We start from the raw sequence: 49,070 nt of genomic DNA on the forward strand, positions 1-49,070 counted from the left end.
TCGCCGGCCGCCCGGTGCGCGTCGTCATCCACCCCGCTGGTCTGCCCATGCAACACCTCCGGATCAAGGTGTTGCGACGACCGGTTGAATCCGCCGAAGGCGTGCACCTCATAGTGGTGGGCGTCGTAGGCAGCGCACTTGCGCCCAGCGCGGTCGCGTGGCGTCACGTGGACGATCGGCGAGTAGGTTCCGTGCTGCCTAGGTAGCGCGTATTCCAGTGCGCGTTTCAGTTCAGATGGCAGACCTAACCGATATGTGGCCATGGCGATCTCTCCCCGTCAAAGGGTGCGAAATGGAGGCTTTGCGGAGGCCTACGACATGACCGGCGAGCACGGACCCCTCAGCGTTCTGCCTGGTCAGCATGGTTGCCGCATGAATAAGAATAACGCAATAAGCGATAATTGGCAACCATTAATTTCTTAATAGAATGCGCCTTAATAAGCTCCTAGGTAATTAATGTTCTGCGTCGGATTTCTGTTAGTGCAATGCACGAAGAAGCTCGATGAAGCGAATCCGAACGCCCGACATCCGCGTCACCAACGAGGTGGAACACCACACCTAGGCGGGTCTGGTCCAGCGCGACGTTAGTGCCGCGTTCCGGCATGGTGCGCGCCGTGAACGACATCTCCCCGTCGCGGCTCCCGCTCGACGTGGCCGCAGCTACACGTCGAAGTCATCGGGACAGCACCGCGGTGCCATGGCCCGCGCGGTGAACTCGTCATGGCCGGTGCCGTGGCGCCGTCGAGAGAGCGAACGCCTGCTCGAGGTCCGGGAAGGTGTTGCTGACACAGTTGCGCAGGGATGTCATGTCGGCACACCTACCGGCGGTGACCCACACGTCGTGTGGGTAGCGCACGCGGACCCGGCTCGGCCAGGTGGGACCTACCTCGCGGAAGAAGCGTGCGACATCCCGAGCCATCTCGGCAGGCCCGTCACGGTAGAGGCTGAGATCCGCGTCCCGGAAGCGCAGCACGACCTCCAGCGGGGTCCACGTTCGCTGGGCGATCTCGATCCAGTAGGCCATCATGCCGGTCAGCAACACGGCCGCGACCGTTGCCATACAAACGGCAGCCCACCACAGCGGCCACCCGCGCACGACGGTGGAGATCAGCCCGATAAATGACAGAGCTGCGGCAGGGGTCAGATAGATCAGGTGGGGTCGGAACCGGCGAAGGGCGTACGTTCTTCCAGCCTTGACGGCGAGTAGCTCGACCGGGTCCTGGCGGCGGAACAGGCCGCGCAGCCCCCGCCAGGCACTGCTGGCAAGGTCGGCCCGAGCTGCGTCGGTGCGCGTCACGCCGTCATCGTGTCGTATCTTGCCCCGTTGCGCATCCGCATGCCGAGCAATCGTGCTCTTCGGCACCCGGGCTTCGACGATGGCTACGAGCCGGTCCACAGTCGCCCGGACCGCCTGCTCGTCTGTATTCTGTTTCCGCAGATCGACCATCAGGTCACCAGGATCAACGCCCAACACGTCGGCCAAGGCGTACAGCCGTCTTCCGGGCGGCAGCGGACGGCCTTCCACGGCAACGGCCATCTGGTAGGGCAGGCCGTTGTGAGGGTCGGCCAGCCGGTCGCGCAAACGTTCGTGCCAGTCCATCGGCGCTCCTGCACAGGGGTGTGTCAGCGAATGGATGCGAGGACGCCCGTCAGCCTAACGGCTCCATCGGTAGCCTCGCAGAGGCATCAACGGTCCTGCTGCCGTCGGCGCGCTCCTTGTCGGCCCAGGCTGCGGGGGTGAGATTACTCAGTGGGGGTCACTCTCAGCCTCGGTTTCGAGTGCGGGAAGGCTGGCGCTCATCGGGGTCAGATTGGCAGCAACTCCGGTGGGAGCGGATCACCGTCGGTGTGCTCCACCCGGAGACCGAGCCTGCGATACCACCAGCGGAAGGCGCTCGCGGTGGGGATGCAGTACTCCTGCACCTGCGCGTCGTCTCCGTCGAGGATGTCCAGCACCGCGTAGCAGCCGCTGCCGGCCGGGCAGGTGGCCGGGCGGACGTAGCCAACATGAGCGGCCGTGCGCAGCAGCCGGGCCATCGCCTGGCGGCCGCCCGTGACAGGCTCAGAGACGGTGTATTGGCGGCCGCGGACCTCGGTGACGGCACGGAAGGCCGTGTAGGCAGCGGCGTTCGCGTGGAGCGCCGGCAGCGAACCCGGATGCGCTGCCTTGACATCGATCATGGTGGGCGGCTCCTTCTGGGGTGACGGGGTGGGCGTCGAACGGCGCGCCGACTGTGCCGCGCGGCGATCAATCAGGGCTCCGCAGGGGCGTCGGCGTGCGCCGTGTCAGCGCGCAGGATCAACTCGCTCGCCCCGGGTAGTACATCACGGGCTCACCGTCCTCGGGCAAGCAGTTAACCACGGTGGCCTTCGCCGAGATGGATCGGCGGGAGTAGCGCCAGCCCGGCTGGTCGGCGGGCTATTCGCGCTGCAGTCAGTCGCGCACCCGTTCGATGATCGTCGGCGTTGTCGCGGCAGCCGTTGCGGGTGCAGGTGCGCGCGTGAACATTGCCGCCTGCCAGGTGTTGCTGGAGCGTTCGGTGAGTGCTTCGTCCACGACAGCGGTGGCGGCTTTCAGCCGTGCATTGCGGAGGCGGGCGACCCTCGCCATGCCACAGGCGCGGGCTGCTGATCCAATCGGCCGCCCACACCGCCGCCCGAAGCGGGGACCTGGCCGGGATGCACGAGCTCCGGATGGGACAGAATCCAGAACGGCAACGCGGTACGAGCGTCTCACGCAGGCATCAGACGGAACGTCGTCCTCCATCCCGTTCCCGCTCACCTCGTTGTGGCCAGAGATCGAGATCGCCTTCTTCTCAAAAGCCAATCGGGCCCTGTCTCCCAAGCGGGTGGCTCGGTGCCCAGCTCTGCCACGTACGCTCGCGGCATGGCAGTAGAAGACGAGAACGACCCCCGGGTCGTCATCAATTTCGAGCAAGGCGGGTACGAGAAGGCCACCGAGACAGTTGCTGCCCCTGACCTGGCCCAATCCCGGAGACCGGTGATGATCGTCGATATGGACCCGCAGCCGTCAGTGTCGGCCTGGGCCTTGCCGCCATCGTTCGACGCCTGATCACCGACTCGCCGCCCTCCCTTCTCCGGGAAGACCTCTAAGAACCGCCCGGGCCTCCCCGGCATGTTTCTCGGAGAGGAGGCCCAGCCTCGCCATACGTAGCTGGGCGCGGTGCAGGTGCCGGCCCTGGCCCTGCTGGTAGCTATCGTGCGTGGGGAAAGCGTCGCGACCCTCGGCCCCGCTTCACGTCAGGCCGAGCGCCATGCCAGCGACAGCCGGGCCGCGACGTCGAACCCCGCCCTGTCTACCGGCTTGACCACGATGTGCTCAACGAGCAGAGCGAGCAGTTCCTTCTGTGCGTCGGGGTCTGCGCTGGCCCACCAGCTCTCCCCGCTCGTCGTGTCCGGCGGCACGAGCTCGGCGCCGCGGCGGTGCGCGAGCGCCAGCAGAAGATCGGGCGTGGCGGCGGTGCGCAGTTGCTCCAGCACCTGCTCCACCACGGCCGGCACCAGTACGCGCGCCGCGATGCGCACCAGGCCGCACTCGTCGGCCGGACACGCGAAGGTAATGGCACCGGCGGTCATGTCGGGGGTCAGGTCACCGCCGCAGCCGCCGCACCTCAGCAGTCCTGAGAGGACCAGGTCGGCACGCCAGCCGTGCTCGATCGCCGTCTCCTCGCGGCCGGGGAGTGCGGCGATCATCTCGGCGGCCTGCTCGGCGGTCAGATCGCCGATGGCGTACGCGGCGTGCACGAGGGCGACCTTGTTCCCGGCATCCGTCGGCACGGGCGGTGGCGGTGGGTCGTCGGGAAGGGCTGGTACCACAGTGAGGCGGCGCCGGGGGATCGTGTCGTCGGGTGGTTGGTCGGCCATGGTGGCTCCAGGGGGAAGTAGTCGCCTGCCCAGCGTAGGGATCGCGGGAACGAGACGTCACCTGTAGGCCACAGCATGGCTGTGCTATCCCAAACCAGCGCCCCAGGTCGAGAGTTATGCCGCTACTGGCGCATCATTTTCACCGGCCCGTCGGGCAACACCTCGTAGTGCTCGATGAGCGCGTTCAGCAGCGCGCGCTTCAATCACCCACAGCGCCGCGCTCGCCCATCAGGTGTCCGGGTGTTGTCCTGTCCGAGCCGCTCCACCGGCCACCGTACCCACGGGCGGTAAGGACTCGGTGAGCCTCGGACTGCGGGCCCGCAGTCGGCTTGCTGAGGTTGGCCGGGACGCTCGATGCCATAGCATCCGCTCGGCCGTACCCGTCCGGTCGTCGACAGCGCGCCGTTCCATCGAGCATGATCATAGGCATGCTCCACGGAGACGAGTCGTCGAAAGAGCGAGCCCCCCGTGACCGCCAGCACGCCCATCCGCCGAGCGCGTGGGCGGCGGCCGCCGATGAACAACTGGCCGAGATCTACGCTCGTGTCCCTGCGGTGGCCTGCCGCGGTCTGTGCGGCACGCATGACTGCCACGACACGATTGACATGGGTGCACGCGAGCGTCAGCGCCTACGTGCCGCCGGGGTACGGCTGCCGGACCGGCAGGAGGCCAAGCGCCGCGCTGCGCTCGGCCACCCAGCCCCATGCCCGGCGCTCACCGGCGAGGGACGCTGCTCGGCCTACAACCTCAGACCTGCGGTGTGCCGCATCTACAGCGCCACCGAAGGACTGGAATGCCCGCACGGGTGCACGATCGTCGACGGATCCGCACTGCTCTCGGTTGCCGAGGCATACGCACTGGTGGAGGCGGCGCGCATGGCCGGGACTGCGAAGCGACCGATGACAACTCAGCAATTCCAGGAACAGCTTGACACCCCCCTGGGCAAGCGGTTCCTGAGCCGGCACGCGGACGACCAACGGAACCGGCGGGCTCAGGCCCGCCGGTCGGTTCAGAGCCAAGATCAAGGAGGTCGCCTCGAGATCTGACAGCACCTCCGCTCCGCGGCCCTGTGCACCTGCTCCGGATCGCCGGCGGTCGGAGGGCGGTGTCAGCCGACTCGGCCGCCCTGTCGCGCTGACGACGCCGTGGCCCTGATCGGCGGTCAGTTCGCCAAGATCCCGGTCTACCAGCGTCCACGGCTGTTCGAGGTCGTTGCGCCCACCGGCCTGCCTCATTTCTTGCCGAGGATCGCGCGGATCACGACGGCCACGCCGTCAAGCGCCGCAGGCAGATCAGCCGATCTCGTGCGGCGCGCTGCGAGCCAGACCATCACGACCGCAGCGACCGCCACGATGAAGACCACGCTGACGGTCGTCGCGGCGGCCAGAACTACCGGATCCATCCGAGCCCTTCCCCTCCCGAGACGTTACTGGTGAAATCCCAGTTAAGGGCGGAGTGCGTATGGACGGCCACGGACGCCGTACAGGTCGGATTCCCGGCGTTCAGGCGCAGGTCGAGGTGTGACCCGTGGCATGAACGGTCGTACGGATCGGACGGACGAGGTCGGGTGAGGAGGTAGGTGAACAAGCCGCGCAGCCGTCATAGTCTCCACCGTGAGCTCGTCAGCCTGGAGGAGCAGTCGAGGGAGCGGCCCGGCCGCTACAGCAGGAACGGGCTCCTCGACGATATTCACGATGGAGGGAACGGGCCGCGGCTGAGTCCGCAGACCGTGTCGGGGTGGCTGAAGCAGGGTCGGGTGCCCGATGACTTCGCCGATCTGTGGGCGTTCGTTGAAGCGCTGCTCCGGAGGGTTTCGCCGGGCGGACCGCAGGACCGTCACCGGTTAGTGCGGGAGAGGAACAGGTTCAAGGGCCTGTGGGAGGCTGCCAGGCAACAGGCGGAGCCCGGCCCGCGGCCGCCCAGCGCGTCCCTGCCGGGTGAACTCGCCGAATACCTCAATGCGATCCGCCTCGCCTCGCTCGAGCATCCGTATCCCGCAGTTCTGCCGGGCACCGGTCTTCCTCCGCTGTCGCAGGTCTACGTCCGCCAGCAGGCAGAGCTGCGGTCGGCTGGCGAACCCGGCAAAGGCCTGGACAAGGCCGCCTGGGACAGGCGGCCGGCTGAGGACATCGTCAAAGGGAACGTTCCCATGACGTGGCTGCTGGGCGGGCCGGGCGCGGGTAAGTCGAGCCTGCTGCGGATGATCGTTGTCAGGCTCGCGCAGGAGCGCCTCGCCGAGGATGGGAAAAGGGCCGGGCCCCGCCGGTCGGCGCATCCCGGCGTGATCCATATCTTGTCCTCGAAGGACAAAGAGCCCCCGGACAAGCCGCTCTTCCCGGTCTATGTTCCAGCGCACGCCCTGATGCAGCCGGGCTCGTTCACGCAGCAACTGGCGCACGCGATCGTGCTGCAGCTCAAAGGCCATGACTACATTCCGCCAGCCGACCGCTTCTTCCGTGACCCGCCCTTGCCGGGTGCGCAATGGCTGATCCTCATCGACGGCCTGGACGAGATCTCGGACATCGACGAACGCCTTCGGGTGCTCAAAGCCCTTAACTCCAACAGGAAAGGCCCCTATCGGTTCGTCATCGGCAGCAGGCCGCTGCCGGACTCTGAACTAGCCATCCTGGACGAGGACATTGACACGGGTCCGGCACGCGGGAAGACGGGTCGTGGTGGTCGGCGCGGGCTCGATGAGCAAGCTGGACGCCGCCACGATGGCGACGATCGCAGCGCGGGGAGCAGCCCTGCCGGACGGTACGAGTTGCTCCCCCTTGAGGTGAGCGAGCTACCCACGTTCGTCCGAGGTTGGATGGATGCGGCCCGCGTGCCCCGGCCCGCTCCTGCCGTGGAGGCATTCATGCACCAGGTCAACAGCGGAAGGCTTCGGGAACTGGTCAGGAACCCACTCATGGCCACCATTCTCTGCCAGCTGCACGCGGCCGATTCCACGCATCCCCTCCCCATGGGCAGGTACGCCGCATACCAGCGGTTCTACGAGCTGTTGTGCGACAGGTTCTACGACCCTTCCTCGACGGGGATCAACCACCAGCTCCACACGCAACTGCGGCGCTACGGCGCTCAGTCGTCGGCTGCGATCGACAACCTGCCGGGCAGGCTGTTGACGGCTTTGGGGCAGGCCGCCCTCCGGCGGCAGCATGAGCGCGCTGGCACCGGAGCGCTGGAGCAAATCAGGGCGTGCGTAGCCGGTCTTAGGCCCGATGACATGTCGGTGAGCAGGTGGGACGCGCTGACGGCGCAGGTGCTGCGCCGTACGGGTCTGGTGGTGGAAACAGCCGGCGACGTGGCCTTCGTGCACCAGACCCTGGCTGAGTTCCTGGCCGCCAGGCATGCCGCCCGCGAGCCGCGCATCGGCGAGAGCGAGTTGCTCAGGTTGTCGCACAAGAACGGCCTGCGCCCGCTGTCGTACCTGACTTCCTACGATCGGTTCCTGGTCGCCGCCTGGATCGCGGAGGATTGCTGCCTACCGGGCCTGGGCGACCTGCTGGTTCAGCTAGCCGGGAGCTACAGCTCGGCGGCCGGGATTGCGGAGCTGGTCCGCGACGGGGTGGATCTGGGGGACGAGGTCCGCGAAGCGGCGGCGGACACGCTGCGGAGGATGGCCAGTGGCCGTGACCTGTCAAAGACGGTGGTCGCCGCCGAAGATCTGGCCTCGGTCGACGTGCCGTCAGCAGTGGAGGTGCTGTCCATCGTCTTGATGAGCCCGGCGATCAGCTTCGTCGACCGCGCCCATCTGTCGAAGAAGATCATCGAGTTCGACCCGCTGCGTGCCGTGGACGTGTTCGCCGAACTGTCCATGAGCCGGCGGCTCAACATCATGTATCGCGACTACGCGTCCGACTACCTGATGGCGCTCGACCAAGAGCGCGCCGCTTCGGTCATCGCGGAGATGGTGAGGGAGCGGGAAGGCGACGCCGATGAGCTTGCGGTACTGATCAAGAAACTGGCCAACCTGGACGGGCCTGTCGCCGTTGCCATGCTGGCGGACGCGCTGAATCGCTGCGTCTGGAAGGAACCACATCGCCTGAAGCTGCTGAAGTGCCTGGCGGAAATGGAGTCCTCCGTGTGACGTACTGATCTGCCGGTGGCTACGGCCTCGACTGGTAGGACGGCATGTCATCGTAGTGACGACACATCTGTCATCAGTTTGACCACATCCGGAGCTGCGAGCCGTGAAGCCTGCCTACAACCTGGCCAGCCCCTGCTTGCCGAACTGCGCGGCTGGCTGACCGACATAGAACCCGACCTGATCGATGCGGCCCGCCAGGCCGGGGTCACCTGGAAGGAGCTCGCGCCTGTGCTACGCGTGGCCGACCGCCGTGCCGCCCAGAGGCGACGCGCCCGCCGTGGCTCGAGGGCTCTCTGACTCGCGATAACTAGCTTATCAAGGTCAAGCGCTTGGTTCGAAGAGGCCCCTGACCAGGCTCAGAACGGCCTGTCGCTATTGGCTGTTCGATTGTTCCCCAAGGCCGGTGTCCGGGCCGACCGGGTCAGGGCAGTGGCACTCGTCCTCGGGTCTCCGGTCCGACCGTACGCGCACTGGCGGGAGTGCCAGCGGTTCTCAGCGGTGGTCACGTCTCCTCCTCGGGTAGGGCTGGCGTCTCAGGCGCCAGGCTGGACACGGGCATGAGCGATGGCATCGGCGGGATCGCGGACGCAAGCCACCCGTCAGGCTGAGCGGTGAAGTGCAGTGCCGCCTCGGACAGCCATCGGGAGCGTAACGCCTTGGACGTCGTCTCTTGCTGGGTTCGCCGGTCGGTGTAGGTGATGTCCTGCTCTTCGGTGTAGCGGACGCACACCCGTCCGCGTTTGGCGCCGGCTGGGTAGTCGTTCCAGTTGATGCCGTGCTGCGACCACAGCATCTCCTGTATGTCGCCCGTGGACTTTCCGTGGAGCTGCTTGTGGGAGAACTTCGCCTGCGCCGCCATGGTGATGCTGTTGCGGACGCAGTCTCGCTGCCGCCAAAGGAAGTAGTTCGCCACCTCTACCGGGTCGGGGATGGCGAACACGCGGGCATCGAAGGTGGCGTGGGCGTCGTCGTAGTCGACGCCGTAGGCGCGGTTGAACGCCACGGTCGCGGTCGAAGCGGCGATGGAGGCGATCTTCTGGATGACTCCACCGAACCACGGCTGCGTGCCATGCGAGTCGAAGTCCGTCAGCAGCACCGAGCACTCATCCGACTGGGTGAACGCGAACGCTGCGCCGGACATCTCTGCACACAGGGCCTCCGCCACAGCGTTCATACTGGCTATCACGGTGTCGTCGAACGGCTTGTCAGCGTGCCGCAGGAAGGTGTGGAAGGCCCGGCCGTCCACTCGCATCACGGCGTACGTGCGGCGCGGCAGCACGGTTCGGGTGGCCGCCTCGTAGCCCTTCATCCGATCACCGAGAGCGGCCTTGTCAGTCACGTCCAGTCTCCTCTGTGGTGTCGTCGAGGGCGATCACGATGAGCGGGTCAGCCACGGCGTACCTCTCCGAACTTGCGCGGCCTCCGCCCTCCCTTGTAGGAGGTCCACCGGTTGCGCACCTTCGGCCGACGGCGGGGCGGCCCACCAGGGATGGGCTGCCACCCGGCAGGCTGCCCGTACTCGCCGCCGTTGGCGTCCTCGTCGAACGCCCACCGCACCCTGTGGGGCTTGTCCAGCACCTGCCAGAGGATCGGGCCGTCGTAGACGCTGGAGACCGTCCAGATGCCGCTGCAGGGCGCGATGTCGGGGCCGTGGTCCAGGTAGACGACGGCCGTCACCGTGTGGTCGGGTTCTCGGCGCATCCACACCGCCGTCGTGCCAGCATCCATGATGCGCCGGAAGCCGCTTCCTTTCGGCTTCCACAGGCGGGGCCTACCCACGGTCGGCCTTCGTCGTGGTGTCGTCGAGAGCGGCTCTGACGATGCTCTCAGCCTTCCAGCTCTTCCCTGAGGTGATGGCGGGGAGGGTGTCGCGGAGAGCGTTCACGGCCTTGTCGGCGCGTTGACGCCACTCCAGCAGTTCGCCCGTCCGTACCGTGTACTCCTCTCGGACGGCCTTGAGCTGGGCTCGGGTGGTGTCATAGGCGCTGCGGAGGGTCTCCAGTTCCTCGTCCCGTACGACCATCACAGCGTCGGCGAGGTCCTCCATGGTGGGACGCTCGCAGGCTCCGATGGCCTCGGTGTAGCGGCGGCGGAGGTCGTCGCTCATTCGGACCACCCGATGTTGTCTCGGTCGGCGTGCTGGCGGACAGCCTTCAGGAACTCCTTGCTGTCGCCCGGCACCAGCATGCGGTGGAGGACGATGCTGCCGCAGGAGCAGGCCACCTGTACGGACCCGTTCTCGTCGGGCTGCTCGCGCACCTCATGTCCTCGGGTGATGCCCAGCCATTGCGGGTTGGCGAGGGCTCGCGCCTGGCAGTGGCGCAGGTCTTCAGCCACGGCGGTCCCCGTCATAGACGCGCTTGATCTTCGGCGAGCGCCCGGGCGGCGGGATGTCCACCACGTCGATCGGCAGGTCCGGGCGCATCATCCGCATCTCATCGATCGGGCTTATCTGCAGGTGCCGCTCAGGGTCGATCGGAGCCACCGGGCGCGTCTCGCCGTACCGTTCGACCTGCTCGGCGAGCCACGTCCGCACGTGCTCCTCGCTGGTGAACTCGCCGGGCAGCGGCATGCCGGCGAGGTCGGGGTGCTGCTGAAGGAGCGGCCCCTGACACTCAGACTGCGCCCGGGGAAGTTGGTGGGTGAACAGGTTGTCTCCCGTCATCCAGTTCAAGATGTCGTAGACGCCGTCGAAGTGTCTGGGCGAGACGAGCAGGCCCGTCGTAACGGACAGGATGTCGCCTAGGTGAAAGTCGCGGGTCTCAGGCATCGTTGGTCTCCTCAAGTAGGGCGACGGGCTTCTCATTGACGGCGGCTCGGGCCTCTTCGTCGGCGATCAGGTCGGCCGTGCCCCGGTCTCCCATCGCCCGCAGGTAGCCCTCCTCATAACCTTCACGGTGGACCTTGTCCAAGATCTGCCGGATGACGTACACCCGCTCGTGCGGGGAGGACTCTGGGTGGCGAGTTTGCGGATCGCGGTGGTGAAGTCAGGCACGGTCTTCTCCCGTCTGACGGGCGACACGGGCGGCCCAAGCGCGTGCCCCCGAACGTGTCCAGTGGAACGGTGTGGCTGACCTGATCGCTCGCTCGATCTGTTCGGCGGTCTCTCGCCGCACTTGGGCGGCGAGGACAGGAGCAGCAGCCTCCAGAACCACCTTGGCAACGCACCGCTGGAAGTTGGCGAGCGTTGAGTAAGCGCCAGGGGTGTCATCCACAGCCTTCAGGGCCTCGGTGGCGGCTTGTACGGCTTCCTCAGGGATCTCAGGCATTGGGATGCCTCACCTCGTGCAGGGCCACGCGCTTCTCCCACGGCAGCTCGTGCTCGAAGCAGGCGTCCCCGAAGCGGGCATTCCGGTCCTCAAGCGCCTCGAACTCGTCAGCGCCGTTGAGTCGCACCCACAGGGCCGTGCACCAGGCACCATCCGGGAACTCTCTGGACGGAGTGAAGTAATGGAGCCTTCCGTGGGAGAAGCACCATGCGTACCACGTCGTCTCAGGCATGCTCAGCCACCTCTCCGTTGGCGATGGACAGGAGAACGCGTGCGTGACACCAGTCGGTCTCTCCCGGCAGTGGGCATGGGCAGGCCAGGTCCTTGCCCTTCAGGGCAAGGACGATTTGATCGACGTCGTCGAATTCGTACGCACCCATCGGGCCCGTGTGCAGGTCGTACAACTCGCACGCGTACTGGCGCGCGTCCCTTTCGGAGGAGAAGGAGTTGGGCCGGTCCGAGCGCTCCGCGACCCCCTCGGGGTCCTCGATTCGCCAGCAGCATCCGCTATCGCACGGACGGACGGCGAACATGTTCCCGTACCGCGAGGTCCGGTCCACGATCACGCAGTTGTCAGGTCGCTTCCAGCCCTTCACGCGTCTCCGCTGGATGCGCTGGGGCTCTCGGGCGTCAGCCACGGCGAGCCTCCCATTCTTTGTCGATCTCGGCCTGAACATCCAGCGGCAGTTCGTCGAGGAACCGTGCCATCCCGAAGCGAACCTGCTTCGCCGCCAGAACGTCGCGCTCCGCGCCGGTGCCGATGCGAACCCATGCCGCTCCGCACCATGCGCCGTCTGATGTCTCATCGCCAGGGACGAACCGGTGCATCTGACCGTGGGAGAAACACCAGGCGTACCAGGGCTCTGGAGAGGTCACCGTTCCACCTCCTCGACGACTGTCGACTCGCCGATAGGACTGGACGCCACCACGGCGTCAACGGGCAGCCCCTTACGCTCCTGCCACGCCCAGGTGTCCCTTACGATCGCCCGCGCCATCTCCAACCCGGTCTCGCCGAACCCTGCCCTGCTGCGGGCTTTCGGTTCCGAGGCCAGGCCGCAGCAGGCGGAGTCGACTGTCCACCGGAGGAGGGGTAGCAGGTCGCCTTTGAGCTGTTCCCGCAGGAGGTCGACGTAGACGAGGCCGGCGCGTAGTTGCCAGGCCGCTTGCTCTCGGTCGTCAGCCATCAAGGTCAGTCCTCCTCAGTTGTCTGCGAGGCGGCGTTGTGCCGCTCCGGGCGTGGTGTCGCGCGGCTGCTCCTCGCACATCTTCTCGAACAGCATCCAGCGCCGTTAATCCACTGGCGGACCATGATCCGCTTGCCGGACGGGAGGTGCTCTCGGACGTACTCGTATGCCTTGTTCTCGCTGCGGATGGGCTTCGGGTCGTCGTCTCCGACCGTGACTCGCCACTTGTTCGTCGGAGTCTTGGTCGTCATCGCTTGCTCTCTTCGGGGTTCCACGGGCCGACCACGCGAGCCAGCCGAACGACAAGCAGGTACTCGCAGCGTCGCCCCAGCGTGCTGGTGACTTTCTCGAACCGGGCCAGCGTGACGGATCGCAGATCGTCTAGGTCGCTGTCCGGTGTGCCGAGCGCTGCCGGGTAGCCGACCGTGCCTCCGTTGTAGATTGTCCCGTTTCGCGGCTGCGCCCCGGCGGGGGCCTTGCGGAAGGTCTTCCCTGCGGTGTTGGACTGGACGTACAGGTGGTCACTGTCCGCGAGGGCGAGGAACACGATCGGCCGCAAATGGTTGCCGAAGCGGTCCTTGTAGGCGTACACCTCGCCCGCTCTGATGTCTTTGGCCTTCATCGATTCAGTCCTTCACTCCGAGCGCCAGGACGGCGCACCGTAGGGCGTACGTTTCGGCGTAGTCGGGGTGGCCCGATGCGTACTGCTCAACAAGGCGGGCCTGCTCAAACGTGATGAGAGGGAGACCGTTCTCCGCTCGGAGTTCGTTGACGACGCACAGCATCTGCTCCACCTCGTAGCCCCCAGGCGGGCTCTCCGAGACGGTACAGACCGTACGGCCCGGGCTCAGCGTCCTCGCGTTCGGAGCGGTGCTTGGCAGCCTCAGCGAGGCGAGCGAGGAACGCGTCACGGGCGGCTAAGCGGACCTTCAGCGTGGCCATGGGGTCAGCCCTCCTCGGGCTCGGGCGGGCGCAGGAACACCAGACGGTTGGCCATGTCCAGTTCGCCAGCACGGACGAGCAACTCCGCAACCGTCTGACCGAGCGCGCGAGCGCGACCGCTGAACAGGGCGGCCGTGTCGTCCTCCGCGAGTGCGGCGGCGATCTGCTCGAGCTGGCTGGAGGCGTGCCGGACCTCGCTTTGTAGGTTGCGGCGGGCGTCGCCTCGCTCGCGGGCGTAACCCTGCGCCAGAAGATGGTCTGGCATCCTGTCTTGAGTCATCGCTCAGCCCTCCTCGGCCTCGGTCACGACAAGGCGGGAGGCGAACCGTCCGGGATCGTGGGTGACGATCCAGCCGTCCGCCTCCAACGCCGCGATCAGCGAAGCAGCGGCGGGCGACTCAGCGCGCGGGTCGTCGAACTTGTCGAAGAAGACCACCACCACTACCTGGTGGCGTCCGTCGTCGAGTGTGCGCGTGTCCCCGACAACATGGATCGCCATCCTGGTCTTCGTCTCTCGTACGGTCTGCTCCACAGCAGTGCGGGACAAGCGGCGAGGGCGCGGCTGACGGGTGGCCATCGGTCAGCCCTCTTCGGAGGTGGCGTCCGGGACCTCAAACCATCCGCGACCTGAGGACGGGTCACCCTCAACGCGGTCTTGGAAGACCAGAACGCCGCGGCCCTTCTCGGTTATCAGCGCTTTCGCCTTCTCGCGGGACGCCTCAGCGAACACCGGGCCGTCCGGCTTGAAGCGGATGCCGTACTGCGTGGCGACGGGCGGTTTGCTGGAGCCGTCGCATCGGTAGGTGCGCTCCGAGAGGAACGGCGATCTGCGTGAGCCCGGCGGGGCGTGGTGGCGCGTGGTGCCGTTCTTCTTCTTGCTGACGTCGGTGCGGCCACGGACGGAACAGCCGCCGGTCTGCGGGGTCGGGCTCATCTCGGGTCTCCTTGGTCGTTGGGGGTCCTGGTAGCGCCCTGTCCGCGCCAGGTACCCGAGAGACAGGGCGGGGGAAGGTCAGCGGTCGGCGTTGACGGACGCCGCTTCGTGCAGCACCCACTCCTCGTGCGCCGCGCGTAATTCCCGGCTGAACGACTCGAGGTCTTCAGATTGGCAGTAGGTCGGCCACGATTTGCCGAGCAGGGTGCGGACGAGGGCGTCGGCAAGCTGCGAGCGCGCCTCGGTATCGCCCCAGCCCCACGTGGCGGCAATCGCGCGGAGGTCGGGGCGAGCCGTGATCACGTGGTGAAGGAGCCGGGGGTCGACCTCGAAATCGACGAAGTAGCCGAGGAGCGCCTCGCGCGCCGCGGTGATGTCGTCAGCCCTCGTCATCCGGCACCTCCGGTTCGCGGCCGCCACAGTCGACCGCTCACGAGCGCGGCTCCTGCCGCGGCTCGCCGGGCAGATCTTCTGCGGCGGGCTCGCTGCTCGTCGGATCGAGCACCTCGTCCAGGTCGGCGGCCCAGCCAAGGGGCGAGCCGGCCACTGGTGCCGTACGACACGCGCATCCCGGCGTCGAGCAACTCGGAGAGGGGGTAAGTGTCGTGCGCCCGGCCTGTCTGCCCAGGACTGTGTGTGGGGGTGGCGTAGCTGCAGGCGCTGTCGTTGGTGAGCGTGAGCATGGTCCGCTCCGGACGTCGGGCCGACCGGGGCAGCCGCAGGGCGACGACGTGGGCCCGGGACAGCCGCGGCGGGTGTGAGGTCATCGGCTCGTTCCTTCCCGCCACCCGGGTTGGGCCGCGGCGGGGACCTGGCCAGTCCGCCCAGCGGCCGCTACGTAGGTAACGCTCACGGTCGGATGGCACAGGGCGCGGCTGGTGGGGTCGTCGTCGAAACGCACCAGCAGGTAGCCGCCGCGGAAGCCGAGGATGGTGCCCGGCAGGCCGTCGACGTCGACGGGCGCGGCCTCTGGTCCGTGCGGGTCGGGGCGCGGATCCTGCAGGGCGAGTGCGACGCGCTCCACGGCCTGGGACGTGTAGGGCGTAGCCCGCATCGCGCGCGGCTGCCCGCCGGTCGGCCGTGTCCCCGTGCCGGGCGGCGAGCCGGTGCGCCGCGGCGTGCTCGCGCCGGCTTTGCACGTCGGGCAGGCGAGGCTTGTCGTCTACGCGGAGCCTCCTCCCTCGATCGGATGCCAGGTCTGATCGTATGGCGCATCGCCACGAAATCGTCTTGTGTTTTTGCCATGAGGCGTCAGATGCCGGGCCATTGTGATCGCCTATCGGCCGATACTCTCAGCGTCGTCCAGATTCTTGTCGGGTGGCGTCACCACCGTGGATGATGGAGCCCATCGCCGCCCTGGCGGCAGGCCGGGGCCGGTCGCTTCGGCCAGCGCAGGCAGCATCTCGCCGATGAGCCGCAAGTCCCCCTCCGAGCCGGGTCGCCGTGCGCCGCGAGCGCCGCATCGAGGAGTCGCAAACGCCGGGCGCCCTTGCGATACCCGCTCACCGTGGCCGAGCGCCCTACCGGGCCCCGCATAGCGCGGGCGGCCAGCACACCGGGCCAGATCGCTTGACCGGACCGTGCGGCACGCGGCCGGTGGCGGATCGCGCAGGGAGACAGGGGGCGGGCAGCGTGTCTTGTCGATGGTGGGGTGCGGATGGGCTCTGATCGGTAGGGTGCATGCTACTGGTGAGCGCGGAGGGGCTGGAGGTTCACCAGATCTCGCATTTGCGGAAGGTGTCCGATGCCCGGCAGGCAGCATGACCCGCGGCTAGTTGTTCGAGATCTCGTGCAGGCCGTCGTGCCGTATGACGAGCGAGAGTCCGCCGATCAGCGGTGGATGCTTGATTGGATCGATGCTGGGAACCCGCTGTTCCGCACGGCCAAGCCGGCGACTCCGCACCGTCATCTAGCGGTTTATGCCGCGCTCTTGGATGAGGCGGCGGGAACGCTCATGCTCGTGGATCACGCGAAGGCGAAGGCCTGGCTGATGCCCGGAGGTCACGTGGACCCTGATGAGGATCCGCGGGTGACGGTCGTGCGGGAGTTGGATGAGGAGTTGAAGATCGCCCCGTCCTTCCACCCGCGGTTCGGCTCGGCCCCGTTCTTCCTGACGGTGACCGAGACGCGTCCGCCGCACCCGCATACCGATGTGACGATGTGGTTCGTCTTCTCGGCCAGTCAGCAGCAGGAGATCGTCCCCGACCCGGTGGAATTCTCGGCGTGCCGATGGTTTGCCCTGGACGATACGGCAGCCTGGGTCGGCGAGTTCGACCCGCAGATGTTCCGATTCATGGCCAAGCTCACCAGCGCGCTGGAACTGGCTCCCGTCGGCTAGTACTCCAGTGACACTTCGCGATCACGGCTCGGATCTGCGCTGGTAGTGGCAGCGTCGGGCGGTGGCCTGGTGACGGCGGCGCCAATCTGACCAGCGGAGAACGCCCATGATCGAGCGGTGCCAGGTCAGCACGAGTGATCGGGGCGTGCATAAGGGCCTTGGCCAGGGCCAAGCGCAGTGCGCCCCCGTTCGTCGGTGGTGATGAGGTTGGCCTCCTGGGGCGCGATCAGCCCGACGCTGCCATTCGGCATGCCTCGCAGGGATGGTGAAAGCTTTCCGGCGCATCGGGCAATCAGGGGTGATGGCCTTGTCGAATTGGACGGAGAGCAGTGCGTGACCCAATCACGAATGCCAGCGGGGGCGCTCGCATGAACGCTCCCACCCATCTGGGACTGGACCTTGATCGCATCTTCGATGCGTACTTCGCCGAGATCCACCGCTACATCGCTCAGCGGCTTTCCAGAGACGACGCCGACGACCTGGCGGGCGAGGTCTTTCTCATCGCTGCCGGAGGGGGATATGAATCCTCGCGCGGCGAGGCCAGACCTTGGCTGTACGGCATCGCCACGAAGCTCATCTCGAGACGCCGCCGTAGCGAGATCCGCAGATGGAGAGCGCTCAGCCGGACATCCGAACGCGAGGCGCAAAGCCACGAGGACACGACGCTCACGCGTGTCACGGCTGGAAGGCTCACTGGCAGGCTCGCGGAGGCGCTTGCCGGTCTGAACAGCGGTGACCGGGACGTGGTGCTGCTGGTGGCGCTGGGCGAATTGACTCACCGGGAAGTCGCAGCCGCCCTGAAAATTCCCCATGGCACCGTCGCGTCCCGGCTCAACCGGGCACGTAAGCAGCTTCGCAAGGCATTAGGCGACGTCAACCCGCTAAAGGAGGCGCACGATGGATGAGATCACGCTGCTCGCCCAGGCGATCCCGGCTGAACCGCCGCCTTCCGCCGAGACCGTGGCCAGGGCCCGTGCGCGGCTGATCGCCCGCAAAGCTGGCGTACGTCAGTCCCGCCCGCGCCGGCAATGGGGCTGGGGCTGGACGGCGGGCGCCGTCGTCGTCACCGCGGCGGTCGTCATGACAGTGGTCATGCTGGTGTCGAACCTGATCGGCATTCCCGAACCCGCGCCGCTGGCCCCGCCCGCGCCCCCGCCGGCGTTCGAAGAGCCGCCACGCGCCTATAAGGGGCTGAACCGTCTATCGGCAACGACGGTGCCGCAGTCGGCGACAAAAGAGCGCCTCCGCTTCCGTCCCACAAGCGAAAACATCAAGATCGTGATCTTCTGCGAGAAGCCGGGCTCGATTTTCTTCACCAATGAGGGAACGAGCAGCGCCGGCGGCATATGTGGCCCGGAAGGCGGGCTCAGCATGCTCGCGGACAAGGCTCACGAGCCGGGCTGGCTCGGCCGCGATCACCAAATCACTATATGGGTCTTCCCCCCAGATGCCCCAGTCGCGCGCGGGCGCGGTTCGTGTCCATCCAAGGATGCGTGCAAGGGGAGGTACGACCTTTCCGACCCGAAGACAGCCGACCGGCTGGCCGCCAAACTCGGCACGCGTCCCGGGGCTTGGTCGATCGCGGCGTACGACGCCCCGGCCGCGCCAACGGTTTCATCCGTGGGTTAAGGGCTGTTTCTGAGAACCTTCCGGCCCAAGCCCTGAAACCGGCCTTGCCGATGTTCATGTCCGCAGTGTTCATGACCGGCAATTTGTCGCCCCGGTGATCGGGCACCCAGTAGTCGGCTGGGCACTGCTGGACCGGCGGCTTTACCTGCCCGAGCACACCTGACGGGCCAATCCCGACCGCTGCCGCGCCGCCGGCGTCCCGGACGAGATCGGCTTTGCAACCAAGCCCGCCCTGGCCACCCGGATGCTCCTGACCGCTCTGGACGCGGGCGTGCAGGCGGCCTGGGTGAGCGGGGATGAGGCCGCAGGACGGGTGGCGAACCGGCACTGGTACCGCTACAACGCCGGGGCAGGCGCCGCCGTCACCAGGCCACCGCCCGACGCTGCCACTACCAGCGCAGACCCGAGCCGTGATCGCGAAGTGTCACTGGAGTACTAGCTGGGTTGGTCCGGCTGGAGGTCGGCCAGCGTCGGCAGTCGGCCGTGCGGGGATCGGCTGCACCACAGGCTGCCCGCCCGGCAGGCGAACGCGGCGGCTTGCCGGCTGGCTATCCCTTGGCTCAGCGCGTGGATCAACGCGGCGCTGAAGGCTGATCCGGCCCCCTGTACCTGCTGGACGGCGACCGCCAGCGCCGGAACCGTGAAGCGGTCGCCGATGTGAGCGTGGCCGATCGCGCCGTTGCGTCCGACGGTGACCATGACGAGGTCGGCGATGCCGAGGTCGGTCAGTTCGCGCAGCGTCTGCTCGGCCTCGGCCGGGTGGTGCTCGTCTGCGTTGGTCTGCAGGACGCTGATGCGGCCGTGAGGCTGGACGGCCGCTGCAAGCCAGGCGGGGGCCGGTGATCCTCCGAGGTTCACGACGATTCGGCGTTGGGCACGCAGGGCGGCTTGGAGCAGGGAGCGGGGCGTTTCGCCCAGGACCTCGTAGCAGTCGAGGTAGACGGTCGGCGCGCGGGTGAAGGCTTCGGGGCCGATGCCGTCGAGTTCGGTGGTGATGCCTTTGAGCCCGGAAAACCAGGTCCGGTTCCCCGCCCCGTCGGCGATGACCGTGTTGATCCGGGTGTGTGCGGCGGTGCCTGGGGCGGGGTGGTGGCGAACGCCCCAGCGCTGTAGCCGCTCGATGATCGTATGGCCGTCGGGGTCGTCGGCAACCGGGTTGCTGAACAGGGCCGCCTGGTGGCCGAGCGCGGTGAGCATCCCCGCGATCAGCGGCCCGTCGCCGGCCATGAACCGGTCGGTGCCGTGGACCTCAACCCCGTAGTTGATCTTCGGGTAGTCCTGCACGTGCAGGGTGTGGGTGGCGGCGAGGTAGCTGAAGCAGTGCACGGCAGGGGGGTTCACGCGGGCGGGCCCAGGGTGAAGGTGGCGAGCAGTGCCGCATGATCGGTGATGTGGCTGGTGCGGGGGGTGTGGTCGTAGACGCAGCTCACCAGCGCCCCGGCCGCTGGGGTGGCGAACAGGTGGTCCAGGCGCTGGGCGCCGTAGCGGTCGCTGATCCAGCTGTGCTCGTGCATGGTGGGGTGGGCCTGCCGGAAGGCGTCGACCAGGCCGAGGCGCTGGAGGTCGGTGTAGAAGGCGTAGTCGTGCTCTTCGAAGGAATCCAGGGGCGGCTGGTGGCCGGGTTCGACGACGTTGAGGTCGCCGGCCAGCAGGAGTTTCGGGCGCAGGGCGGTGAGGAGGTATTCGAGGAATGTCTTTTGGAAGGCGCGGCGCCGGTCGCTGCTGTCGGTGGTCATTCCGTTGGTGGGCCCGTACAGGCCGATGATTCTGATCTGCTCGCCGTCATGCTCCACGTCGACTGCGGCGGCGCGAGGGTCGACCAGAGCGGCCACAGGTGTCTGGGGTAGGCCGCGGGTGGCCACCAGGGTGAAGTAGGAGGCGCCGGCCCAGCCTGGTGGAAGGCAGACCTCGAAGCCTTCGGCGGTCAGCCCGCTGATGACCAGCTTGGCGCCGTCGGAGGGCTTGAGCTCGGTCAGGACCAGGACGTTGCTGCGGCTGGCCAGCAGCCAGGAAAGGGTCTGTTGGGCGCGTTGCAGGCTGGGGTTGTTGATGTTGAGGGCGCATAGGCGCAGCTCGTTCTGCGTTGATGCGGCGTCGGCGGGCTCGTCGTCGAGACTGCCGAACAGGGCCCCCTGGATGAGGTCGTCGGGCATCTAGTGCTCCTGGCTGTTGGTGAGGCCGGTCAGGTGCTCGACGCGGCGGATGGTGTCGGCGAGCTGGCCGGGATTCATCTGCTTGGCAGCCCGCTGCTGGGATGTTTCCTTGGCCGCGCCGTACACCCAGAAGGAGGTTCCGCTCTCGGTGTCGAGGATGAGGAAGCGGTCGCGGGTCGCGGGCCCGCGCACCAGGATGGAGATGGTGTCGGCGTCGGCTTGGACGGTGTGGACGGTGGTGTGGTCCAGGGCGTAGCTGGATCCGGGGCGTTCGCGGCGTTCCAGGATCGGGGTGAGGGTGCGGGGGTCGGTGTGCTCGTCGAAGTCGGTGTCCGCTCCGAAGATGCGGTGCAGGTATTGGCCTCGGTAGATGCCGGAGAAGAACGACCAGCGGTGGTGGTGCGGCCGGTCGTAGTAGCCGGGCCGGTACAGGTGCAGCCGGATTCTGATGTCGCCGTCGGCGTACAGGACGAGTTTGTCCAGGAAGTCGTAGCGTTCGCACATGGGGGCCAGGGCGGCGTCGCCGGGGATTGCCTTCAGGAGGGCGGCCAGCAGATCAGGGTCGGTGATGATGGCGTCGTAGACCGGCTGGCAGCCGTCCAGGATGGCGCCGGTGTCGCTCCAGTCGAGGTCGCGCAGGCCGCGGAAGGCCGGGTGCGCGGTGGTGATCATCGCTGGTCTCCCGTTCCGTAGGGGGATGCGTTCATGATGCGCTTGAGGTGGGGGTGCAGGCGATAGAACTGCCTGGCCAGGTGCGGGGGCTGAGGGCAGCCGTCGGGCAGGCTGTGAGCCGCGGCGGTGTGGGCGGTGACGGCCGCCAGCAGGGTGAGCTGGGCGGACTTCACGCGTTGGCGCAGCGTCGGCGCCGGATGGAGCGGGACGGCTTGGCTGAGCAGGACGGGGCCGGTGTCGACGCCGCCGTTCACTTGGTGGACGGTGCAGATGATCGGGTCGTTGTTGAGCAGGGCCCAGCCGACGGCGTCCATGCCGCGGTAGGCGGGCAGCGCGCCGTTGTGGGCGTTGAGGGTGCCCATCGACGGGATGGCCAGGATTTCGGCGGGGACGATCGGCATGCCGAGCAGGATGAGCAGGTCTGGCTGCCACCGGGTCAGGACGGTCGCGGCTTGTTCCCAGTGGGTGGCGTGAGCTTGGGTGCCGGGCAGGTCGGGGGCTGGCAGGGGCTGACGCGGGGGAGCGGGAGGGTACCAGGCGCTGTCGTAGGCGGAGGTCGCCGTCTGCTCGGGGGGTGAGCCGTACCAGCACACCGCCGCGACTTCGGCGCCGAGGTCTCGTGCGTGGGCGAGGAAGGCCGGTGGGCTGCTGGATCCGACCCCGGCCAGGATCGCGGTCTTCAGCTTCCCGGCGCCAGGAATGTCGACGGGCACGACGGCCGGCACGGGGGCAGGCTGTACGGGGGCGGGCGGCGCGGGAATGGGTGGCAGCGCGCGGCGGGATAGGCGATCGGCCAATTGGGCGCAGGCATCGTCCAGAAGGGCGGCGCTGGCCCGGATTTCCGGCAAGAGATTCGGCGTGTTCCACCGGTCGGCGTGCTGGCGCATCCATACGGTGCCCAGGAGCTTGCAGGCGGCATTGAGGAAACGCAGGTCACCGCTGGCCGCGTTGACGCCGAGCCAGTGGTTGGCGAGCAGCAGCCACGCCTGGGCCGCGGCGGGGGTGAGGGCCCGGGTGTGGGCTTCCACCGGCGGCCGCCATAGTCGGGCGGTCTCGAAGCGGTGCAGCAGTTCCGCGTCGCACGCGCGGACAGGTGCCGCCGCAGTCTCGACGGCCGTGGTCTCGAGGGCCGCTGGTGCGGGCTGCGCGCCGGGCAGCGTGGCTGGGGCGGTGTGTCCGGGATGCCACCAGCGGCCAGCCAGGGCCGCTTCGGCCACCCCCGCGATCGGTTGCGGCGTCGGGGGGTGGCCGGTGCGGGGAAGCGCGGCGAGGATGTGCGCGGGGGTGAAGTCGGCGTCGACCTCGCCCTGTACCGGCAGGTGGCTCCCCGCGTCGCTGCCGGTGTCGGCGCCGGGGCCAGGGTCGGGAGTGGCGATCATCGGCTACCTCCGAGGAGACCCTCGCCTTCAGGCGGGGGAGAAATCGCACTTCTGCGGAGCAGGGCAGGAGCAGGCGATTCACCGCCAGGCGAACCGCCGTCTTCTACAACTGAGCGGTACTTAGCTGATCTTTCTGTGAAAATGTGACGCGTGGCGCAGCTGGTGAAGCGGGCCTACAAGTACCGCTTCTACCCGACCCCCGAGCAGGCCGAGGAGCTTGCCCGGACGTTCGGCTGCGTGCGCTTGGTCTACAACAAGGCACTGGAAGAGCGGACCCGCGCCTACACCCTGGAAGGCAAGCGGGTCTCCTATGTGGAGTCCTCCGCGGCGCTGACGGCGTGGAAAAAGACGCCCGAGCTGGCGTTCCTGGGCGAGGTGTCGTCGGTGCCGTTGCAGCAGGCCCTGCGCCACCTGCAGGCGGCGTTCGCGAACTTCTTCGCGCGCAGGGCCAAGTACCCGACGTTCAAGAGCAGGAAGAAGGCACGCGCGAGTGCGGAGTACACCCGCTCGGCGTTCCGCTGGCGGGATGGCCGGCTCACTCTGGCGAAGATGGATGCGCCGTTGGACATCGTGTGGTCGCGTCCGCTGCCCGAGAGGGCCGAGCCGTCCACGGTCACCGTCTCCCGGGATGCGGCCGGGCGGTGGTTCGTCTCCATCCTGGTCGAGGAGAAGATTGCGCCGCTGCCGCCGGTCGAGGCGGCGGTGGGCGTGGACGCGGGCATCACGGCGCTGGCCACGCTCTCGACCGGCGAGAAGATCGTCAACCCGCGTCACGAGCGTGCCGACCGGCGCAAGCTGGCCCGTGCTCAGCGATCGCTGGCCCGTAAGGAGAAGGGATCGAGCAACCGGGCCAAGGCCCGGCTGCGCGTTGGCAAGGTGTACGCCCGGATCGCCGACCGGCGCCGGGACCATCTGCACAAGGTGACCACACGGCTTGTTCGCGAGAATCAAGTGATCGCCGTGGAGGACCTGACGGTCCGCAACATGGTCAAGAACCGCTCGCTGGCCCGCGCCATCGCGGATGCGGCCTGGCGCGACCTGCGGATGATGCTGGAGTACAAGGCCGCCTGGTACGGGCGCACGCTGGTGGCGGTGGACCGCTGGTTCCCCTCCTCCAAGCTGTGCTCGGCCTGTGGGGCCCTGCAAGAAGCGATGCCGTTGAAGATCCGAAAATGGACCTGTGGCTGCGGCGCGGTCCACGACCGGGACGTCAACGGTGCGAAGAATGTGCTCGCCGCCGGGCTGGCGGAGAGCTGAAACGCCTGTGGAGCTGGTGTAAGACCTCAACGAGAGTCCTCTCAGGCGGGCGACCGGCGGTGAAGCAGGAAGGCCAACCGGCGACGGTTGGAATCCCCTCGTTTACAAGGGAGAGGAGGTCAACGGGCCACGTGCGCGCTGACTTTGGCCAGCGCGGCGAGGTAGCCGTCCAGCAGTTCCTCATCGCCGGGGTACCCCCATGCGGGGATCTTGATGAAGGCCTCCTGGAAGGCGGCGACGCCGGGCAGGCCGACGGCGCGGACCGCGGTGGCCCGCCAGGGCGCGGACGCATCTCGGCGGGCGAACAGCGGCTCGCCGGAGATGTCGCGGGTGGAGCCGGGCGCGTCGACCTCCAGAGCGCCTTCGGCGACGCACAGGCGGACGAACTCATCGCGGGTCACGCTCGCCTGGTCGGCGTGGAACAGCAGGCCGAGGACGTAGAGGCCGTGGGCGCCCCGTTCGGGCGGCACAACGATCGGAGAGATGACCGGGTTGCCGTCCAGGGCCTTGGTGAAGGCGTCGAGGTTGTGCCGGCGGTGGGACTCGATGTGGGCGGCCCGGGCCAGTTGGTGAACGCCGATCGCCGCGCCGAGCGTGGTCATCCGCTCTTTGAGTCCCATGCCGGTGAAGGCGAACGGGAAGTGCTCGGAGCCGGCGTCGATCTCAGCGCGGGCCCGTTTGTTGTAGTGGGCGAAAAGGACGGCCAGCTCGCGCAGGCGCGGGTCGCGGGCCACCAGCATGCCGCCTTCCCCGGTGGTGATCGCCTTCTGGTTGGTGGAGAAGACCGCCAGGTCTCCCCAGGTGCCGACGGGCCGGTTGTCCCAGCGGGCGAAATGGGCGTGGGAGCAGTCCTCCAGGAGGGCCAGGTCGGAGGCGGCGCAGAAGGCGGCGATCTCGTCCATCGAGCACGGGATCCCCCACATGTGGGTGACGATCACGGCCTTCACGTTCGGTTGCATCCGATCAGCTAGGCTCTGCGCGGTCACGTTCCCGGTCGCGGGGTCGGCGTCGCAGAAGACGACCTCGATCCCGTCGAAGGCGAACGGGGAGGCGGTGGCCAGGAAGGTGTAGGCGGGGGCCAGGATCGCATCGCCTGGGCTCAGGCCGAGGATGCGGCTCATCGCGTGGATGGCGGCGGTCCCTGAGGCCATCGACACGACCTGGCCGGGCTCGAGGCCGAGGAAGGCGGCGAAGGCCTGCTCGTACTCGCCGATGATGCCGGTGGTGTCGCGGTCGGACAGGGAGCGATGGGCTTGGTCGAGGATCGCCTTCTCCAGGGAGGCGTCGATGATGGGCCACTGGTAGTGCGGCCTCGGCGCCTGGAGGGTCATGGGTCCGCCGTGAGCGGCCAGCGCGTTGGTCACAGGGGCTCTCCTTCGGGTCGTCGCAGCGGGGCGATCAGGGGCCGCACTCGATTGAGGGTGTCGGGGACGGGCGCGGCCGCGTCGAGGTCGAGGACCGGCCAGCGGTGGTGGTCGGCGTAGGCCAGCAGGTTCTTCAGCCCGTCTTGCTGGTAGGTGATGAACGCCTGACGGCCGTAGGTGCTGACGCCGGCGTGCATGCCCATCTCGCGGGGCTGGAAGTCGCGGCGGCGGTCGTACAGGGCGCCGAGGTCGGCGGTGAGCACGATGACCGCGTCCGGGCCCGGCACCCGGCCGAAGATCACATCGAGGTCGGCCTGGGTCCAGCCCTGCAGCAGGAGCTTGGAGAAGAACTTGAACCACCAGCCGTCCATGATCACGTCGTGGCCGCGGGCGAGGACGGGGTCCACCACGGTGGTGCGCAGCGCGCTGTACCAGGAGGCCTGCAAGGTGACCCAGAAGGCGTCGGGCAGCTCAGGGCTGTCGCCCGAGTGCCACAGCATCGTGGCCAGGTGGGTCATGAGGGTGCGGGCGTAGGGGGAGGTCTGGCAGATCTGCCGGCGCGGCACGAACACCAGGCGCGACCCGGCAGCGGGGGCCGTCGCGGTGCTTGTCGCCTCCTGGTAGGTGGCGTCGGCCAGGGCTTGTGCCAGGGTCGTCTTGCCGATCCCGTCGGGGCCTTCCAAGACGATCAGCCGTCCCCGCTGCGCCTGCCGTATCGCCACGGTGGTCTTCTCCCCTCCGCCTGCCGGCTCTGGTGGGTCCTGGCTCGATCCTCACCCGGCGTCGGTCGCTTCGCCCGGCTTTTGCGCGCGGCGGCCGATACCGGTCAGGTGCCGCAGGCGTCGGCGGCGTTGATGAGCCGCCAGCCGCTACTGGACAGCCAGCGCCGGTGTTCGGCGTGTAAGAGCTCGGCGTTGTCGGGTGACAGCAGCGGCAGGGCCTGGCCGATGGGACAGCTGAGGGCGCCCTGGAGTCGGCGCAGCTCCTCATCCATCAGCGTGCACAGCACTTCATCGTTCAGCTCCGCGGTGGGGTCGGTGCTTTCGATGAGGGCGAGCATGGCGGTCAGCAGCGCGTAGGCGGCCGCGCGGATCGTGACGCGCGCGCCGTGCAGGACCGCCCGTTGCGGGCCGTCCACGATCTTCTCCAGGCTTTTGAGGGTGTAGTCGAGGGCGAAGGTGCGATCGACCCACATCTGCGCGTGCCGGGAGCAGGCGCCGATGCGCTGATCGGCGAAGCGCGCCTCGACGCGGCCCATGCTGGGGTCGATCGCGCCGGTCAGCGTGCGCGCTGCGACAGCGCGCGTGTAGGCCGAGCCGATCAGGCACTCCATCGAGACCAGCATGTAGGAGATGCCGATGTGGAAGGGACGGCCTGCGGTGTGCGCGGCGACCCAGGCCGGGTCACGGACGCCGTCGACGATCTCCTTGACGCTCAGGTGCGGTTGCGGGGCCAGCAGAAGATCGGTCCGGCCTTGGAAGGCGTGGGTGGCACGCAGCTCCTCCAGGTTCATCAGGTGGTCGAAGGTGATGTAGGTGAAGCGCGTGGGGACGCCCAGCGCGCTCAGCGTGCGGATCGCCAGGGCGTTCTGCTCGCCGGTGGTGTCCTTGTTGAACCGGGCGAGGACGGAGTCGACGCCGGACTCCACGCCGAACAGCATCCGCCGCAGCCCGAGCCCGTTCAGTCGCCGCCACATCCGGGCCCGCTCCAGGTGCCAGTCCCTGTCGCGTTCCGGTCTGATGACCTGGTCGATGCGGCAGGACGACTCCCACGCAAAACCCGCGCCATGCAACAGGTCCGCCATCTCCAAGCCGCGGGAGACGGCGTCCTCATCACGGCCGAAGAACTCCTCATCCACCAGATAGAGGGTCTTGGAGGTTTCCGGGTGGCGGTCGAAGGTACGCGTGAGCTCCGGCAGCACGATGCCGAGCTGCTGGGCCGAGCCCGGAGCCCACACACCTTTGTGGCCGCGCGGGCAGAAGCTGCACGCCGATGTACAGCCTCGCGACCCCTCCACCTGGGCCACCCCGCGGCACTCCAGGGTGGGCTCCAGCAGGTCGAGTTCGGGCAGGAAGTCCACCAGCCGGGCGTTGGGCACCTTCGCGGTCCGCCGCCGCGAGCCTACGGTCAGGCCCCCGCCGCGCGCGGCGCCGGCGTAGCCCAGGCCGGGGATGTCGGCCAGGAGCAGGTCGCCGTGGTAGTGACTGAGCGTGTCAGCGATCGTGGTCTCCCCGGCACCGCGGGCGACCAGCAGACGGGGGTAGGTGTCCAGCAGCAGCGCTTCGTTGCGAACGGTGAGACTCCCTCCGGCCAGGACCAGCGGCGGGGTAGGTGAGGCGTAGAGGTGATCCAGCAGAGCGATCATCAAGTCGTGCTGGCCGAACGTCGCCGACACCCCGACGATGTCTGGCTCGGTGGCGGCGATCGCCGCGAGCAGGTCGGTGAAGCTCACCTGGAGCTGCATGTCCACCAGGGTGATCTGGCCGAGCAGCGTACGGCGCGCGGCCCGCGCCAGATCGGAGATCGCCAGCGGGAAGCGCGGCAACGGGAACCACTCTGGGTGATACAGCGACGCCAGCAGCACTCGAGGTCGCTGCAACCGCTCGGCCCCTTCAGCACTGATGCGGCCGCCGGACAGCCATGCGCCCGGATGGTTGATCATCAGGTGCCCGGCCGTCCAGGCGGGCCAGTCCCGCTCCGCGTGCGCACGGCCCTGCAGATCGGCGAACGTCCAGCCACCCAGCTCCGGCGCCCGCTCAGCGACCAGCAGCCGCTGCTCGAGCGTGCCGGTCACGCTGACCTGCCCAGGCAGGATCTGGGTGAGGGCCTGGCGAAGCGCGTTCGGCTGGCTCGCAGGAATACGCAGCAGCCCTTCCCGGCGGGCCTGGCTCAGCGGAAGTCCGGTTGCGTGTTCGACGGCGGTGATCAGCCGGTCGCCCCATGCCTCGTCCACGACTGCTGCGCGCTGGTGTGACATGGTCGTTGTCATCGGCCTCGCTCCCCTCTGCCTCGGGCTGTGGAAGCCAGCACACGCGAGGAGGGGCGGGCACGCCAAGGGGCGCGGACGGACCCGGACTCATTCGCACCAGGTCAGCGCTTCCTGCCTGCGAATCAGCCTCCGCACGTGATCACATCGCTACACTTCTCGGACAGTTTCGGACAGCCGGCCCGCCCCAGGTCAGGAAACCTCGTGCCGCTATCAGAAGACATCGACCCCACGCAATCGCGCACCGTCGCTGACCTCGCGGTATGCCTGCGGCGCGTCCAGATTCAGGCAGGCAACCCCTCGTTGCGGGAGCTGGAACAGCGCGCTCGCCGACGTGGACGAAGGATGCCCCGCAGCACCATCGGCGACATGCTCACGGGCAAGAGCCTGCCGCGCCAGGCGCTGATGCTCACGTTCCTGCAGGCGTGCGGGATCAACCCCGGGGAGGATCCTCGCTGGCTCCTCGCCTGGAATCGACTGGCCGCCCGCGAGAGCGAAGCTCCGGATCAGGAGCACCATCCGCTGAGCGCGGATCTCCTCGCGGACGTCCGGGCCGCCGGTCTCACCCGGATCGGCACGACCTATCTCACCGACATGCAATGGAGCGCTCTTTTCGCCGGCGTGCGAGAGCTCGACATCTACATGGCCTACGGACAGACCTGGACCCGGATGCACGCTCGCGACCTGGCCCGCGTCGCCGCCCGGCCCGGCGCCCGCATCCGGGTGGTGCTGGCCGACCCCGAAGACGAGCGCACCGTCGCCGTGCTGGCCGACCGCTTCGACCTCACCGTCGCAGAGCTCCAGCGGCGCATCACCGACACCCGGGCCGACTACGCCGCGATGCGCAGCCAGACGGGCGCGACCATCGAGATCTTCTACCGGCCCGGTGATCGTATGTTCTCCTTCTACCGGCTCGATGACACCGCGGTGCTCGGCTTCTACAGCCACGCCCGGACCCGAGCCGCCAGCGTCCCCGTCTTCGTGTGCGAACGACCGGGTGAGCTGTACGACTTCATCGTCGAAGAATGGCAGGCCATCATTCGCGACAGCCGCCCCGCCTGAACCACTGGCCAACCCACTCGCCGACCCCGGCCAAACGTTGCCCATGACAGGGCCCGCGACGCTCAAGATGGGATCCCGCATCCCCGGCGAAAGGCTCCTTGGCAATGACCGCGCACCTGCTCCCCAACCGGACACTCGGACGGACCGGCATCACCGTCCCGGCCCTCGGCGCCGGCTGCTGGGCGATCGGCGGACCCGATCACAACCTCGGCATGCCGATGGGCTGGTCCACCGGAGCCGACCAGGCGGCCGCCATCGCCGGGCTGGAAACCGCTTGGGAACTGGGCGTCCGGCTGTATGACACCGCCGACGTCTATGGCCACGGACTGTCCGAACGGCGGCTGGGACACCTGCTCGCCCAGATCCCGCGCGAGCAGATCCTTGTGTCCTCCAAGGTCGGATACTTCGCCGGCACCGCAGCCCACGGCTTCGACCCCGCCCACATGCGCCGCCAGCTCGGCCAGAGTCTCGACAACCTCGGCACCGATCACCTCGACATCTACGGGCTGCACCACCACGACTTCGGCGAAGGCGACCAATGGCTACAGCCCGCGATCGAGGCCATGCACGCCTTCAAAGCCGAAGGCCTCATCCGGGCGATCAGCCTGCGCGGCCCCCACCGCTTCGCCCCCGACCGGCTCTCGACCCCACCAGCCCTGCGCGGCAACAAGATCGCCCGGTTCCGGGCGCTGTTCGACCAGGTAAGGCCAGATATTCTCGCGGTGCGCGACAACCTGCTCACCCCTGCCGCCACCTCCGAAGGGATCTTCGCCTTCGCCGACCAGCACCACTGCGGAGTCCTCATCAACAAGCCCTTCGGCCAAGGGCTCCTGACGCGCTCCCACCGGCCCGATCAGCCACCCAGCTTCGCCGACGGCGACCACCGGGCCCGCAAACGCTGGTTCACCGCACCCGCCTTGGCTATTCTCGACGAAGCTCTCGCCCACCTTCAAGACACCATCGCCCCCGACCGCCACGACCTCCTCGCCCTCGCCTTGTGGTCTTGTCTGAACCGCACCAGCAACGGCGTCGTCCTCACCGGATTCACCAACCCCGATCAGATCCGTGCGAACATCACCGCGATCAGCCGCATGCCCTCCGCCGCACAGATCGCTCAAGCCCGGACGATCATCACCGCCGCACAAGAGCGGCTCGACGCCGAAGGGCAGGTGTTCCTCGACGAATGAGCCACGCGGGCCCAGTCGGACGCTCTGCGGATCCATGCCCGACCAGCGCGCTGATCCGCCGCCGGTCCTGCGGATCCGGGCCCACACCCAGGGTAGAGCGTCGCGACGATCAACTGCAGATTCCGGTCACGCATCAGGCGTCACCGCCTCCAGCGAGTCCGCGAAGCGCGCGGAGGCGGCGGTCGCCGTCCTCGTCCTCGGCGCCCTTGAAGTAGAGGCCCTCCATCAGCCAGAGTCCGCCCGAGAAGACCCTCGTCTCCTCGCGCACGCACCTTGCCTGAACCATCGGGCGTCCCTTCCTCAGGCCCTAGCCGCGGACTACGGCCAGGATGTCTGTGACCGACCGTGTGCGCGGGGGTCCCCGCGTGGCGGCCTCGGAGGCGCGGCCGGAACCGGAGGCAGAGTTCCGCCACCTGGTATGAAGAGGGTGGCAGGTGCGGCCCTCCGGCGGTACGGCCGTGCCATCATGGCCGAGGACCGTCTGGTGGCCGGTCATGATGTCTTCCCCTCCAGCGAAGCGTTACCGCGGTCCTGCTGGAGGAGCCAAAGGCCGCGGAAGAGACCGGCTTGGGTCGTCAGCCGGGAAAACGTGCCCTCGGCCGTCACGCGCCCGCCTTCCATGACCACGATCCGGTCCGCGACGACGGTGTTGGCCAGGTTGTGGGTGACCAGGATGATCGCCCGGTCTGCGCGAGTTCGCGCAGACCGGTGAACACCAGATGCTCGGCGCGGGCGTCCAGGTCGGAGGTGGGCTCGTCCATCACCAGCAGGCCGGCGTCTCGGTGGATCGCCCGGGCGCCCGCGATGCGCTGCCACTGCCCGGAGGACAGGGCCTGGCCGCCCCACCATTCACGCGCCAGTCTTCACTATCGCCAGGTAGGCCATCGGGGAAGCTAGGCGCAGAAAATGGCGGTAGTGACCTGCGAGTTCTTGGTCCTGTTAGGCCTCTGTGACGGCTTGAAAAGCTGGCTTCTGTAGCGTCGCCACCTGGCCGCCGGCAACGTCGGGCGCGACGGTCGCCCGCGCCAATGGCGCCGGCGACCCCCACCAAGAAGGTCGCACCGCTGCCGCTGCCCGCCCTGCGGCCGCGCGCGCCTGCCGCGGTCCCAGGTGCGCACCGTGAGAATGGCGGCCCGGCATGCCGCCGCCCCCACCGCTCGGTGACGACCGGCCCTCGGCCGACATCCGCATCGTTCCTGGGTGAGGGCGGAGCAGCGGGCGTAACCACTGCAGTCGCAACTGGACGCCCTGACCGCGCATGGCATCGGCCGGGAGAAGATCTTCGCCGAGAAGATCTCAACCCGGGTCAAGGTACGCCCTCGGTTCGAGGCGGCGCTCACGCTGGCCCGCCAGATCAAGGCGCACCCCCCCGCACTGCCGCGTCATCCTGACCGTGTATGAGATGAAGCGGCTCGGCCGCGACGCCGCCGAGCTCACCGTCCTGGCCGATCACCTGACCGCGCACGGCCTGGTGCTGGAGATGCTCGCCGGGCCGCTGGCCGGCATCTATGACCCGTCCGGGCCGGGGTGGATGCTGTTCGCGTTCTTCGCCGCGATGGCCGAAACCGAACGTGAGGCCATCCGCGAGGCCACCCTGGAGGGCCTGGACGCCGCCGCCCGCAAGGGCAGGCATGGCGGCCGCCCCGCGGTGATCACCGACGACATGCTGCACACCGTGCTGCGCCGCAAGGCCGCCAGGGAATGCGTCGAGGACATCCGTAAGGACCTGATCATCCCCACTGGCAGGCGCAGGGGCGAGAACCCGTCTCTGGCCAGCATCTACCGGGCCTTGGCCGGGCACGACAAGACGCGGGCCTACCCCGAGTCCGTCGAGCAGGCCCACGCCGAGTTCGCCGTACTCCAGGCCGGTGGTCGTCCCTGACCTTTGTTCTCCAGGGCCACGAACTGGAGCATCGTCCCGGCCGCTCAGGCGACCGCTACCTGCGCCCGTACACCAGCCCGCCCGACGACATCACCGCCGGCTACGTTGAACATCGATGACCCCCCTCTACCGGCTCATCGCGCTCACACATGGAGGCCAGGATCTTCCGGCCTTTTCGGCCGCACCGCCCCGCAATGCGCGCCGGCAGAAGGTGCCTCACCTTCATACTGAACGGAAGAAGAGTTCATCGCGACAAACAGCCGGTCGAGGGGGAGTCTTTGCCTGACAGTCGCCACAAATATCTCTACGAGCGCCTGGGGGATCACGACTTCCAGCAACTCATCGGGGCTCTGCTGTCCGAGCGCTTTGCCGATTTTGTCCCGCTGCCGCTGCGGCAAGCGGACGGAGGCCGCGACGGCGTCCGTATCGCGCCCGGGAAGAAGCTGATCTACCAGGTCAAGTGGTCTGCCACGGCTAGCGAGAAGAATCCCGTCGCCTGGCTGGACGCGACGATCAGTCAAGAAGCCGGCAACATCAGGCGACTCGCGGCCGAGGGCGTCCAGCAGTACATCATCGTCACGAACGTCCCCAGTAGCGGCAAGCCGGGGACGGGAACGTTCGACAAGCTCAACGAGAGGTTAGCCAGCCACTCCAAGAGCTTCGGACTGGACATGAGCGCCATGTGGCGCGAAGCGATCAACTCCATGGTCGATGCGGCGCCGCAAGAAATTCTATGGTCCTACGCCGACATGCTGGCCGGGTGGGACCTCATCCGTTATCTCCTCAGCGAGGACGTCGCGGCCGTACGGAACTCGGCACTGCGCGTTCTTCTTCGCAAAGTCGCCGCCGCGCAGTGGGACGAGGACGAGCGCGTCAAGTTCAGCCAGGTGGATCTGGACCGCGAGCGCCTGGCCGACCTGTTCGTCGACGTGCCGGCGGACATGATCCAGGTGCCCCGGCGGGCGCAGCTGCTGGCTTCTGAGGCGCACCGGCCGGGCAATGTCTCCCCGCACCGGCTGGGCGGGGCCGCCTCCTACATCACCGGCAAGTCACCGTACCCGTTCACTCTCGTGCGAGGCGCGCCCGGCCAGGGCAAGTCCACGCTGGGCCAGATCGTCTGCCAGGCGTTCCGCGCCGCCTTCATGCCGGAACAAACGCCCACGGCCGACCTGCCGTCGATCGGCAAGCCGAGGTTCCCCCTCCGGCTCGATCTGGCCGACTACGCGGCGTGGACGCACGGCTTCGACGTCTTCGACAAGTCCGAGACCACCACCGTCAAGAAGGGGAAACGACGCCCGGCCCAGGAGGCGACCATCGAATGCTTCCTGGCCGCCCTGATGTCGCACTTGGCGGGGGGCCTCTCGCTGACGGCCTCGGATGTCCAGGATCTGTTCGACCGGGTGCCCAGTCTGATCGTTCTCGATGGCCTGGACGAGGTCGGCAGCACGGCGGCGCGCAGCCGCATCGTGCGGGAGATCGACCTGTTCTGTTCCCGGGGCAGGACGTATGCCGTCGAGCCCAGGGTGATCGTCACCTCGCGTCCCAATTCCGCCGGTCTGCCCGAGCCGGACGCGGACGTGTTCGAGGTCATCTCGCTCAGCCCTCTGGATCACGCCCTGCGCGATCAGTTCCTGCGCAAATGGTGCGCCGTCCACAACGTCCGAGGCAACGACAGCCGCACGCTGCGCCGTAACTTCAACGAAAAGACCCGCGAGCCCTACATCGGTGAACTGGCTGGCAATCCGATGCAGCTCACCATCCTGCTCTACCTGCTGCGCCAGCATGGGGATGCGACCCCGAGTCAGCGCACCGAACTGTACGACGCGTACATGAACCTGCTGCTGGCCCGGGAGGCGAACAAACACCCTGAGACGGTCCGGAAGTACCGGTCGGAACTGCTGGAGATCGTCCCGTTCCTCGGCTGGTACGTCCAGTCCAGGGCCGAGGAGAACGGTCATAGCGGACGCATGGCGCGCGACGAGGTCAAGGCCGCGATGAAGCACTTCCAGCGGACCTACGGCAAGCCCGAGAACGTGGTCGACGCGCTCTTCGAGGCCACGACCGACCGGCTGTGGGCGCTGACGGGCAAGGAACAGGAGACCTACGAGTTCGAGGTGCAATCACTGCGGGAGTACTTCGCGGCGCGGTATCTGTACCGCTACGCCGGCGAGGGCGACCACCGCTTCGACCGCACGCTCGTCTTCCGCGAGCTGCTGCGGCGGCCCTACTGGTTCAACACGGCCCGCTTCTACGGCGGCAACGCGACGGGCACCGACATCTACGCGCTGCAGGCTGGCATTACTCAGGAACTCGCGGTCAATCCGTCCAAGCACGTCCGCGTGGCATCGTGGAGCCTCATCACCGACGGCGTGTTCAACAGTCGGCCGATGGAGGCCGCCGCGATTGTGGACGCCCTGACCGACGACCTCGGCAGCAAACTCCTGCTGGAGGCACTGGACGGCAAAGCGATCACGCCGCTGCCGGAGACCTCGCACGCCGGCATGGCGTGGAAGCGTCTGACCCAGGCCATCGCCGCGACCCCCGAGCATGCGAACAACCACATCCGGATGCGCGTCATCCGCGACCTGCTCGGGCTGCGGCGCCAGTTCGCCACCTGGTGGGTCGAACGGCTCACCCAGGCAATCGACACCAAGCAGGAGATCGCGTGGCTCAAGCTCGGAGCGGCCTGTGAGGCCATCGCCGGGGACCTCATCGACATCCCCGGCCTCGCCGCCCGAGACGGCGAACGGGCACAGCTGATCCTCAACACCGGAGGCCTGCCCCAGGAAGGCAGCATCCTCGAAAAGCAACTCCGTCACGCCGTCCTTGACGGCCAGTGCTCGGAGACGACCTCGGTCCGCTCCGAGCTCGCGCAGATCGCGGTGGCCGTCGGTGCCGCCGAGTTCTACTCCTTCGGCTCGGACACCGCGATCCCCGCGCCGAGAGCCTCCTCACCGGACCGCCGCTCACACGCCATGCAGCACCTGCGCAGATCAGGATCCGCCTTCGCCGACGTCGCGGGCCTTCGACGCTTCCAGCGAGGCGAAAAGGGCAGCACCTTCCCCTGGTCCAACGCCGCCACCGCGCTGTACGCCGAGGTCGGCCGCTGCTGGCTCGTCACAGAGATCGCCATCATCGGCGCGGCCATGCCGCACCACTCGGGATACGCACTGCTGCCAGGCGCGCAGGCCCTGGGCCCCGACGGCCACCCGGCGGCGCTCATCGCCCAGACACGGGCCCACGCGCGCGAGGTCACCTGGTGGCGCGAACGGCTCCAGGCGTGTGACGACGACCACTCCCAGGCCGAGTGGGCCCTCGCACTCTGGGCGATCGCAGAAGGTGACACCATCGACGAGCTCTTCCCCGACCTTGAACAGCGTGTACACCGCCTGCCGGTCAGCCGGCGGCGTGCCTTCCGCATCGCGGCTCTGCGCCTGGGCGAAGCCGGGCTCTTGACAAAACGACCGGTCACGGCCACCACCGCCAGTGCCCTGCTCACCGAGATACTGGCTGCCCGTGCCGGGCACGCGACCGCGATGCGGCAAACGGAATGCCTCGCCCCGGCTGCCGCCCAAGACCGCGGACCCCTCGCAGGCGTCGCCCGCACAGCCAAGTGGCTCAAAGTCGACCAAACCCCACAGTATCGATAGGAGGAAGGCGGGTCGCCGGCGCCGTTCAGCCAGGACGGCATCCTCCAGCGGCCCGCACGACCTACCCGAGCCCGGCGCCGATCACAGCCATGACACGTCTCACCCGGAGTTCGCGGGCAAGTCGTGAAAGGGACGCAACGCACCGCTGGTCTCAGCACGGGTGAAGGCGTAGCGGCCCAGGAAATTAATGTGCTCGTACTGGATCGGCGACAGCCGGGCGCACATCTCGTCGGTGACCGGGAAGCCTCGCTCGCGCAGCCGGGTGACGGCGGCGTCGATGTAGAGGCTGTTCCACAACGATGACCGCGTTCAACGCCAGACCCAGACTTCCCAGCTGGTTCTCCATGCCTTCGCGGTAGCGCTGGCGCAACTGGCCCCGATTACCGAAGGCGATCTTGCGAGCGAGCCGGTGACGGGCCTCCTGCACGTTCAGCTGCGCGCCGATCATCCTGCGATAGCCCCCGTCATGCAGGAACTGCAGCAGATGCAACGTCTTGAAAATACGGCCGTAGTGCAGGAACGCCTCCCCCAGGCCGGTGGGACGGCCATCGGCCGACAACATCTTGATCAAATCGTATGCGCGCACCGCGCCCATCGTCAGGGAGCCGGCCACGCGCAGCATGTCGTCCCAATGGGCGCGGATGCGATCAAGGCGGACGACGTGGCGGGACATGTGCTCCAGCGGCCCGTAGCTGGCCGCCGTGTTGGTCCGCCACAGCCGTGTGTCGGCCAGGTCGGCGATAGCGGGGAGAACTGGTAACCGCAGATCGCGAACAGGCCGAACACCAGGTCGGAATAAGGCCGTGTCGGTGACGACGGTCTGCGGCCGGGGGCCGCCATCCAGGTTGAAGATGACGTCCAGGATGAACAGCGAGTCGCGCAGCGTGCGGCCCACACCCGCGCCGCCACGTACTGGCGCACCTCGCTCTCACACGCACCGAAGTCGCGGTAACCGAGCAGCTCCCGGATCTGCCACGCGTGCTCATAAGCGGTCTTGGGCCGCTTCCCGTAATCGGCGAAGCAGGCTGGATCCACATCCAGCTGCTCGGCCACGAACGCGACCGCCCCCGACAGGACCGCGAGCGGGTCCACGGTCAGGAAAACCCCGAGCATCCGCACGGTCGCCCACTGCACGGCCCACCCCAGCCGGGTGGCCGGCCGGCGCTTGTCGGCCAGCGCCTCCAGCGCCACGCTGTCCAGCCGGAAGAACCGCTCCAGCTCCGATGCCGACGGCTCCTGGGGGGAAGCGACCGTAGCGGGCCGCCTGCTCATCAGAGAGAAATTCGAAAGGCATGAGCCAGGACCGTAAGCCCATCCACCAGGGCAAATCGTGCTCGTCATCGAACCGAAACGAAGATCAAGTTCCTAGCGCCAATTTCTGCACTCAGCCTCCTCGGAGGCCGGTAGGCGACCCGTTCACCGGCGAGGGACGCCATCGCTTGCGGGACGGTGGTCAGCACAAGCAGCGGCAGCAGGACCGGCGCCAGCGTGGCGATCACCACCGTGGCGGCGATCAGGGTGGTCAGCGAGGCGACCAGGTTCTGGGATTCGCCGATCATGTCCTGGCTGACGCTGACGCCCCGGTCGGCCTTGTCGCACCGGTCATCGAACCCCGGGTTCGCGTTTGACGGCGTCGAGGTCTGCTTGGCGCCCTGAGCTGCGCCACGGGCGCCCGGTGGATACCGGGCGGCGATGCGGCCTGGGCAAGCGACCGGTGTGCTGATCTCCCCCTCGGGCGTCACGGTAGTGCTGCGGCCGGGTGTCGGGGGCCCTTGTCGTTCGTACGGCGGCGTTCCAGTGCGGCGGCCAGGCGGCGGTCGGCACGGTGGGCGGGGCTGCGGGCCAGGTGGTCGGGGTGGGCGTAGGTCTGGGTGGTGCGCGGGTCGGCGTGGCCGAGCAGGGCTTGGACGACGTCGATGGGCTCGCCGGCCTCGAGCAGGGCGGTGGCGACGCTGTGCCGGATGCCGTGCGCCGTGACCTCGTCGGGCTTGTCGACGCCGACGGCCTTGGCGGTGCGCTGGATGAGCTCGGTGATATAGGTGCGCTGCAGCGGCGCGCCGGTGCTGGTGACGAACAGCGGGCCCGGCCGCTCTCCGCGCTCGGCGAGGTAGCCGTCCAGTAGGTCGCCGGTGAGGTCGGCGATGACGACCTCGTGGCGGCGGCCGCCCTTGGCGGGCAGGGTGAGAATGCGGTGCTCACCGCGGTGGCCGAGATCATCACGCTGGGCGCCGGTGAGTTCGCTGACGCGGCAGGCGGTGCCCTTGAGCACGGCGAAGATGGCTTGTACCCGGGTGCTCTCCACCGCGACGGCGTGGGCGAGCATGGCGTTCAGCTCGGCCTCGGTGATGTACCGGGTGTGCTTGTCCCGCTGCCGCTTGGGCAGGTCCATGCCGTCGAACGGGTCGTTGCCGAGGAGGCGGGCCCGCCGCAGATAGCGGTACCAGCTTTTCAGCGCCGACAGCCGGCGGCGCCGGGTCTCGGCGGCGTAGCCGGCGTGCCGCATGGCCGCGGCGAAGGTGTCGGCCTCGATGAAGTCGACGTCGGTGAGGTCCAGGCCGCGGGCCTGGATCCACCACAGCCACCAGGAGGCGTCTTTGATGTAGGCCTGCTGGGTGTGGGTGGCGGCGCGCTGGTCGGCGAGTAGCCAGCCGCCGGTGGCGCGCAGCACCTCGTCGCCGGCGCCGGCCGTGCGCAGCAGCGCGGCCAGGCTCTGCGGGTCGTGGGCCGGTGGCGGGCTGCCCCGGTCGGGCAGCCGGATCGGCAGCGCGGCCAGGGGGATCAGCTCGGCGAACGGCAGGTCCGCCTCCTCCCCGTCGGCCGTGTCCGTCGGCGGGCCGGCGACGGCGGCGGGAACGGGGACGCCGAAGCTGTGCATGGTGGCCAGCCGGTCGGCGTCCGGCTCGGCCGGGGCCAGGTCGTCGGTGCTGGGGGAGAGGCTCATCGCGGTGTTCCGGCGGCCTGGTGCTCATCGGCCAGCCACGCGTTGAGGTAGGCAAGCACCCGGTCCAGCCGCGCGGCGCAGCCGGGGGCGAGCCGGCCGCCGGTGCCCGGCAGTACCCGGATCCCGGAGTCGAGCAGCTCGGCTCGGGTGAGCACGATGCGTCCGGCCTGCCCTGCCAGCACGGCGTCGGGGGTGGCGGAGCTGAAGGTCGCGTCGTCGGTGAGCGTGAGCGCCGTGCGCGCGGGCTGCCCCGCGGGCTGGAGCAGCAGCAGCGCCACCGCGTGCGCCCGGCGCAGCCGGGGTGGGCGTCCGGTCACCGGTGCTCCTCCTGATCGGTGATGCAGGGCAGGGCCAGCGGCCCGCGCTCCCGCGCTGGGGGCTCGTCGGCGGAGACGTCCGCGACGTGCTGATGTGCTGTGCGGTTGGCCGCCATCATCTCCTCGAAGGAGCCATACAGCGCCGGCCAGCCAGGGGCAGGATCGAGCACGGTGTCCGGCAACTGGTCGAAGGCGATCGCCAGCCCGACGCGAAGGCTGTTGCGGCCCTCGACGGCGAGTCAGCCGGCGCAGGCCAGGTCGTCGTCGGTGCCCGGCTCGCCCGGATGGCAGCCGAACAATGGGGCGTCCACGCCGGTGTGGCCGTGGCCGTCGGTGGAGCGGCAGGTGGCACGCATGGCGTCGAACTGTGGGGGTGAAGGCGGCCCGCGGCGCGTCGCGCCGGAATGGGCAGACGCCGCACGGGGCGCCGCGGTGCTTGAGCAGGGCCTCCTCCGCCCCGCCGGTAGTGGAGTTGCCGGAACCGGAGTCAGCGGGCGGCGGTTGGGCCGCGAGGGCGCCGCCCGACCCACCGGCGGTGCCGCCGTCGGTGTAACGGTCCGTGTCGTCGCCCGCGCGGAACAGGTCTACCAGCGATACCAGTGAGCGGGCGTTGGCCCGGCTGGTGGACTCCTTCGCCGCGGCGTCGCGCACTCGCACCGCGCCCGCCGCGCGGCGGGGCAGGTTCTGGTCGGTCATGGTCAGCTCCTGATCAAGGGGAACGAGTGGCGGACGCGACGTGCGGGCGCCGGAGGCATCGCAGCCTGTTATGCCCGTGGGTGCCGGACGGTCACGGCGGCGTTGCAGCGCCGGCATCCAGGTACGTGATGCCCGCGACGGGGTGGCCCAGGACGCGGCGGTCCGGATCGTCGTCGAAGCGGACCCGCAGGTAGGCGTCGCAGAACCCGACGATGGTGCCGGATCGGCCTCTGAGTGCGATGCGGCCCAACCGTTGGCCGCGGGCTGACGGTAGCGGCGGCGCAGGTAGCGGCCCCCCGCGGCCCGCCGTCGAACGTCGGGCGCCAGCGCTGGGCAGCGGAGCGGCCGGCGACGGCCTCGATGGACACCAGCACGATCCCGGCCTCCCGGTTCGGCGAGGGCGGTCGCGGGGCTGGCGCACACCCCACACGAGAGTGCGTCCCCCGGATCGCTGGCGTCCCGGGCTGTCGAGGATGATGACGCCTGAGCCGGTCAGAGCGACCAGGTCGTCGCGCGGGTCGCCGGTCTGCTCAGCGGCGAAGGTGGAGGGGGTCATCGCCCATCGCCTGTCGGGCCGGTCGCGGCCGCCGGGAGGCCCACCAACGGGGTGTCGGCCGCGATATGGGCGGCGTAGCGGTCGGGCAGGGCCGCTTCGGGCAGGCCGAGCCCGTCAGCGAGCAGACCGGCGACCCGCCGTTGGAACTGCTCCAGGTCGCGGTTGGCTGGCTCGCCCTGGGCCCGGTCGTGGTGAAGCATCCCGGTCAGTACCACGTAGGTGGTCTCCAACTCGGCCACCGTCAGGATGCGGGTGGTGCCGCGTACGCCATGCAGCGGAGTGTAGTGACCCCACTGGTGGGCCGCCCGCCCGGTGGTGGTGATCACCCAGGGGGTGTGGGGGCCAGGCCCCCGGCGCCGGATGAGCCGGCGGGCCTCCAGCCAGCGCAAGGTGATCACATGGGCTGACTCCATGGCCTGACCGGCCGCGCCGCAGGCCAGGGCGGCCTTCTGCCCGGCGCTGAGCCAACCCAGAAGGGGACGGCCTCGACGCGGCGCCCGCTCGCGAGTGGTCATCATCGGGTCTCTCCTTCGCTGGAGATCTCGGCCGTAGGCCCTGAGGAGAAAGGCGAAGCTGAGCCGGGAGCCGGGGGACAGGTGGCGGGCCCCGCTGCGCGTTCGGCGGGTCGGCGTGCGTTCATCGGGTCGGTGTGTGGGTGGGGCGGGGTGGCGGTCATGGCACGCGACCTGTTCTCACAGCACGTCGTTGCGTTGCAGGTCGAAGAACACGACGTGGCTGGCCTCCATCTCCCGGCCGCAGTGGTCGTGATACTGATCGTGCAGCCAGTCGCGGATGCTCTTGAAGAGTTCCTCGCGGGTTGCGCCGGAGGGCGGGGTGAAAGCGCCCTGGCCTGAGAAGTATCCCTGCTTGCCGTCGGCCTCGAACAGGACGGTACAGATCCAGTGGTGGGTGGGAACGGGGCGTTGCGGGCTTGGCGGTTCTTCCCCGAAGGGGCGGTCAGTCATCGGGATCTCCGGGGAGAAGCGCGCGAGCAAGGAGTAGTTGGCCGAGGTCGATCCGGCTCAGCAGGGCGGGCAGGTCCAGCCCGCCGGTAGGGGTGCGGGGGTAGGTCGCGGGCCAGCTGCAGTCGTCCAGGTATGCCAGCCCCGCCGTCGACCGGCAGCTGCGGAGATGGCGGGACCAGCCCGACCGCCTTCAGCAACCGTGCGAGCTCGGCGGCGCTGTGACCGTCCGGGCCGGTGGGCGCGCCCATGGCTACAGCCCCATCCGGTCATACAGGCGGACCGCGAGCTCCCGGGCGAGCCGCCCGAGGTCCTCGCCGGGGTGGCGCGCGGCGAGCTCGTCCAGCAGCGCGGCGACCGCCTCGGCCTCGCCGGCCGCCAGCAGCGGCAGCCGCTCGCCAGGGGTGGCCGCCATCCGGGTGCGCAGGAATGCCTCGAGCTCGTCGCGGCTGAGCGGTCTGCCGGTGTGGTGGTCGCGCATCGAGGCGGCGAGCCCGTCATCGGCGGGGCGCGGGCGGCCCCACGCCGTGGCGTTCGGCTGCGGGTCGTGGTCGTACTCGGGCGGCTGGGGCGTCATAGGCGCGATCCTAGCGCACATGTAGATCGTCTACATGTCGATAACAGTGATTATCGACGTGTCACGATGTTGAGCATAGAAAGAATCGCATCGATTCTTTCTAGGATCCGCATTACCACATGCTTTTTTGCTATCGTACTCCTGTGAGCGATCAAGAGTCCGAGCCGACCACAAGCACCCCCGCAGGACCGGAACCCGCGCCCGGCGGCGCCGCCGCACCCGCCGCCGCGTCACCCGCCGCCTCACCCGTCGCGGCGGCGGAGCACCCGGACGCCGAGGGGGACATTCCGGGCACACCGGGGGGAGCCGGGCCGCACGCCCTGCCCCGGCCCGCCACCGACCCCGCCTCGCACGGCCGCTGCCTCTGGGACAACAAGCCGCTACCGCCCTCCCGCGGCAAGAAGCCGCGCACCTTCTGCGACAACAACAGCGCCTGCAAGAACGCCTACTACCGGCACAAGGAACGCACCGAGCGGGAGACCCTGACCGCCGCGGTGGCCACCACCGAAGGCGTGCTCACCGAGGCCCGGCCACTCGCCGACACCCTGCGCGAGCTGGCCGAGCGGTTCGAGGCGGGCACCCTGCGGGTCGAGCAGGGCGCGCTGCAGCGCATCGTCACCGCCCAGACCAAGGCCGCCGACGCCGAAGCCGACGCGCTGACCGCCCGCGAGCGGGCCGAGACCGTCGAGCAGGCCCGCCGCACCGCCGAACGCGAAACCCGCGACGCCCACACGGCGCGGCGCCAGGCCGAAGAACGCGAGGACCGGGCACGCGCCGACCTCGAACGCGTCCAGCGCGAGACCGGCGAACGGGTCACGGCCGCCGAGCGCGGCCGCGCCCGGGCCGAAAGCAACCTGGCGCACGCCGAGGAGGTCCGTGGCCGCCAGGCCGACGAGCTGCGCCGGATGCGCGCCGACCTGGGCCAGGCCGCCGCCCGGATCGACGAGCTCACCGCCGCCCTGGAAGCCCGCAAAGAGGAACTCGTCCATGCCCAGGGCGAAAACCGCCGCCTGACCGACCGGGCCGAGCAGGCCGACCAGCGCGCGGCCACCGCCGCCGAACGGCTGCAGGAGGCCGGCACGGCGGCCACCGAGGCCCGCGCCGAGACCCGGGCGGTACGCGCCGAGCTCGCCGCCGAGCGGGAGCGCTTCCATGCCGAGCGCGACCGGCTCCGCGAGCAGGCCGACCAGGCGCGTCAAGCCCAGGCCGAAGCCGCCACCGCGGCGGCGGCCGCCGTGGCCGCCGCCGAGACCCGCCTCCAGCTCACCCGTGAGGAGCTGCAGCAGGCGCGCCTCCGCGTGGCCGCCGCCCAGGCCGCCACCGGGCTGGTCCTACCGGACCCGGCCGACCTGGCCCAGGCGCTCGGCGCCGGGGTCCGCGGCGTGCTGCTGCCCGAGGCCGCCATCGACGCGGTCACCCGGCATCCCGACGGCGCCGTGGTGCTGTATCACCACGGCGACCAGATCCCGCTCGGCGCTTCGCCCGCCGCCGACGCCCAAGCCCAGGTTCTGGCCGCCGCGCTGCTCGCCGTCGCCGCCGATCAGCCGCCCGCCGCGGCGGCGCAACCACCACAATGAGACCAGAGACGACACCGCAGGGAGCGACCATGACCGCCGACCCCCCGGCCTGATCGGCGGCGCTCTCGGCTGCATCGGCGGCCCGGTTCTCGGCGGGGTGAAGCAGGCCACCTTCAACAGCGACTTCACCGTCGCCTGACGATATTCATCCCCGATCCGTCCACACGGTGTCACGGGCGCTGACGGTAAGGGGAAACATCCTCGACCACTGAGGAAGGCCGGCCCCGCGCTTCGAGAGGCGCGAGGTCGGCCACATCACCAGAAGAGCGATGGATCGTTCCCAAATCGTATTGACCACCTCCTGCCATGAGCCTTGCGCGAGAACGCCGGGTGGGAGAGAAGGGAAGTCTGCGACTCACGGGAGGGGGCGCGAATGAAGCGCGCCAGGACGATTTCAGCGAGCATCGGACCGGCTGTCGAGGGGGCGAAACAGGGAGAGGCTCTCAAGCTGGTCGCCCAGGAGCACACCGACCTGCCGAAGGGAGCTGTGGTCCGGCTGCTGCCGTGGATCTTACAGGTCCAGGACGCGCCCGCCCAGCCCGTCAGGGTCGGACGGGTGCAGATCAGCCCCACCCCCCGTACCCCGTCCCCTTACGGGAGCAGGATGGGCGACCACACGATCGCCTGGGCCGTGCACCTGGACGTGATCAAGGCGGAGCTGTACGGCAAGACGCTGGAAGAGGCGGTCGACTGGCTGGAGAATGCCCACAACGCCGCCGCCTTGTGGATGGAAGACAGCGCCAGCCCCCAGATGCAGATGCTGAAGTGGCTGAGCGACTACGAGCAGCGCATCCCGCTGCTGGAGGACTCCTGCCACCGCACGCGCGACTTCATCAGGGCCGCGCGGAACGGATTGGACGCCGGGATGCACCGCGAGACCGCGGCCGGTCTCAGCTCGGCCATCGCCCATCACCTGGCCTACGTCAACTACCTGCCGTACTCCACCGTACGCAACCTGACCTCGCGCGGGTCGATCGGCTCGGCCGAGGCCCACGCCCGCGGCGTCGTCATGTACTCCGAGCGGTACATCGTGAAGGAGCAGCTCGAGCACCAGCAGGCGCAGGCGCTGCACCCGGCGGCGGGCGGCATGCCGTCGCTGTTCAGGCAGGGCGCGGAGTACTTCGCGCGGCCGCCGGAGCCGGAGGCGGTCAAGGCGGCGCTGTGGCGGCTGTTCTCCTTCGAGGCCGCGTTACGCGAGACCGGCCTGGCCTACGCGATCGACCCGGACAGCATCGGCAAGAACCGTTCTGACAACCAGGTGCTGGGCGAGATGGCCGCCAACCTGACCGGGAACCTGCACCGCCGCGCCTCCTTCAGCCTGGATCTGCAGCGGATGCAGGCGACGGCGGACGAGATCGCTGAGAGGCTGCGTAAGGTCACCGACCAGCAGCACCTGTTCAAGGCCGCGCTGACCTTGCGCAACTGCGCCCGAGACCTGCCCAACGTGTGGGGCGACGAGCAGAAGGAACTGGCCAGGTCGCTCAAGACCTACCGCACCCAGATCGGCCGCTACCTGGGCCTGGCCAAGGTGGAGGCGACCGGCGAGCAGCACCTGGCCGCCTCGGCTCCGCGACGCGTGGTGCAGATCATGTCGTCGCTGCTCCACGAGCACCAGCGGCTGTGCGCCACGGCGTACCCCTGCGGCGTGGCCTTCTCCGGCTTCCTGCAGCCCAGCCCGGGGCAGGCCGCGGTGACCCAGCTCAAGCAGCAGATCGCGGCGCTCTACCCCAAGCTCAATCTCGGCACCCGGCAGGCGGGCGAGATACTGGCGGCCGTGGAGGCAGCGTTGGACGCGATGGCCCTGCCCGCCACCGACCAGATCAAGCCGTGGGTCGTCGACGACACCCACGACCCGCTTGTGGTGGTCTACGAGCCGGGCAAGCCGCTGGTGATCAACGGACGCCCGGGGGCGCCGGCCGGCGTCTCCGGCATGGGCTGCCACACCACCGCGTGGGTCATCCAGAGCACCGCCGTGCAGAAACTGCTGCTGCGCACGCGAACGGACGATGAGGCGCTGCTCACGCTGGACCAGGCCGTAGGCCGTGACCTGGCCTCACCGGTCATGGCGCTCGACCGGCTGCTGCCGCTGGCGCAGCTGGCGGGCGGCCAGCTCCGCGCGCTGTTCCAGGCGGCCTACGACACGCTGAGCGTGGAGACGCCCAGCGAGGCGGCCACCGCCTACCTGACCTTCCGCAACCTGCTGCCCTTCGCCACGGTGGATCCGGGTGACCGCGGCGGGCACGGCGAGAGCCTGACCGCCACGGAGGCCGACACGTTCGACGCCAAGGCGCTGAAGGAGCAGATCGGTCTCTCGATCGCCGAACGCGGGCGCGTCTGGGCGGCGCTGTGCCGGCAGCTCACGGCGGTGGCCACGGAACTGGAGGAGACCCTGCTGGAAGAGGACGAGGACAGCTGGAACACCGACACCACGATCATGGAGGCGGTCAACCAGTCGATCGCGAGACTGCGCAACCAGGCGCTGCTGCTGCGCGCGGGCACGGAAGGCGACGTGGGAAAGGAGATCATGGACGCCCGCCGGCAGGAGCACAGTGCCCTCTACCGGCAGGCCCACTCCTGAGCCGGGGCCGCCCGGGCTCCCCTCCGCGAGGGGAGCCCGGACAGGCGTGATCACTCGACGGCGCCCCACTACGTGCGGCGGCTCGACGGTGCCCGTGCCCAGTCTGCCGGAGACAAGAACGAGGACCGTGACGGCGAGGGCCGTGACGACCCCGGGCTCTCCGTACCGGCAGGTGCGTGACACGACAAGGGGGTTCATCCATGGCGGTGACGTTTCGCCCAGCGCTCGGACAGCTCTACGATCCGATGCGCGAGCAGCCCGAGGTAATGACATGGCGGCTATCGCCGCAGGACGTGGAGTTGCTCATTGCGGTGCCAGGGCCGAGACCGGAGGAGGTCGCGGCCACACGGGCGCCGAAGACAGCGCCCGCGACCTGGTCGACACGCTCAACGCGATCGACACCGAACCCGACCCGCCAGCAGAGACGGACGCTGAACAGGTCGGGCGGGCGGCTCGGCACCTGGCCGGGCAGGCCCATCTGGTGGTGCAGGCCCGCGACCCGGAGCCGTGGCGCGCGTTCCTGCGGTGGATCAGCCATGGCCGGTTCGGCCGGCGCCGCGGCTGGCCGAGGATCGAGCGGCTGGATGCGCCGTGGCAGGACACGGTCTCAGCGGAACGGAGCGGCTGGCGCATGCGCAGCGCCACCCTGAGCGGCGAGTCCGCGTTCGCGGTGGACTATCAGCTTTGCCGCCGGTGCCGGCTCGGCTGGGTCGAGCACCCTTACACCATGCCGGAGTACCAACGATGCGGACTGGCCAGCGCCGCCCTCGCCCAGCTACGCGCCGAGCACCCTGGACTGTCCTGGCACACCCTCGGCGGCCACTTCCGCGAATCCCGGCCATTCTGGGCCGCCGTCGGCGAAAACGTGCCCGGCGGCTATCAGCAGCGCGAGGTCTGCCCGCACATCACGCCCGGCTGACCGCCGGCGCGCCGGATCGGCGAAGCCCAAGGTCAAGCGGGACCTGACGGAGGTTGACCGGCCACAGCAGTACTTGAACCCACCACCGCGGGGATGCCCGGATCGGCGATCTATGAGGGGTGTGATCAGCCAAGAGCCAGTATCTCGGCTGCTGACCGGCGTAGCCGAACGAGTGAGGGCCGAACTCGGGCACGGTGGGCGAGTCCGGCTCCAGTGAGCCACGACGCTGCGGACCCGACGTAGGGAAAACTTCAGGGTCGGCCGACGCGGCACCCTGAGCTGGGCGCGTCCCTTGCTGGTCGCCCTGACCAGTGGCGGAACTGAGCCCGCCCATCGCCCACGCCCCGACCCGCTACGAACACGCCGGGACCCGAGCATGGCGGATCCCTCACGCCATGAAACGAGGCATCTACCAGCAGGAACGGCCCCTGCCGAGGAAATGGACCGAGAAATGATCACGAAGAATCAGGCCGTGGATCCTCATGTCAGCTATGTTCGTTCTGGAACTCGTGGTTGAGCTCTGGAGAGATCGTGCACCAATCAAAATTGAGATCGTCCATGCGCTCCTGGCGCGGCGCTGTCGTCATCGCGATCGCGGCCATCTTAGCGACGGGTGTGACCCCGGCGAGCGCCACCGCCCCGTCCAGCGCTCAGTGCACCCAGCACAAGGTGCCGGTGAAGGCGCCGGGGAAGTCCGATGCCCACATCGCGGGCACACTGTGCCTACCAGAGGGCCTCGCCCAGCCCAAGACAGTGCAACTGCTCATCCCCGGAGCGACCTATAACCGGATATATTGGGACTTTCCCAACCGCTCGTATGCACGGCACGCAGCGCAACGCGGGCAGGCCACGTTCGCAGTCGACAGGCTCAACACCGGCGCTTCCACCCAGATTAGCCCAGCACTGCTCACCATGAGCGTCGAGGCTTCCTCGATGCACCAGGTGATCAGCGCGTTGCGCGACGGCGTCGATGGGCACACGTTCCGCAAGGTCGTGATCGTAGGCCATTCGTTCGGCTCCCAGATCGCTTACCAGGAGGCGTCGACCTACCACGATGTGGATGCGGTCGTCCTCACCGGCTTCGGGCACCTGCTGCGGCCAGAGTTCGTGGCGAGCTTGCCGACCCTTTTCACTCCCGTCCAGCTTGCGGCTCAGGACGCTCAGCACGTGATCAACCAGCCGGCAGGTGAGCTGAGCATTGAGGCCCCAGGCCGGAAGCGCTGGTTCTACGCCAAGGGTGACACCGATCCGGACATCCTCGCGAAGGACATCCAAACCCGCGACACTCTTTCGGCCAGTACCCTCGCCACCATCGTCGAATACGAACTGATGCCCAACCGGATTCGGGTGCCGGTTCTGGTGGCCAACGGCTCCGAGGAAAAAATCTTCGGCTGCGGCCTGGCCGCGTTGTCGGACTGTACCGCTGCGACACTCGAGCGCAGCGAGAGGCCGTTCTTCGCCAGCTCGCCGTCTTTCAGCACCTACGTCTTGGCAGGCAGCGCCCACAGCGCGAACCTCTCCAACCGCTATCAGACCTGGTTCCGCACGCTTAGTGACTGGGTGGCCAAGTCAACGAGCTGATCCCCACGCGGCGCCCGGTCGGTGTCGAGCCATCGGAGCGCGGGATCCGTACGGAACCCGGCCTGCAACCATGAACCCTTAGCAGGCCCGCACCAAGACCGCCACGGCGTGGGCGTAGTTGGGGACCACCGAGGAATGCGGCGCCGACCTCGCGCAGCAACTGGCTCAGGCCCGCCGAGAGGAAAGCGAGGTCCGCGACCTCATCACGGCCCCTGCTGTACCTCGACCTGGCCCTCAGCCGCACGGTCGACCTCGCTGCCGACCGCGCCCGCAGCTTGGGGCCTGGGAAGTGCGCCGCGCCAGCAACTCATCGTCGGGCTGCGCGAAGCCGCGGGCCACCTCGACACCCCGGAGGGGCTCATGAACAACGACAGCATGGCCTGCGAGGAGCGTCTGCAGGCCGTCCGTGTGAGAGCGGCCGTGGAAAACTCCAGGTGAGCGGTCATGAGAGTCGAGTGTGGCGGTCATCACGGATTCCTGGCTGATGGCCATCGGGTCTAGGC

General features: G+C 68.7%; 54 protein-coding genes and 3 pseudogenes. 16 read left to right on the plus strand and 41 right to left on the minus strand.

Annotated elements, in window-relative coordinates; genetic code table 11:
* The 4 genes from ACZ6S0_RS50050 to ACZ6S0_RS50065 all read right to left on the minus strand — a co-directional run.
* A partial coding sequence (locus tag ACZ6S0_RS50050) for a hypothetical protein (protein WP_465927717.1) occupies window positions 1-263 on the minus strand: 263 nt, incomplete at its 3' end.
* A gap of 455 nt (window positions 264-718) precedes the next feature.
* The gene (locus ACZ6S0_RS50055; protein ID WP_465927719.1) at window positions 719-1,600 is read right to left on the minus strand and encodes a hypothetical protein; all 882 of its coding nucleotides are present in this window, start codon (window positions 1,598-1,600) and stop codon (window positions 719-721) included.
* Between the two features lie 206 nt (window positions 1,601-1,806).
* Window positions 1,807-2,181: a hypothetical protein gene (locus tag ACZ6S0_RS50060; RefSeq protein WP_465927721.1), complete on the minus strand. Its 375-nt coding sequence runs from the start codon at window positions 2,179-2,181 to the stop codon at window positions 1,807-1,809.
* Window positions 2,182-2,434: 253 nt separating this feature from the next.
* Window positions 2,435-2,611 carry a hypothetical protein gene (locus ACZ6S0_RS50065; RefSeq protein WP_465927723.1) on the minus strand — a complete coding sequence of 59 codons (177 nt, stop codon included), beginning with the start codon at window positions 2,609-2,611 and terminating at the stop codon, window positions 2,435-2,437.
* 276 nt (window positions 2,612-2,887) lie between these two features.
* Here ACZ6S0_RS50065 and ACZ6S0_RS50070 point away from each other — a divergent pair, with 276 nt between their 5' ends.
* On the plus strand, window positions 2,888-3,073 hold the full coding sequence (locus ACZ6S0_RS50070) for a hypothetical protein (protein WP_465927724.1): 186 nt from the start codon (window positions 2,888-2,890) through the stop codon (window positions 3,071-3,073).
* 188 nt (window positions 3,074-3,261) lie between these two features.
* On the opposite strand, the gene ACZ6S0_RS50075 is transcribed toward ACZ6S0_RS50070, so the two are convergent.
* Window positions 3,262-3,885, minus strand: a complete 624-nt coding sequence (locus ACZ6S0_RS50075; protein WP_465927726.1) for a hypothetical protein — start codon at window positions 3,883-3,885, stop codon at window positions 3,262-3,264.
* A 428-nt stretch (window positions 3,886-4,313) separates the two neighbouring features.
* Between ACZ6S0_RS50075 and ACZ6S0_RS50080 the strand changes: the two genes are divergently transcribed.
* Window positions 4,314-4,931: a YkgJ family cysteine cluster protein gene (locus ACZ6S0_RS50080; RefSeq protein ID WP_465927728.1), complete on the plus strand. Its 618-nt coding sequence runs from the start codon at window positions 4,314-4,316 to the stop codon at window positions 4,929-4,931.
* Between the two features lie 185 nt (window positions 4,932-5,116).
* Here ACZ6S0_RS50080 and ACZ6S0_RS50085 read toward each other — a convergent pair whose 3' ends face one another.
* A complete protein-coding gene (locus ACZ6S0_RS50085) occupies window positions 5,117-5,287 on the minus strand; it encodes a hypothetical protein (protein ID WP_319707051.1) in 171 nt (56 codons plus the stop codon).
* A 177-nt stretch (window positions 5,288-5,464) separates the two neighbouring features.
* Here ACZ6S0_RS50085 and ACZ6S0_RS50090 point away from each other — a divergent pair, with 177 nt between their 5' ends.
* Window positions 5,465-7,975 (plus strand): NACHT domain-containing protein, encoded by a 2,511-nt coding sequence (locus ACZ6S0_RS50090; protein ID WP_465927730.1) that lies wholly within the window; start codon window positions 5,465-5,467, stop codon window positions 7,973-7,975.
* Window positions 7,976-8,477: 502 nt separating this feature from the next.
* On the opposite strand, the gene ACZ6S0_RS50095 is transcribed toward ACZ6S0_RS50090, so the two are convergent.
* The 16 genes from ACZ6S0_RS50095 to ACZ6S0_RS50170 form a co-directional block, all read right to left on the minus strand.
* Window positions 8,478-9,284: a tRNA(His) guanylyltransferase Thg1 family protein gene (locus ACZ6S0_RS50095; RefSeq protein WP_465927732.1), complete on the minus strand. Its 807-nt coding sequence runs from the start codon at window positions 9,282-9,284 to the stop codon at window positions 8,478-8,480.
* Window positions 9,285-9,361: 77 nt separating this feature from the next.
* The gene (locus ACZ6S0_RS50100; protein ID WP_465927734.1) at window positions 9,362-9,703 is read right to left on the minus strand and encodes a hypothetical protein; all 342 of its coding nucleotides are present in this window, start codon (window positions 9,701-9,703) and stop codon (window positions 9,362-9,364) included.
* Between the two features lie 43 nt (window positions 9,704-9,746).
* Complete coding sequence (locus ACZ6S0_RS50105) at window positions 9,747-10,082, minus strand: hypothetical protein (RefSeq protein WP_465927736.1); 336 nt, start codon at window positions 10,080-10,082, stop codon at window positions 9,747-9,749.
* Window positions 10,079-10,312 carry a hypothetical protein gene (locus ACZ6S0_RS50110; protein ID WP_465927738.1) on the minus strand — a complete coding sequence of 78 codons (234 nt, stop codon included), beginning with the start codon at window positions 10,310-10,312 and terminating at the stop codon, window positions 10,079-10,081. The genes ACZ6S0_RS50105 and ACZ6S0_RS50110 overlap by 4 nt, the downstream gene beginning before the upstream one ends.
* Entirely contained in the window at window positions 10,305-10,745 is a 441-nt protein-coding gene (locus tag ACZ6S0_RS50115; RefSeq protein WP_465927740.1) for a DUF7736 domain-containing protein, read from the minus strand. The genes ACZ6S0_RS50110 and ACZ6S0_RS50115 overlap by 8 nt, the downstream gene beginning before the upstream one ends.
* Window positions 10,738-10,887, minus strand: coding sequence for a hypothetical protein (locus ACZ6S0_RS50120; RefSeq protein ID WP_465927742.1), 150 nt, complete (start codon window positions 10,885-10,887; stop codon window positions 10,738-10,740). Before ACZ6S0_RS50120 ends, ACZ6S0_RS50115 begins: the two co-directional genes overlap by 8 nt.
* Before the next feature lie 349 nt (window positions 10,888-11,236).
* The gene (locus tag ACZ6S0_RS50125) at window positions 11,237-11,476 is read right to left on the minus strand and encodes a hypothetical protein (RefSeq protein ID WP_465926719.1); all 240 of its coding nucleotides are present in this window, start codon (window positions 11,474-11,476) and stop codon (window positions 11,237-11,239) included.
* A complete protein-coding gene (locus tag ACZ6S0_RS50130; protein ID WP_465927744.1) occupies window positions 11,469-11,840 on the minus strand; it encodes a DUF4326 domain-containing protein in 372 nt (123 codons plus the stop codon). Before ACZ6S0_RS50130 ends, ACZ6S0_RS50125 begins: the two co-directional genes overlap by 8 nt.
* A 34-nt stretch (window positions 11,841-11,874) precedes the next feature.
* Window positions 11,875-12,120 (minus strand): hypothetical protein, encoded by a 246-nt coding sequence (locus ACZ6S0_RS50135; RefSeq protein WP_465927746.1) that lies wholly within the window; start codon window positions 12,118-12,120, stop codon window positions 11,875-11,877.
* Window positions 12,117-12,428, minus strand: coding sequence for a hypothetical protein (locus tag ACZ6S0_RS50140; protein WP_465927748.1), 312 nt, complete (start codon window positions 12,426-12,428; stop codon window positions 12,117-12,119). Before ACZ6S0_RS50140 ends, ACZ6S0_RS50135 begins: the two co-directional genes overlap by 4 nt.
* A 247-nt stretch (window positions 12,429-12,675) precedes the next feature.
* Window positions 12,676-13,050 carry a hypothetical protein gene (locus tag ACZ6S0_RS50145; protein WP_465927750.1) on the minus strand — a complete coding sequence of 125 codons (375 nt, stop codon included), beginning with the start codon at window positions 13,048-13,050 and terminating at the stop codon, window positions 12,676-12,678.
* Between the two features lie 324 nt (window positions 13,051-13,374).
* Complete coding sequence (locus tag ACZ6S0_RS50150; protein ID WP_465927752.1) at window positions 13,375-13,635, minus strand: hypothetical protein; 261 nt, start codon at window positions 13,633-13,635, stop codon at window positions 13,375-13,377.
* An 18-nt stretch (window positions 13,636-13,653) separates the two neighbouring features.
* Complete coding sequence (locus ACZ6S0_RS50155) at window positions 13,654-13,869, minus strand: hypothetical protein (protein WP_465927754.1); 216 nt, start codon at window positions 13,867-13,869, stop codon at window positions 13,654-13,656.
* An 81-nt stretch (window positions 13,870-13,950) separates the two neighbouring features.
* Window positions 13,951-14,304, minus strand: coding sequence for a hypothetical protein (locus ACZ6S0_RS50160; RefSeq protein WP_465927756.1), 354 nt, complete (start codon window positions 14,302-14,304; stop codon window positions 13,951-13,953).
* A 78-nt stretch (window positions 14,305-14,382) separates the two neighbouring features.
* Entirely contained in the window at window positions 14,383-14,697 is a 315-nt protein-coding gene (locus ACZ6S0_RS50165) for a hypothetical protein (protein ID WP_465927758.1), read from the minus strand.
* Between the two features lie 370 nt (window positions 14,698-15,067).
* Window positions 15,068-15,358 (minus strand): hypothetical protein, encoded by a 291-nt coding sequence (locus ACZ6S0_RS50170; protein WP_465927760.1) that lies wholly within the window; start codon window positions 15,356-15,358, stop codon window positions 15,068-15,070.
* 690 nt (window positions 15,359-16,048) lie between these two features.
* Between ACZ6S0_RS50170 and ACZ6S0_RS50175 the strand changes: the two genes are divergently transcribed.
* The 4 genes and pseudogenes from ACZ6S0_RS50175 to ACZ6S0_RS50190 all read left to right on the plus strand — a co-directional run.
* Window positions 16,049-16,642, plus strand: coding sequence for an NUDIX domain-containing protein (locus ACZ6S0_RS50175; RefSeq protein WP_465927762.1), 594 nt, complete (start codon window positions 16,049-16,051; stop codon window positions 16,640-16,642).
* Between the two features lie 368 nt (window positions 16,643-17,010).
* On the plus strand, window positions 17,011-17,547 hold the full coding sequence (locus tag ACZ6S0_RS50180) for an RNA polymerase sigma factor (protein WP_465927764.1): 537 nt from the start codon (window positions 17,011-17,013) through the stop codon (window positions 17,545-17,547).
* A complete protein-coding gene (locus tag ACZ6S0_RS50185; RefSeq protein WP_465927766.1) occupies window positions 17,540-18,271 on the plus strand; it encodes a hypothetical protein in 732 nt (243 codons plus the stop codon). Before ACZ6S0_RS50180 ends, ACZ6S0_RS50185 begins: the two co-directional genes overlap by 8 nt.
* A gap of 115 nt (window positions 18,272-18,386) precedes the next feature.
* Window positions 18,387-18,626: pseudogene (locus ACZ6S0_RS50190) on the plus strand (transposase); the annotation flags it as partial.
* Between the two features lie 80 nt (window positions 18,627-18,706).
* Here ACZ6S0_RS50190 and ACZ6S0_RS50195 read toward each other — a convergent pair.
* The 4 genes from ACZ6S0_RS50195 to ACZ6S0_RS50210 are packed head-to-tail and all read right to left on the minus strand — an operon-like array spanning window position 18,707 to window position 22,475.
* Window positions 18,707-19,612 (minus strand): carbohydrate kinase family protein, encoded by a 906-nt coding sequence (locus ACZ6S0_RS50195; RefSeq protein ID WP_465927768.1) that lies wholly within the window; start codon window positions 19,610-19,612, stop codon window positions 18,707-18,709.
* Window positions 19,609-20,424 (minus strand): endonuclease/exonuclease/phosphatase family protein, encoded by an 816-nt coding sequence (locus tag ACZ6S0_RS50200; RefSeq protein ID WP_465927770.1) that lies wholly within the window; start codon window positions 20,422-20,424, stop codon window positions 19,609-19,611. Before ACZ6S0_RS50200 ends, ACZ6S0_RS50195 begins: the two co-directional genes overlap by 4 nt.
* Window positions 20,425-21,096, minus strand: a complete 672-nt coding sequence (locus ACZ6S0_RS50205) for a hypothetical protein (protein ID WP_465927772.1) — start codon at window positions 21,094-21,096, stop codon at window positions 20,425-20,427.
* The gene (locus tag ACZ6S0_RS50210) at window positions 21,093-22,475 is read right to left on the minus strand and encodes a formyltransferase family protein (protein WP_465927774.1); all 1,383 of its coding nucleotides are present in this window, start codon (window positions 22,473-22,475) and stop codon (window positions 21,093-21,095) included. Before ACZ6S0_RS50210 ends, ACZ6S0_RS50205 begins: the two co-directional genes overlap by 4 nt.
* Window positions 22,476-22,625: 150 nt before the next feature.
* Between ACZ6S0_RS50210 and ACZ6S0_RS50215 the strand changes: the two are divergent.
* Window positions 22,626-23,830, plus strand: a pseudogene (locus ACZ6S0_RS50215) (RNA-guided endonuclease InsQ/TnpB family protein); the annotation flags it as partial.
* Between the two features lie 21 nt (window positions 23,831-23,851).
* On the opposite strand, the gene ACZ6S0_RS50220 reads toward ACZ6S0_RS50215, so the two are convergent.
* From ACZ6S0_RS50220 to ACZ6S0_RS50230, 3 genes are all read right to left on the minus strand, one after another.
* A complete protein-coding gene (locus tag ACZ6S0_RS50220; RefSeq protein WP_465927776.1) occupies window positions 23,852-25,096 on the minus strand; it encodes a DegT/DnrJ/EryC1/StrS family aminotransferase in 1,245 nt (414 codons plus the stop codon).
* Window positions 25,093-25,818, minus strand: coding sequence for a nucleoside/nucleotide kinase family protein (locus ACZ6S0_RS50225; protein ID WP_465927778.1), 726 nt, complete (start codon window positions 25,816-25,818; stop codon window positions 25,093-25,095). Before ACZ6S0_RS50225 ends, ACZ6S0_RS50220 begins: the two co-directional genes overlap by 4 nt.
* A 104-nt stretch (window positions 25,819-25,922) precedes the next feature.
* Window positions 25,923-28,085: a B12-binding domain-containing radical SAM protein gene (locus ACZ6S0_RS50230; RefSeq protein ID WP_465927780.1), complete on the minus strand. Its 2,163-nt coding sequence runs from the start codon at window positions 28,083-28,085 to the stop codon at window positions 25,923-25,925.
* Between the two features lie 342 nt (window positions 28,086-28,427).
* Here ACZ6S0_RS50230 and ACZ6S0_RS50235 point away from each other — a divergent pair, with 342 nt between their 5' ends.
* Both ACZ6S0_RS50235 and ACZ6S0_RS50240 read left to right on the plus strand, forming a co-directional pair.
* Window positions 28,428-29,144 carry a hypothetical protein gene (locus ACZ6S0_RS50235; RefSeq protein WP_465927782.1) on the plus strand — a complete coding sequence of 239 codons (717 nt, stop codon included), beginning with the start codon at window positions 28,428-28,430 and terminating at the stop codon, window positions 29,142-29,144.
* A gap of 104 nt (window positions 29,145-29,248) precedes the next feature.
* Window positions 29,249-30,331: an aldo/keto reductase gene (locus tag ACZ6S0_RS50240; RefSeq protein ID WP_465927784.1), complete on the plus strand. Its 1,083-nt coding sequence runs from the start codon at window positions 29,249-29,251 to the stop codon at window positions 30,329-30,331.
* Window positions 30,332-30,464: 133 nt separating this feature from the next.
* Here ACZ6S0_RS50240 and ACZ6S0_RS50245 read toward each other — a convergent pair whose 3' ends face one another.
* Together ACZ6S0_RS50245 and ACZ6S0_RS50250 are read right to left on the minus strand one after the other, a co-directional pair.
* Window positions 30,465-30,617, minus strand: a complete 153-nt coding sequence (locus tag ACZ6S0_RS50245; RefSeq protein WP_465927786.1) for a hypothetical protein — start codon at window positions 30,615-30,617, stop codon at window positions 30,465-30,467.
* Between the two features lie 316 nt (window positions 30,618-30,933).
* Window positions 30,934-31,191 carry a hypothetical protein gene (locus ACZ6S0_RS50250; RefSeq protein ID WP_465927815.1) on the minus strand — a complete coding sequence of 86 codons (258 nt, stop codon included), beginning with the start codon at window positions 31,189-31,191 and terminating at the stop codon, window positions 30,934-30,936.
* A gap of 398 nt (window positions 31,192-31,589) precedes the next feature.
* Here ACZ6S0_RS50250 and ACZ6S0_RS50255 point away from each other — a divergent pair, with 398 nt between their 5' ends.
* Window positions 31,590-32,213, plus strand: a complete 624-nt coding sequence (locus ACZ6S0_RS50255) for a recombinase family protein (protein WP_465927788.1) — start codon at window positions 31,590-31,592, stop codon at window positions 32,211-32,213.
* A 278-nt stretch (window positions 32,214-32,491) separates the two neighbouring features.
* A complete protein-coding gene (locus tag ACZ6S0_RS50260) occupies window positions 32,492-35,863 on the plus strand; it encodes an NACHT domain-containing protein (RefSeq protein ID WP_465927790.1) in 3,372 nt (1,123 codons plus the stop codon).
* A gap of 99 nt (window positions 35,864-35,962) precedes the next feature.
* Here the strand turns inward: ACZ6S0_RS50260 and ACZ6S0_RS50265 are convergent, their stop codons facing one another.
* From ACZ6S0_RS50265 to ACZ6S0_RS50310, 10 genes and pseudogenes are all read right to left on the minus strand, one after another.
* Entirely contained in the window at window positions 35,963-36,121 is a 159-nt protein-coding gene (locus tag ACZ6S0_RS50265; protein ID WP_465927817.1) for a Tn3 family transposase, read from the minus strand.
* On the minus strand, window positions 36,048-36,758 hold the full coding sequence (locus ACZ6S0_RS50270) for a Tn3 family transposase (protein WP_465927792.1): 711 nt from the start codon (window positions 36,756-36,758) through the stop codon (window positions 36,048-36,050). Before ACZ6S0_RS50270 ends, ACZ6S0_RS50265 begins: the two co-directional genes overlap by 74 nt.
* A gap of 59 nt (window positions 36,759-36,817) precedes the next feature.
* A pseudogene (locus tag ACZ6S0_RS50275) lies at window positions 36,818-37,204 on the minus strand (DUF4158 domain-containing protein); the annotation flags it as partial.
* On the minus strand, window positions 37,201-37,605 hold the full coding sequence (locus ACZ6S0_RS50280) for a hypothetical protein (RefSeq protein WP_465927793.1): 405 nt from the start codon (window positions 37,603-37,605) through the stop codon (window positions 37,201-37,203). The gene ACZ6S0_RS50280 and the pseudogene ACZ6S0_RS50275, both read right to left, overlap by 4 nt.
* Window positions 37,602-38,804: a tyrosine-type recombinase/integrase gene (locus tag ACZ6S0_RS50285; RefSeq protein WP_465927795.1), complete on the minus strand. Its 1,203-nt coding sequence runs from the start codon at window positions 38,802-38,804 to the stop codon at window positions 37,602-37,604. The genes ACZ6S0_RS50280 and ACZ6S0_RS50285 overlap by 4 nt, the downstream gene beginning before the upstream one ends.
* Window positions 38,801-39,121, minus strand: coding sequence for a hypothetical protein (locus ACZ6S0_RS50290; protein ID WP_465927797.1), 321 nt, complete (start codon window positions 39,119-39,121; stop codon window positions 38,801-38,803). Before ACZ6S0_RS50290 ends, ACZ6S0_RS50285 begins: the two co-directional genes overlap by 4 nt.
* On the minus strand, window positions 39,118-39,303 hold the full coding sequence (locus ACZ6S0_RS50295; protein ID WP_465927799.1) for a hypothetical protein: 186 nt from the start codon (window positions 39,301-39,303) through the stop codon (window positions 39,118-39,120). The genes ACZ6S0_RS50290 and ACZ6S0_RS50295 overlap by 4 nt, the downstream gene beginning before the upstream one ends.
* A 1,066-nt stretch (window positions 39,304-40,369) precedes the next feature.
* Window positions 40,370-40,891, minus strand: coding sequence for a hypothetical protein (locus ACZ6S0_RS50300; protein WP_465927801.1), 522 nt, complete (start codon window positions 40,889-40,891; stop codon window positions 40,370-40,372).
* 174 nt (window positions 40,892-41,065) lie between these two features.
* Window positions 41,066-41,338 (minus strand): hypothetical protein, encoded by a 273-nt coding sequence (locus ACZ6S0_RS50305; RefSeq protein ID WP_465927803.1) that lies wholly within the window; start codon window positions 41,336-41,338, stop codon window positions 41,066-41,068.
* Window positions 41,339-41,588: 250 nt separating this feature from the next.
* Complete coding sequence (locus ACZ6S0_RS50310) at window positions 41,589-41,912, minus strand: hypothetical protein (protein WP_465927805.1); 324 nt, start codon at window positions 41,910-41,912, stop codon at window positions 41,589-41,591.
* A gap of 143 nt (window positions 41,913-42,055) precedes the next feature.
* Here ACZ6S0_RS50310 and ACZ6S0_RS50315 point away from each other — a divergent pair, with 143 nt between their 5' ends.
* The 4 genes from ACZ6S0_RS50315 (at window position 42,056) to ACZ6S0_RS50330 (ending at window position 48,567) form a co-directional block, all read left to right on the plus strand.
* Complete coding sequence (locus ACZ6S0_RS50315; RefSeq protein WP_465927807.1) at window positions 42,056-43,489, plus strand: hypothetical protein; 1,434 nt, start codon at window positions 42,056-42,058, stop codon at window positions 43,487-43,489.
* A 373-nt stretch (window positions 43,490-43,862) separates the two neighbouring features.
* Window positions 43,863-46,067 carry a hypothetical protein gene (locus tag ACZ6S0_RS50320; protein ID WP_465927809.1) on the plus strand — a complete coding sequence of 735 codons (2,205 nt, stop codon included), beginning with the start codon at window positions 43,863-43,865 and terminating at the stop codon, window positions 46,065-46,067.
* 271 nt (window positions 46,068-46,338) lie between these two features.
* Entirely contained in the window at window positions 46,339-46,986 is a 648-nt protein-coding gene (locus ACZ6S0_RS50325) for a hypothetical protein (protein ID WP_465927811.1), read from the plus strand.
* Window positions 46,987-47,544: 558 nt separating this feature from the next.
* Window positions 47,545-48,567: an alpha/beta hydrolase gene (locus ACZ6S0_RS50330; RefSeq protein ID WP_465927813.1), complete on the plus strand. Its 1,023-nt coding sequence runs from the start codon at window positions 47,545-47,547 to the stop codon at window positions 48,565-48,567.
* Window positions 48,568-49,070: the final 503 nt, after the last annotated feature.

The sequence above is a fragment of the Nonomuraea sp. NPDC051298 genome, assembly GCF_055586305.1.

Coding starts and splice junctions, on each gene's coding strand:
- ACZ6S0_RS50055 (WP_465927719.1), bottom strand. CDS start 1,600: ATGGACTGGCACGAACGTTTGCGCGACCGGCTGGCCGACCCTCACAAC.
- ACZ6S0_RS50060 (WP_465927721.1), bottom strand. CDS start 2,181: ATGATCGATGTCAAGGCAGCGCATCCGGGTTCGCTGCCGGCGCTCCAC.
- ACZ6S0_RS50065 (WP_465927723.1), bottom strand. CDS start 2,611: ATGGCGAGGGTCGCCCGCCTCCGCAATGCACGGCTGAAAGCCGCCACC.
- ACZ6S0_RS50070 (WP_465927724.1), top strand. CDS start 2,888: ATGGCAGTAGAAGACGAGAACGACCCCCGGGTCGTCATCAATTTCGAG.
- ACZ6S0_RS50075 (WP_465927726.1), bottom strand. CDS start 3,885: ATGGCCGACCAACCACCCGACGACACGATCCCCCGGCGCCGCCTCACT.
- ACZ6S0_RS50080 (WP_465927728.1), top strand. CDS start 4,314: ATGCTCCACGGAGACGAGTCGTCGAAAGAGCGAGCCCCCCGTGACCGC.
- ACZ6S0_RS50085 (WP_319707051.1), bottom strand. CDS start 5,287: ATGGATCCGGTAGTTCTGGCCGCCGCGACGACCGTCAGCGTGGTCTTC.
- ACZ6S0_RS50095 (WP_465927732.1), bottom strand. CDS start 9,284: ATGAAGGGCTACGAGGCGGCCACCCGAACCGTGCTGCCGCGCCGCACG.
- ACZ6S0_RS50100 (WP_465927734.1), bottom strand. CDS start 9,703: ATGGATGCTGGCACGACGGCGGTGTGGATGCGCCGAGAACCCGACCAC.
- ACZ6S0_RS50105 (WP_465927736.1), bottom strand. CDS start 10,082: ATGAGCGACGACCTCCGCCGCCGCTACACCGAGGCCATCGGAGCCTGC.
- ACZ6S0_RS50115 (WP_465927740.1), bottom strand. CDS start 10,745: ATGCCTGAGACCCGCGACTTTCACCTAGGCGACATCCTGTCCGTTACG.
- ACZ6S0_RS50125 (WP_465926719.1), bottom strand. CDS start 11,476: ATGCCTGAGACGACGTGGTACGCATGGTGCTTCTCCCACGGAAGGCTC.
- ACZ6S0_RS50140 (WP_465927748.1), bottom strand. CDS start 12,428: ATGGCTGACGACCGAGAGCAAGCGGCCTGGCAACTACGCGCCGGCCTC.
- ACZ6S0_RS50145 (WP_465927750.1), bottom strand. CDS start 13,050: ATGAAGGCCAAAGACATCAGAGCGGGCGAGGTGTACGCCTACAAGGAC.
- ACZ6S0_RS50150 (WP_465927752.1), bottom strand. CDS start 13,635: ATGCCAGACCATCTTCTGGCGCAGGGTTACGCCCGCGAGCGAGGCGAC.
- ACZ6S0_RS50155 (WP_465927754.1), bottom strand. CDS start 13,869: ATGGCGATCCATGTTGTCGGGGACACGCGCACACTCGACGACGGACGC.
- ACZ6S0_RS50160 (WP_465927756.1), bottom strand. CDS start 14,304: ATGAGCCCGACCCCGCAGACCGGCGGCTGTTCCGTCCGTGGCCGCACC.
- ACZ6S0_RS50165 (WP_465927758.1), bottom strand. CDS start 14,697: ATGACGAGGGCTGACGACATCACCGCGGCGCGCGAGGCGCTCCTCGGC.
- ACZ6S0_RS50170 (WP_465927760.1), bottom strand. CDS start 15,358: ATGCGGGCTACGCCCTACACGTCCCAGGCCGTGGAGCGCGTCGCACTC.
- ACZ6S0_RS50175 (WP_465927762.1), top strand. CDS start 16,049: ATGCCCGGCAGGCAGCATGACCCGCGGCTAGTTGTTCGAGATCTCGTG.
- ACZ6S0_RS50180 (WP_465927764.1), top strand. CDS start 17,011: ATGAACGCTCCCACCCATCTGGGACTGGACCTTGATCGCATCTTCGAT.
- ACZ6S0_RS50185 (WP_465927766.1), top strand. CDS start 17,540: ATGGATGAGATCACGCTGCTCGCCCAGGCGATCCCGGCTGAACCGCCG.
- ACZ6S0_RS50200 (WP_465927770.1), bottom strand. CDS start 20,424: ATGCCCGACGACCTCATCCAGGGGGCCCTGTTCGGCAGTCTCGACGAC.
- ACZ6S0_RS50205 (WP_465927772.1), bottom strand. CDS start 21,096: ATGATCACCACCGCGCACCCGGCCTTCCGCGGCCTGCGCGACCTCGAC.
- ACZ6S0_RS50210 (WP_465927774.1), bottom strand. CDS start 22,475: ATGATCGCCACTCCCGACCCTGGCCCCGGCGCCGACACCGGCAGCGAC.
- ACZ6S0_RS50230 (WP_465927780.1), bottom strand. CDS start 28,085: ATGACAACGACCATGTCACACCAGCGCGCAGCAGTCGTGGACGAGGCA.
- ACZ6S0_RS50235 (WP_465927782.1), top strand. CDS start 28,428: ATGCCCCGCAGCACCATCGGCGACATGCTCACGGGCAAGAGCCTGCCG.
- ACZ6S0_RS50240 (WP_465927784.1), top strand. CDS start 29,249: ATGACCGCGCACCTGCTCCCCAACCGGACACTCGGACGGACCGGCATC.
- ACZ6S0_RS50245 (WP_465927786.1), bottom strand. CDS start 30,617: ATGGTTCAGGCAAGGTGCGTGCGCGAGGAGACGAGGGTCTTCTCGGGC.
- ACZ6S0_RS50255 (WP_465927788.1), top strand. CDS start 31,590: ATGGCATCGGCCGGGAGAAGATCTTCGCCGAGAAGATCTCAACCCGGG.
- ACZ6S0_RS50285 (WP_465927795.1), bottom strand. CDS start 38,804: ATGAGCCTCTCCCCCAGCACCGACGACCTGGCCCCGGCCGAGCCGGAC.
- ACZ6S0_RS50300 (WP_465927801.1), bottom strand. CDS start 40,891: ATGATGACCACTCGCGAGCGGGCGCCGCGTCGAGGCCGTCCCCTTCTG.
- ACZ6S0_RS50305 (WP_465927803.1), bottom strand. CDS start 41,338: ATGACTGACCGCCCCTTCGGGGAAGAACCGCCAAGCCCGCAACGCCCC.
- ACZ6S0_RS50310 (WP_465927805.1), bottom strand. CDS start 41,912: ATGACGCCCCAGCCGCCCGAGTACGACCACGACCCGCAGCCGAACGCC.
- ACZ6S0_RS50320 (WP_465927809.1), top strand. CDS start 43,863: ATGAAGCGCGCCAGGACGATTTCAGCGAGCATCGGACCGGCTGTCGAG.
- ACZ6S0_RS50325 (WP_465927811.1), top strand. CDS start 46,339: ATGGCGGCTATCGCCGCAGGACGTGGAGTTGCTCATTGCGGTGCCAGG.
- ACZ6S0_RS50330 (WP_465927813.1), top strand. CDS start 47,545: ATGCGCTCCTGGCGCGGCGCTGTCGTCATCGCGATCGCGGCCATCTTA.